The sequence below is a fragment of the Actinoplanes sp. NPDC023801 genome (genome assembly GCF_040639655.1).
Lineage (GTDB): Bacteria > Actinomycetota > Actinomycetes > Mycobacteriales > Micromonosporaceae > Actinoplanes.
This window is the reverse complement of record NZ_JBFAAI010000002.1, coordinates 409,730-467,400: the sequence shown is the minus strand read 5'-3', so window position 1 is coordinate 467,400 and position 57,671 is coordinate 409,730. Positions and strand designations below refer to the sequence as shown.

General features: G+C 68.4%; 38 protein-coding genes (2 of these 38 running past the window's edge). 23 read left to right on the top strand and 15 right to left on the bottom strand.

Features of this window, described 5'->3' with window-relative positions:
• A protein-coding gene (locus tag AB0G04_RS06590) for an MFS transporter (protein WP_360977478.1) crosses the window boundary here: on the top strand, positions 1 to 1,249 show its 3' portion. It extends 11 nt beyond the left edge of the window; the window shows 1,249 of its 1,260 coding nt (coding positions 12-1,260); its start codon lies beyond the left edge, outside the window; its stop codon occupies positions 1,247 to 1,249.
• A gap of 892 nt (positions 1,250 to 2,141) precedes the next feature.
• Here the strand turns inward: AB0G04_RS06590 and AB0G04_RS06585 are convergent.
• Positions 2,142 to 3,398 carry an acyltransferase gene (locus AB0G04_RS06585; protein ID WP_360977475.1) on the bottom strand — a complete coding sequence of 419 codons (1,257 nt, stop codon included), beginning with the start codon at positions 3,396 to 3,398 and terminating at the stop codon, positions 2,142 to 2,144.
• Positions 3,399 to 3,561: 163 nt separating this feature from the next.
• Between AB0G04_RS06585 and AB0G04_RS06580 the strand changes: the two genes are divergently transcribed.
• Positions 3,562 to 5,322 carry a hypothetical protein gene (locus AB0G04_RS06580; RefSeq protein WP_360977472.1) on the top strand — a complete coding sequence of 587 codons (1,761 nt, stop codon included), beginning with the start codon at positions 3,562 to 3,564 and terminating at the stop codon, positions 5,320 to 5,322.
• Positions 5,323 to 5,462: 140 nt separating this feature from the next.
• Here the strand turns inward: AB0G04_RS06580 and AB0G04_RS06575 are convergent, their stop codons facing one another.
• Genes AB0G04_RS06575 through AB0G04_RS06565 form a run of 3 tightly spaced genes read right to left on the bottom strand, consistent with a single transcriptional unit; the run spans position 5,463 to position 8,610 of the window.
• Positions 5,463 to 6,599: a DegT/DnrJ/EryC1/StrS family aminotransferase gene (locus AB0G04_RS06575; protein WP_360977469.1), complete on the bottom strand. Its 1,137-nt coding sequence runs from the start codon at positions 6,597 to 6,599 to the stop codon at positions 5,463 to 5,465.
• Entirely contained in the window at positions 6,581 to 7,549 is a 969-nt protein-coding gene (locus AB0G04_RS06570; RefSeq protein WP_360977466.1) for an NAD-dependent epimerase/dehydratase family protein, read from the bottom strand. The genes AB0G04_RS06575 and AB0G04_RS06570 overlap by 19 nt, the downstream gene beginning before the upstream one ends.
• A complete protein-coding gene (locus tag AB0G04_RS06565; protein ID WP_360977463.1) occupies positions 7,546 to 8,610 on the bottom strand; it encodes a Gfo/Idh/MocA family oxidoreductase in 1,065 nt (354 codons plus the stop codon). Before AB0G04_RS06565 ends, AB0G04_RS06570 begins: the two co-directional genes overlap by 4 nt.
• Positions 8,611 to 8,911: 301 nt before the next feature.
• Between AB0G04_RS06565 and AB0G04_RS06560 the strand changes: the two genes are divergently transcribed.
• The 3 genes from AB0G04_RS06560 (at position 8,912) to AB0G04_RS06550 (ending at position 22,663) form a co-directional block, all read left to right on the top strand.
• A complete protein-coding gene (locus tag AB0G04_RS06560; RefSeq protein ID WP_360977459.1) occupies positions 8,912 to 9,502 on the top strand; it encodes an acyltransferase in 591 nt (196 codons plus the stop codon).
• Between the two features lie 175 nt (positions 9,503 to 9,677).
• Positions 9,678 to 15,986: a carboxypeptidase regulatory-like domain-containing protein gene (locus AB0G04_RS06555; protein ID WP_360977456.1), complete on the top strand. Its 6,309-nt coding sequence runs from the start codon at positions 9,678 to 9,680 to the stop codon at positions 15,984 to 15,986.
• 62 nt (positions 15,987 to 16,048) lie between these two features.
• Entirely contained in the window at positions 16,049 to 22,663 is a 6,615-nt protein-coding gene (locus AB0G04_RS06550; RefSeq protein WP_360977453.1) for a polymorphic toxin-type HINT domain-containing protein, read from the top strand.
• Between the two features lie 163 nt (positions 22,664 to 22,826).
• Here the strand turns inward: AB0G04_RS06550 and AB0G04_RS06545 are convergent, their stop codons facing one another.
• Entirely contained in the window at positions 22,827 to 23,606 is a 780-nt protein-coding gene (locus AB0G04_RS06545; RefSeq protein ID WP_360977450.1) for a DUF5984 family protein, read from the bottom strand.
• 471 nt (positions 23,607 to 24,077) lie between these two features.
• Between AB0G04_RS06545 and AB0G04_RS06540 the strand changes: the two genes are divergently transcribed.
• From AB0G04_RS06540 to AB0G04_RS06530, 3 genes are all read left to right on the top strand, one after another.
• Entirely contained in the window at positions 24,078 to 26,090 is a 2,013-nt protein-coding gene (locus AB0G04_RS06540; RefSeq protein WP_360977447.1) for an RHS repeat-associated core domain-containing protein, read from the top strand.
• 922 nt (positions 26,091 to 27,012) lie between these two features.
• A complete protein-coding gene (locus tag AB0G04_RS06535) occupies positions 27,013 to 33,570 on the top strand; it encodes an RHS repeat-associated core domain-containing protein (RefSeq protein ID WP_360977443.1) in 6,558 nt (2,185 codons plus the stop codon).
• Positions 33,571 to 33,582: 12 nt separating this feature from the next.
• Positions 33,583 to 34,020 (top strand): hypothetical protein, encoded by a 438-nt coding sequence (locus AB0G04_RS06530; RefSeq protein ID WP_360977440.1) that lies wholly within the window; start codon positions 33,583 to 33,585, stop codon positions 34,018 to 34,020.
• An 81-nt stretch (positions 34,021 to 34,101) separates the two neighbouring features.
• Here the strand turns inward: AB0G04_RS06530 and AB0G04_RS06525 are convergent, their stop codons facing one another.
• The 5 genes from AB0G04_RS06525 to AB0G04_RS06505 all read right to left on the bottom strand — a co-directional run bounded on the left by AB0G04_RS06525 (position 34,102) and on the right by AB0G04_RS06505 (position 38,462).
• Positions 34,102 to 34,695, bottom strand: coding sequence for an ATP/GTP-binding protein (locus tag AB0G04_RS06525; RefSeq protein ID WP_360977437.1), 594 nt, complete (start codon positions 34,693 to 34,695; stop codon positions 34,102 to 34,104).
• Positions 34,679 to 35,023, bottom strand: a complete 345-nt coding sequence (locus AB0G04_RS06520) for a DUF742 domain-containing protein (protein ID WP_360977434.1) — start codon at positions 35,021 to 35,023, stop codon at positions 34,679 to 34,681. Before AB0G04_RS06520 ends, AB0G04_RS06525 begins: the two co-directional genes overlap by 17 nt.
• Entirely contained in the window at positions 35,020 to 35,445 is a 426-nt protein-coding gene (locus tag AB0G04_RS06515) for a roadblock/LC7 domain-containing protein (protein WP_360977431.1), read from the bottom strand. The genes AB0G04_RS06520 and AB0G04_RS06515 overlap by 4 nt, the downstream gene beginning before the upstream one ends.
• Complete coding sequence (locus tag AB0G04_RS06510) at positions 35,442 to 37,877, bottom strand: nitrate- and nitrite sensing domain-containing protein (RefSeq protein WP_360977428.1); 2,436 nt, start codon at positions 37,875 to 37,877, stop codon at positions 35,442 to 35,444. The genes AB0G04_RS06515 and AB0G04_RS06510 overlap by 4 nt, the downstream gene beginning before the upstream one ends.
• A 159-nt stretch (positions 37,878 to 38,036) precedes the next feature.
• Entirely contained in the window at positions 38,037 to 38,462 is a 426-nt protein-coding gene (locus AB0G04_RS06505) for a MarR family transcriptional regulator (protein WP_360977425.1), read from the bottom strand.
• A 64-nt stretch (positions 38,463 to 38,526) separates the two neighbouring features.
• Here AB0G04_RS06505 and AB0G04_RS06500 point away from each other — a divergent pair, with 64 nt between their 5' ends.
• From AB0G04_RS06500 to AB0G04_RS06480, 5 genes are all read left to right on the top strand, one after another.
• Positions 38,527 to 38,916, top strand: coding sequence for a PPOX class F420-dependent oxidoreductase (locus AB0G04_RS06500; protein WP_360977422.1), 390 nt, complete (start codon positions 38,527 to 38,529; stop codon positions 38,914 to 38,916).
• A 147-nt stretch (positions 38,917 to 39,063) separates the two neighbouring features.
• Positions 39,064 to 40,425 carry a M28 family peptidase gene (locus AB0G04_RS06495; RefSeq protein WP_360977419.1) on the top strand — a complete coding sequence of 454 codons (1,362 nt, stop codon included), beginning with the start codon at positions 39,064 to 39,066 and terminating at the stop codon, positions 40,423 to 40,425.
• 56 nt (positions 40,426 to 40,481) lie between these two features.
• Positions 40,482 to 40,814, top strand: a complete 333-nt coding sequence (locus tag AB0G04_RS06490) for a hypothetical protein (protein ID WP_360977416.1) — start codon at positions 40,482 to 40,484, stop codon at positions 40,812 to 40,814.
• Between the two features lie 37 nt (positions 40,815 to 40,851).
• Positions 40,852 to 41,934 carry a hypothetical protein gene (locus AB0G04_RS06485; RefSeq protein ID WP_360977413.1) on the top strand — a complete coding sequence of 361 codons (1,083 nt, stop codon included), beginning with the start codon at positions 40,852 to 40,854 and terminating at the stop codon, positions 41,932 to 41,934.
• Positions 41,935 to 41,939: 5 nt separating this feature from the next.
• Positions 41,940 to 42,242, top strand: coding sequence for a hypothetical protein (locus AB0G04_RS06480; protein ID WP_360977410.1), 303 nt, complete (start codon positions 41,940 to 41,942; stop codon positions 42,240 to 42,242).
• On the opposite strand, the gene AB0G04_RS06475 is transcribed toward AB0G04_RS06480, so the two are convergent.
• Entirely contained in the window at positions 42,239 to 43,204 is a 966-nt protein-coding gene (locus AB0G04_RS06475) for an NAD-dependent epimerase/dehydratase family protein (protein WP_360977407.1), read from the bottom strand. The two genes, AB0G04_RS06480 and AB0G04_RS06475, sit on opposite strands and share 4 nt — an antisense overlap.
• Positions 43,205 to 43,261: 57 nt before the next feature.
• A complete protein-coding gene (locus AB0G04_RS06470; RefSeq protein WP_360977404.1) occupies positions 43,262 to 43,789 on the bottom strand; it encodes a Pycsar system effector family protein in 528 nt (175 codons plus the stop codon).
• A gap of 454 nt (positions 43,790 to 44,243) precedes the next feature.
• On the opposite strand from AB0G04_RS06470, the gene AB0G04_RS06465 reads away from it, so the two are divergent.
• The 4 genes from AB0G04_RS06465 to AB0G04_RS06450 are packed head-to-tail and all read left to right on the top strand — an operon-like array spanning position 44,244 to position 49,905.
• Positions 44,244 to 44,975, top strand: a complete 732-nt coding sequence (locus AB0G04_RS06465; RefSeq protein WP_360977401.1) for a hypothetical protein — start codon at positions 44,244 to 44,246, stop codon at positions 44,973 to 44,975.
• Positions 44,968 to 47,115, top strand: coding sequence for a hypothetical protein (locus AB0G04_RS06460; RefSeq protein ID WP_360977398.1), 2,148 nt, complete (start codon positions 44,968 to 44,970; stop codon positions 47,113 to 47,115). Before AB0G04_RS06465 ends, AB0G04_RS06460 begins: the two co-directional genes overlap by 8 nt.
• An 11-nt stretch (positions 47,116 to 47,126) precedes the next feature.
• Entirely contained in the window at positions 47,127 to 48,581 is a 1,455-nt protein-coding gene (locus AB0G04_RS06455; RefSeq protein WP_360977395.1) for a hypothetical protein, read from the top strand.
• Positions 48,571 to 49,905 (top strand): DUF4407 domain-containing protein, encoded by a 1,335-nt coding sequence (locus tag AB0G04_RS06450; RefSeq protein WP_360977392.1) that lies wholly within the window; start codon positions 48,571 to 48,573, stop codon positions 49,903 to 49,905. The genes AB0G04_RS06455 and AB0G04_RS06450 overlap by 11 nt, the downstream gene beginning before the upstream one ends.
• Before the next feature lie 4 nt (positions 49,906 to 49,909).
• Here the strand turns inward: AB0G04_RS06450 and AB0G04_RS06445 are convergent, their stop codons facing one another.
• Positions 49,910 to 50,605: a Crp/Fnr family transcriptional regulator gene (locus AB0G04_RS06445; protein ID WP_360977389.1), complete on the bottom strand. Its 696-nt coding sequence runs from the start codon at positions 50,603 to 50,605 to the stop codon at positions 49,910 to 49,912.
• Between the two features lie 136 nt (positions 50,606 to 50,741).
• Here AB0G04_RS06445 and AB0G04_RS06440 point away from each other — a divergent pair, with 136 nt between their 5' ends.
• Genes AB0G04_RS06440 through AB0G04_RS06420 form a run of 5 tightly spaced genes read left to right on the top strand, consistent with a single transcriptional unit; the run spans position 50,742 to position 54,875 of the window.
• Entirely contained in the window at positions 50,742 to 51,263 is a 522-nt protein-coding gene (locus tag AB0G04_RS06440; RefSeq protein ID WP_360977386.1) for an Arc family DNA-binding protein, read from the top strand.
• Positions 51,264 to 51,319: 56 nt separating this feature from the next.
• Positions 51,320 to 52,165, top strand: coding sequence for a DUF4097 family beta strand repeat-containing protein (locus AB0G04_RS06435; RefSeq protein WP_360977383.1), 846 nt, complete (start codon positions 51,320 to 51,322; stop codon positions 52,163 to 52,165).
• Complete coding sequence (locus tag AB0G04_RS06430) at positions 52,162 to 53,115, top strand: ATP-binding cassette domain-containing protein (RefSeq protein WP_360977380.1); 954 nt, start codon at positions 52,162 to 52,164, stop codon at positions 53,113 to 53,115. The genes AB0G04_RS06435 and AB0G04_RS06430 overlap by 4 nt, the downstream gene beginning before the upstream one ends.
• The gene (locus AB0G04_RS06425; protein WP_360977377.1) at positions 53,112 to 53,918 is read left to right on the top strand and encodes an ABC transporter permease; all 807 of its coding nucleotides are present in this window, start codon (positions 53,112 to 53,114) and stop codon (positions 53,916 to 53,918) included. Before AB0G04_RS06430 ends, AB0G04_RS06425 begins: the two co-directional genes overlap by 4 nt.
• Before the next feature lie 21 nt (positions 53,919 to 53,939).
• A complete protein-coding gene (locus AB0G04_RS06420) occupies positions 53,940 to 54,875 on the top strand; it encodes an endonuclease/exonuclease/phosphatase family protein (protein WP_360977374.1) in 936 nt (311 codons plus the stop codon).
• Between the two features lie 195 nt (positions 54,876 to 55,070).
• Here AB0G04_RS06420 and AB0G04_RS06415 read toward each other — a convergent pair whose 3' ends face one another.
• Positions 55,071 to 56,417 (bottom strand): ricin-type beta-trefoil lectin domain protein, encoded by a 1,347-nt coding sequence (locus AB0G04_RS06415; protein WP_360977371.1) that lies wholly within the window; start codon positions 56,415 to 56,417, stop codon positions 55,071 to 55,073.
• A gap of 435 nt (positions 56,418 to 56,852) precedes the next feature.
• Here AB0G04_RS06415 and AB0G04_RS06410 point away from each other — a divergent pair, with 435 nt between their 5' ends.
• Entirely contained in the window at positions 56,853 to 56,993 is a 141-nt protein-coding gene (locus AB0G04_RS06410; RefSeq protein ID WP_360977368.1) for a hypothetical protein, read from the top strand.
• Between the two features lie 38 nt (positions 56,994 to 57,031).
• On the opposite strand, the gene AB0G04_RS06405 is transcribed toward AB0G04_RS06410, so the two are convergent.
• Positions 57,032 to 57,671 carry the 3' portion of a FadR/GntR family transcriptional regulator gene (locus AB0G04_RS06405; RefSeq protein ID WP_360977365.1) on the bottom strand. 131 nt of this gene lie beyond the right edge of the window, so the window shows 640 of its 771 coding nt (coding positions 132-771); its start codon lies off the right edge, out of view — the gene reads right to left on this strand; the stop codon is at positions 57,032 to 57,034.

The window sequence follows — 57,671 nt, the reverse complement described above, 5'->3', positions numbered from 1 at the left end:
CATTCGGGACAAGCCCGCCTCCGACGGGGCGGGCGGTCCCCGTGGCCAGCGCCCCCGTATCGCTGCCACGGTCTTCCTGCTCGGCACGGTCAGCCTGCTCACCGATGTTTCGTCGGAGATGGTGGCCGCGGTTCTGCCGCTCTACCTCACTGCCGAGCTCGGGCTCAGCCTGATCGCATACGGCGTCGTCGACGGTCTTTACCAGGGTGTCAGCGCCCTGGTACGGATCTTCGGCGGTTACCTGAACGACCGGACGAATCGGCCCAAGTGGATCGCCGTGGCGGGGTACGGCGTATCCGCTCTGAGCAGGATTGCCCTGATCTCGGCGCAGGGCTTCGTGGCGATCACCGCCGTGGTGACCGCTGACCGGCTGGGCAAGGGGTTCCGGACCGCGCCCCGTGACGCGCTGATCGCGGACGTCTCCGAGCCGGGCGTGCTCGGCCGCGCGTTCGGGGTTCACCGCATGATGGACACCGTCGGCGCGGCGCTCGGCCCGCTGGCCGCGTTCGGGTTGTTGCTGCTGGTGCCGGGTGACTACAACTCGGTGTTCGTGGCGTCGTTCGCCTTCGGGATCATCGGTGTCGCGGTGCTCGTACTCTTCGTGCCGGACCGGCGCACCGCGGGCGGTGGCCCCGGACTGCCGCTGCGCAAACTGTTCGGCGAGCTGACCAGCCCGCGACTGCGGCGCCCGCTGCTCGCCGTCGGCGTTCTCGGCCTGCTGACCGTCGGCGACGGTTTCCTCTACCTGTCGCTCCAGCACCGCGACGACTTCGCGGCCCGCTGGTTCCCGCTGATGTACGTCGGTACGAACCTCGTCTACCTGCTGCTCGCCATCCCGGTCGGCCGGCTCGCGGACCGGGTCGGGCGTGCCAGAGTCTTCATCGGCGGTCACGTGGCGCTGCTCGCCGTCTACCTGGTCGCCGCCGTCCCGAGCGGCGGGCTGGCGCTCACGCTGCTGGCGCTGGGCCTGCTCGGCTGCTACTACGCCGCGACCGACGGCGTGCTACCCGCGCTGATCAGTCCGCGTGTCCCGGCGGCGGCGCGGGGGAGTGGGATCGCGGCCGCGCAGACCGTCGTGGTTCTGGCCCGGTTCGCGATGTCCCTGATGTTCGCGGTCCTGTGGCAGTTCATGGGCCCGTCCGCCGCGTTGTACCTGGCCGCCGCGCTGCTCGTGGCCGGCATCGTCGTCAGCGCCCGACTGCTGCGTGGCGTCGACCAGGCCGAGCCGGTCCGGGAGGCCACGTCGTGAGGGTGCGAGTCAAACTGGCCGCGTTCGGCGCCGTCCTGGTGGCGTCGATGGCCGGCACCGTCGCCTACATCATCGACACCCGTCAGGAGCAGGAGCGGCAGATCGCCGAGGCGCCACCGGTGCCGGTCACCGACCTGAAACTGGTGTCCCAGCAGGCCCGAATCATCTTCCGCAGCACCGCGATCGGTGACGACTACGGCCGGGTCGCTGTGGTGCGGTTGGACGACCCGGACGGGGCGCGCGCGTTCACGCCGGCCACATGCGACCGGGTCTACTCGCGGCAGGGCGAGGCGGTCTGCCTCTACTCGAAGGCGGGGTTCGTCACCACGTACCGCGCCGAGGTGCTGGACGAGAACTGGGCGGTCCGCCGTGACCTTCCGTTGTCCGGAGTGCCGAGCCGCACCCGGCTGTCGCCGGACGGCGACTGGGTGGCGACCACGACGTTCGTCGCCGGGCACGCCTACACCTCACCCGGCGAGTTCTCCACCGAGACGCTGGTGACGCCGTTGAACGGCGGCGACAGCCTGAACCTCGAGGACGACTTCAAGCTGATCGTCGACGGCAGGCCCAACAACTCCCAGGACCGCAACCTGTGGGGTGTGACGTTCACCGGTGACGACGACCACTTCTACGCGACCGCGGCGTCCGGCGACAAGACGTGGCTGGTGCGGGGCAGCCTGAAGACCCGGGAACTGGTGGCGCTGCGCGAGGACGCCGAGTGCCCGTCACTGTCGCCGGACGGCACCCGGGTCGCGTTCAAGACCCGCAACGGCCAGGCCGAGGGCCAGTGGCTGATCGCCGTCCACGACCTGGCCTCCGGGCGCAGCACGCTGCTCGCCGAGAAGCGCAGCGTCGATGACCAGATCGAGTGGCTCGACAACGATCACGTGCTCTACGGGTTGCCTCGCTCCGGCAACGGGCCGTCCGCCAGCGACGTGTGGACCGTTCCGGCCGACGGCAGCGGCTCCCCGGAGCTGTTCATCCCGGACGCCTGGTCACCGGCCGTGGTCCGCTGACGGCCGGGCGTCCAGTTCTTCCACGCCATCGCCGGTCGCTCGACGAGGTGCCAGGACGGGACGGCCAGCACAAACGTGCCCACGGTCGCGAGCAGTACGTAGGCCACCAGGCCCAGATCGGGAACGCCTACGAGAGCGAGCACTTGTTGTACCGGAAAAGCGTAGATATAGAAACCGTACGAGTAGTCCTGATGGCGGCCGATCCGGCGGAACCCGCGCGGTAGCCGAACGGCCAGCCACAGCACCAGGTAAGCGAATGCGGGGTAGCCGAAAACTGCGAATCCGCCGAATTGCAGGGTGCCCGCCAGCACGAGTGCCGCGATGATCGCACCACCGTCGTTCAGCACGATCCGGTGCCGGTACAACTCAAACAGGGCGCCGAGGAGGAAGATGTACGTCAGGTAGATCAGTGAGTACGTGTCCAGGCCGCCGATGCCCAGGAAAGGACCGTGCTGACCCTGCGGGCCGGGGATCCGCGGCGCCAGAAGGAAGTCGCGGACGATCAGGCCCAGGCCGGCGCCGGCCATCAGGACGATCACCCAGCGAGCCCGGCGGAGCACACCCGCCAGCGCGAGGCCGGCGACCATGATGTAGCAGAGCACCTCGTACAGCAGGCTCCAGAGCGAGCCGTTGAAGACCGACGTCCCGGTGCGGACGCCGTACGGAGTGTCGAGTAGGAGGTCGGAGATCCCGTATTGCCGCATCGCGACGAACGCGTTGTTCAGCACATATCCGATCGGGCCGCCGGGCTGGGTGAACACTCCGGCTAGGCTGCCCCGCTCGATCAAAGCCACCACCGGGGCGAAGACGAACGCGGTGACGATGAGGCAGATCCAGAGCCCAGGCAGGATCCGCAGGCCGCGGTGCCACAGGAACCGTGCCAGCGGCAGCCGGCCGCCGCTGCGGGTGATCAGGAAGCCGGAGATCGTGAAGAAGCCGAGGATGCCGATCTCGCCGAGCCCGGTCTGGCCGTTGCTGATGCCGGCGCCCGGGTCGTCACGCCCGTAGCCCAGGGGCAGCGAATGCGAGACCAGGACGGCGAAGGCGAACAGCAGGCGCAGGAAACCGAAGCTGTTGTCCGGGGTGGAGAAGGCTGAGTCCACGGTTCGCCGGGACCAGATCCGAGACAGCATGACAGGGAGTAAACCATGCTGCGGAATCGTGTTTCCAGAGCGTCGGAAGAAAGACACAGTAAATTCCGAAATTGAAAGGAAAATGTCGGATTTGATCGTGCCGGGCTTGCTTTCTCTCCAGCCCTTGCGACCACTAGGGTGAGCATATGATTGGAATTCTGTGGTGAGGTCGTTCCTCGCGATTTCCGGGGCGCCCGCCGCGGCCCCGTCAGCAGCCGTTCTGGCACATCTGACCGGCACCCCGGTCGTGACCCGCACCGCCGGCGGCTGGGTGGCGATGGACGGCACCGACCCGGCGGACCGGGTCGACCTGGCGGGATCGTTCACCGTGCGTCTCGGCAAGGCGGTCCGCACCCGGACCGCCGACCTCCCCACCGAGTCGCTCGCAGCGCTGCTGCGCGACGGCGTCAAGGTGGACGGGGAACAGCTCGCCGCGATCGTCCCGCCCTTCGCCGCCGCCCACAGCGACGGCCCGTCGTCGCCGGTCGTCGTGGCCACCGACTGGCTCGGTTTCCAGCAGCTCTTCTGGTGGCAGGGCGCGGGGGTCGCCGCCGTCTCCACCAGCGCCCTGGCGCTCGCCGCGCTGGCCGGCGCCGATGTGGATCGCCAGGCACTCGCCGTGCAGAGTCTGGTCGGCTGGCAGGTCGGGCTGCGCACCGTGTTCGACGGTGTGGCCAAGGTGTCGGCCGGCTGCCTCGCGGTCCTCGACGACGGCCGGGTCACGATCCACCGCTACGCCGAGGAGTCCCTCGCCGTCGACGGTCCGCCGCCCTCGATCGAGGCCGCCGCGACCGAGCAGGCCGAGATCATGGTGGAGTTCCACAAGGCCTACCTGCGCGACCACCCCGAGGCGGTGCTCCAGCTGACCGGGGGCCAGGACACCCGGGTGCTGCTCGCGGCCATCCCGCCTGAGCTGCGCAGAGGCCTGGCCGCGCTCACGCTCGACGTGCACGGTGGCGCCGACTCCCGGTTCGCCGGCCGGCTCGCCGGCCTGACCGGCATGAACCTGCACGTCCACTGGCTCGACGACGGTCCCGCGATCACCCCTTCCGAAGCCCATGACCTGGCGGTACGGGCGGCGCGCGACCTCGACTGCATGGCCAGCCCTCTCGCTCTTGCCCCCCTGCTGCGTGCCGAGGCGCAGCTTGACCAGGGGCACAGGCTGTCTGGCCTGGGCGGTGAGACATGCCGTGGCTTCTACTACTTCGGACAACCCAGTGGCGCCGTCACCGGCCCCAAGCTGATCGAGAAGCTGGCGACGTGGCGGCTTTACGCCAACGAGGCCGTTGACGTGGGCGCCCTCGAGCCGGAGTTCGCGGCGACCGCGCGGGCCGGATCGCTCGAACTGATCACCGAGTCCTTCGAGGGCTACCCGTCGGACTGGCTGGCGGCGACCGATCACTTCTACCTCTACCAGCGGATGCAGCGCTGGTCCGGGGCGCACGGCTCGGTAGCGGCCGCGAACCGGCACTTCATCAACCCGATGTTCGACCGGCGGTTCATCCAGCTGGCCCACGCGGTACGCCCTGAGGAGAAGCGCAACGGCCTGCTCACCGGGCGACTGATCAGCCTGCTCGACGCAGGCCTGGCCGCGGTCCCGCTCGACTCCGGACTGGTGCCGAACCGGCTCGGCAAACCGGGTCTCGCGGCACGGACCGCGGCTTATCGGGTGACGGCTCAGAAGGCGGCCCGCAAGGTCCGGCAGAAACTGCGCGGCCAGGGCCGGCCCCAGCTCGGCGCCGCTGAGATGGCCGCCCTCGTGGTCGCGCACTGGCGTGCCGAGCCGGACGCCGCCGCCGGTCTGCGCACGACCGGCATGGTCCGGGACGCCTGGTTCGACGATGTCCTGAGCGGCGGAATCACACCCGAGCCCGCGACGGTCGCTTTCCTGATCAACCTGCTGGTGATCAGCGGCAAGGACTGACCACCGGCCTCCCGCCGCCTCCGCATAGGTGAGGCGGCAGGGAGGACCGCAGCCTCCACGCGGGCGAGGCAGGGACGAACCGCCGAAGAGACGACGGCGGCCGCCACCCGGTGAGAGTGGCGGCCGCCGGCCGTTTCCGATCAGCTCGCGAGGCTCCGCAGGACACCGGCGATGTGGTCCTGGTCGGAATGCGTGAGCTTGTGGTGCAGGGGCAGGATCAGCGACTCGCGCGTGATCCGCTCGGTGACCGGCAGCGGGCCCGGCGTCATATCGGCGTAGGCCGGCTCGAGGTGCGCGGCCATGATGCCCCGCCGCGCCGAGACGCCCTGGGCCGCCAGCTCGGACAGCACGTCGTCCCGGCCGGTCTTGAAGCCGTCGAGCAGCACCCAGAACGACTGGTAGTTGGTCTGCCCGTAGGCCGGGTCACGCACCGGCACGAGGCCGTCGATGTCGGCGAGCAGCTCCTGGTAGCGGGCCGCGAGCTCGCGGCGCTGTGCGACCAGTCCGGCCAGCTTGCCGAGCTGCACCAGGCCGACGGCGGCCTGGATGTCGGTCATCCGGTAGTTGTAGGCGGTCTCCAGGTACGCCTCGAGCACCGGCTGCTTCGACGCGTGCCGGTCGGCGGCGGACACGTTCATGCCGTGTTCCCGCAGACGCTTGAGGCGTACCGCGGAGTCGGGGTCGTCGACCGTGACCATGCCGCCCTCACCGGTGGTGAGGAGCTTGCGCGGGTGGAACGACCAGGCCGCCACGCGGGCCCCGGTGCCGGCCGGCGTGCCGTAGGCGGTCGAGCCGGCCGCGCAGGCGGCGTCCTCGACGAGGCCGACGCCCCAGCCGTCGGCCGCCTTGCGCAGCGCCGCGGTGTCGAACGGCACCCCGCCCTGGTGGACGGCGATGATCGCCCGGGTTCGGTCGGTGCGCACCGCGTCGACTGTCTCCACGGTCACGTTGCCGGTGGCGAGGTCCACGTCGGCGAAGATCGGCGTGGCGCCCACGTAGCGGACCGCGTTGGCGGTGGCGATGAACGACAGCGACGGCACGATGACCTCGTCACCGGGCTTGATGTCGAGCAGCACGAGCGCCAGGTGCAGACCGGTCGTGCAGGACGACACCGCGACACCGTGCCCGGCGCCGACCGCGGCCGCGAACTCCTGCTCGAACCGCGCGACCCGCGGCCCCTGGGCGACCCAGCCGGAGCGGATCGCGTCGGCCGCGGCCTGGGCCTCCTCTTCCCCGAGGTCGGGGATCATCACCGGGATCACTTGGACGACCGCCACCAGTCGACGAGGCCCTGCAGACCCTCGTGCAGGGTGAGCTGCGGCTTCCAGCCGAGCTTCCGCTCCGCCTGGGTGATGTCGGCCAGGCGCCGGGTGACGCCGTTGACCGCGCGGGCCGGGCCGTGCTCCGGCACCAGGTCGGACTTCATCACGGCACTGAGCGCGGCGGCCAGGTCCTTGAGGCTGGTCTCCTCGCTGGCGGCGATGTTGAACACCTCGTCGGTGACGTCCGCCTCCGCCGCCAGGATGTTGGCGCGCGCGATGTCGGCCACGTGCACGAAGTCCATGGTGGCGAGGCCGTCGCCGAGGATGAGCGGGGGAGTGCCCGACTCGATGCGCTCCATCCAGCGGATCAGCACCTCGGTGTACAGGCCGTAGATGTCCATCCGCGGGCCGTAGACGTTGAAGTAGCGCAGGGCGACGTAGTCCAGATCCTTCATCGCCTTGAAGCTGCGCAGCGTGGCCTCGTTGAACGCCTTGGCCGCACCGTAGAACGTGTCGTTGTTGTACGGGTGGTGACGCTCGGTGGTCGGGAACTCCTCGGCCAGGCCGTAGACCGACGCCGACGACGACGCGATCAGCTTCTTCACCCCGGCCTCGGCGGCCGCCTCGATCACGTTGAAGGTGCCGTCGACGAGCACCTCGTTGGCGAGCCGGGGCTCCTCGGCGCACTGGGTGATGCGGATCGCGGCCAGGTGGAATACCAGGTCCTTGCCCTCGGTCAGCGAGCGCACCAGGTCCCGGTCCCGGATGTCGCCCTCGACCAGCTTGATGTCGCTCTTCTGTTCGAGCGCCCAGGCCAGGTTCTCGCGCCGGCCGCGCACGAAGTTGTCGAGAACGACGATCTCCGCGGCACCGCCGCGGACCAGCTCGTCGACGACGTGCGAGCCGATGGTGCCCGCTCCGCCGGTGACGAGGGCACGGGTGCCCTCGATCTGTACACCAGTCACGCCATGTGCCCTTCGTCCAACTTGATCATGGTTCCGCCCTCGGCAAGGCTACGCGAGGCGGCCTGGAGGATCTCCAGCACCCGAAGGCCGGAACGACCGTCGGTGAGCGCCGGAGTACCCGTGGTGATGGCTCGCGCGTACTCGTCGACCATGGTCCGCAGCGCCTCACGCTCGACGAGCGCGGGGGAGACCACGTCGCCCGACCGGTACGACACCAGGATGTCGCGCCGCTGCTCCTCGCCCAGTTCCTCCGGGGAGGCCACGTCCACGCCGCGGTCGTAGATCGACAGCCGCTGGCTCGGGTTCAGGTCGTCCCACACCAGGGTCCGCTTCGACCCGCCGAAGATCGCGGTGCGCACCTTCACCGGGGACAGCCAGTTCACGTGGATGTGGGCGATGGCGCCGGTGCTCAGCTGCAGCGTGAGATAGGCGACACAGACCCGGCCCGCGCCGATGCCGTCGGCGCCGTGCGCGGCGACCGCGATCGGGCGCACCGACGGCGGCAACACGAAGTCGAGGATCGACAGGTCGTGCGGCGCCAGGTCCCAGATCACGTCGATGTCCCGCTGGACCAGGCCCAGGTTGATCCGTACCGAATCGAGGAAGTGAAGCTCGCCCAGCTCGCCGGCGGCGAGCAGATCGCGGATCCGGAGCACGGCGGGGGTGTAGCAGTAGGTGTGGTCGCACATCAGCGTCAGGCCGCGCTTGTCGGCCTCCTCGACCAGCTGCAGGCCCTCGTCGAAGGTCGCGGCCAGCGGCTTCTCGACCAGCACGTGCTTTCCGGCGCGCAGTGCGGCCATCGCGACCGGCAGGTGGGTGCCGGCCGGTGTGGCGATTGCCACGGCGTCCACCGCCGGGTCGGCGAGAACCTCGTCGAGGTCGGCCGAGACCCTGACCGTGGAGTAACCGCCGAGGACCCGCTGGGCCCGCTCGACGTCGAGGTCACAGAGCCAGCGCAGCCGGAAGTTGGGGCTGTTCTGGAAGTTGCGGACGAGGTTGGGGCCCCAGTAGCCGGCGCCGACGACGGCCACACCGATGGGAGCGGGGAGCGGAGAAGTCACGAGCATCCGTTTCGTCGGAGATTGGGCGGGAACGCGTCCGTGCAGGTTGGACGGACGGTGCCGACGCAGTCCGTCGGGAAAGCTATCGATCCGCCGCAACCGAGCGCCAGATCGCGGATGGATTTAGGACGGAGCCGAGGGGCATCGCGATACCTTCGGCCATTCGGGGTACGCCTGATGGTCAGCGCTCACGCAGCCCAACGGTCAGATTGGACGGGATCGTCGTTTTGCTGACCTCGGATGAGTGGCCGGGCCGTTACCCTGTGCCCCGATCTCCGTCGATCTTCCGGGAAGGTTCTATATGACCGTCAATGTAGCCCCGACCGCCGATGTGGACGACCGGGCCGAGATCGGGTCCGGCACGCGAATCTGGCATCTCGCCCAGATCCGCGAGCACGCCACGCTGGGCCGCGACTGCAACATCGGACGCGGCGCGTACGTCGGCCCGGGGGTTGTGATCGGTGACAACGTGAAGCTGCAGAACCACGCGCTCGTCTACGAGCCGGCCCGCCTCGCCGACGGCGTGTTCATCGGCCCGGCCGCGGTCCTCACGAACGACGAGTACCCGCGCGCTGTCACCCCCGAGGGGCGCCTCAAGACCGGCGACGACTGGACCGCTGTCGGCGTCACCGTCGGTGAGGGCGCCGCGATCGGCGCACGTGCCGTCTGCGTCGCACCGGTAACCGTCGGGCGGTGGGCCCTGGTCGCCGCCGGCGCGGTGGTCACCAAGGACGTCCCCGACTTCGCCCTGGTCGTCGGCGTTCCGGCACGCCGCGTCGGCTGGGTCGGCCGCGCCGGGCGGCCGCTGACCGCTAAGGACGGCAACGTCTGGGTCTGTCCGGAGACCGGTGCGGAATACATCGAGTCGGACGGTGTGCTCACCGAGAGCTGATATCGCCGGGTGACCGCGCCGCTTGACGTAGCTCTCCGCGGCAGGCCGTCTCCGGAGTGTGAAATCTGACGTAGACATCGCTGATCTTGCCTGTTTCAATGCATCGATTGTTCGGCGCCGGTGCATGCGGGGGGATACGGCGATGTTTGCTGTCCGAGTTCGATCAGTGCGGTCCTTGGCCGCCCTCTGTGCGGCGGCACTGGCCGCCACCGGGCTGTCCGCAGCCGGTGTTGCGGCCGCACCCGCCGCAGCGGCTCCGTCCGCCACACCGGCGTGCGTGCTGGAGCAGCCCGACGAGATCACCGCGTTCCGGATGGCCGAGCAGTGCGGCCGTCCCGTCGAGATCGTGGCGGAGCGCACCGAGTACTCACGCACGTTCGCCAACCAGGGCGGCACGGCGACGCTCGAGCAGAACGTCGAACCGCAGCGGGTCCGCCAGGGCAAGCGCTGGGTGCCGATCGACACGACGCTGAAGCGGACGTCCGCGGGCGTCGTGCCGCAGGCCACCGTCCTGCCGATGACCTTCTCCAACGGCGGTAACAACGTGGTCGGCCGGCTCGTCAAGGACGGCCGGGAGATGACCCTCACCTGGCCCGGCAAGCTGCCGAAGCCGGTGCTCAAGGGCAGCACCGCGATCTACCCGGGCGTCCTGCCGTACGTGGACCTCCAGGTCACCGCGTCGGCGACCGGCTTCTCCGAGGTGCTGGTCGTCAAGGACCGCAAGGCCGCGACGGGCTCGAAGCTCAAGCAGCTGAGGTTCGGTCTGAAGACCAAGGGAGTCACGGTCCGCAAGAACTCCTCCGGCGGCCTGCGCGTCCACGACGCCAAGGGCGACGAGGTGTTCTCCGCGCCCGCTCCGCTGATGTGGGACTCCTCGAAGTCGATCGAGTCGCAGCCGGCGCGGAACATTTCGCCGGAGGCGCCGCCGGCCGTCGACGACACCTCCGACGAGCGCACCCGCAAAGCGGTCATGCCGCTGAAGCTGGAGAAAGACGCGCTGACGGTGACGCCGGACAAGGCGCTGCTGTCCGACCCGCGCACCGAATACCCCGTCTTCATCGACCCCGAGGTGACCGGCTGGCTGTCGGACGGCGCCTGGACGTCAGTGTGGAGCAAGTACCCGAGCAAGTCGTTCTGGAAGAACACGACCGCCCTGACCGACGGGGAGATCACCGGGACGGCGGGTGTCGGCCGCACCGAGGACTGCTCCGGCTGCGCGGACCACATCGTCCGGTCGTTCTTCCGGCTGAACACCTCCGCGGTCACCGGCCCGGTCAGCAAAGCCGAGTTCTACATCCAGCAGCGCTGGTCCTGGACCTGTAGCCCGAAGACCAGCGCGCGCGTGTGGGAGACCGGCGGCATCTCGTCGGCCACCACGTGGAACAACCAGCCGAAGTTCTCCGGCCTGTACGCCACCCAGGTCGCCGACCGCAAGTACGGCGCGGTGCACGGCTGCCGGGGTGTCGGCGATGTCGAATTCGACGTCACCAAGATGGTCACCGACGCCGAGACCACGGTGACGCTGGGCATGAAGGCGATAGACGAGTCGACCAAGAACCAGTGGAAGCGCTACCGGCATTCGACCGCGCGCCTGTCCGTCACGTTCAACCGCAAGCCGAACGCCCTGAAGAACCAGGTGACCGACGGCAACAAGGCCTGTGTGACCGGAGCCGGCCGCCCGTACGTGGCGAAGCGGACCGGCATCACGGCGACGGGCTACCAGTCCGACCCGGACAACAACACCATGAACACCTACTTCTACTGGTGGCCGGTACCGGGTGGCGCACCGAACACCAACAACGCCGTGTCGCAGGCGAACGGCAGCAACGGCAACGTGACCGGCACCTTCCCGACGCTCAACGACGAGACCACGTACGCCTGGCGGGCACTGACCGAGGACCGCGTCGCCGCCAACGTCCAGGGCAAGACCTGGTCGGAGAAGACGTGCGAGTTCACCATCGACGCGACGCCACCACCGGCGCCCGGAGGGTTGTCGTCGACTGACTACTCCACGACGGTGCCCAGCGGCGGGGTCGGCTACCCCGGCACGTTCAAGATCGCCGCACCGGTCCTCACCGGCATGTCCGAGGCGGACGCCCTCAAGCGCAAGCAGGACATCGCCTCGTACGCCTGGACGCTCGACGGCGGCGTCAGCCAGGCCGCCCAGACCGTGCCGGTCAACACCACCGACTTCACCGGATCGATCACGCTCACACCGATGACCGACGGCCAGAAGGTGCTGCGCGTCTGGGCCAAGGACAAGGCCGGCAACCTCTCCGGCCAGGTCACTTACACCTTCACCGTGCTGCACGGCTCCGGCCCGGCCGCGGCGTGGAACTTCGACGAGGCGACCACCACCTCGACGCCCGACACCACCGGCCACGGCAACGCGCTGAGCCTGACCGGCACGAGCCTGGTCGCGGGACGCGGAGCCGAGGGCAAGGCCCTGACGTTCGACGGTCATTCCGGCAAGACCGCGACCACCCCCGGACCTGTCACCTACGTCAACACCGGCACTGGGTCAACGGTCGCCGTCCGCACCGACGCGAGCTTCACCGTCACCGCGCGGGTCCGGCCCGTCACCACGACGGGCACCGGCCAGAACATCGCGGTCGCCGCCAACGGCAGCCGTACCTCCGCCTTCACCCTGGGCAGCGCCCAGACCGACGGCAAGTTCCGGTTCACCATGGCCAACACCGACGCGGACAACGCGGCCGTCTACTCGGCGGTGTCGAACGTCGCGGCGACCGCCGACAAGTGGACCCACCTCACCGGCGTGTACGACGCCTCGACGAAGAGGTTGACCCTCTACGTCAACGGCGTGGCCCAGACCACCACCGCGACCCTGCCGGCCGGCTTCAACGCCACCGGCCCGATCACCGTCGGCAAGGCGAAGTGGAACGGCGCCGACGGCGGCTACTACAACGGTCTCGTCGACGACGTGCAGATCTACAACTCGGTCGCCAAGACCGAGTCGATCGTCCAGCAAGCGATGCCGCTCCAGCCGGTGATCTCCTTCCCGAACGGCTCCGAGATCGACCCGAACGGCACGCTGCGGGTCACGTTCGACGCCAAGGGCGACACCAACGTCACCCGGTACCGCTACAGCCTCGACGCCGACAACCTGGGCAGCTCGATCACCCTGGGCACGGCCGGTGGCGCCGCGTCGGTCAACGTCAGCGTCGGTGCCACCGTGGGTGACCGGCTGCTCTTCGCCGCGTCCGAGGACGCGTTGCGACGCGGCCCGACCACCCAGCTCGGCTTCACGGTGATCGCCCCGGCCGGAAGCCTGAGCGGACCGGTGACCGACGAGGGCGGCATGCCGCTCACCGGCGCCAAGGTCAGCCTCAAGCCGGGTGACCGCAGCACGACCAGCGACGGCAACGGCATCTACGGCTTCGAGCAATTGCCGTACGACAGCTACGTCGCGCGGGCCGAGTACCAGGGCCGTTGCGGTTTCGCCGGAAGCTCCCCGGTCACGGTCGGCAAGAACCCCGTGACGCTGGCGCTGCGGGTCTTCAGCAAGGGCAGCGCGGCCGGGCACCTGTGCCAGGAGCGCACCACCACGTATGCCACCGGCACAACGGTCCTGCCCCTGACCGGCGACGACGCGGCCACCAAGATCACCCTGCCGTTCGCGTTCCCGTTCTTCGGCACCGCCTACCCGAGCGTCTGCGTGGACACCAACGGACTGGTCTTCTTCGAGGGCGAGTGCGTCTCCCACCCGTACACCGGAAGCGGGGGCCTCGGTGATGTCGTCGACCCGAACGGTGTGATCGCCCCCTACTGGGACGACCTCGTGGTCGACTCCTCCGCCAACGTCCGCACCGCGGTCACCGGCACCGGCGCCGGTCGGCAGGTGCTGATCGAGTGGAACAACGTGCACCGTAAGGGCAACACCGCGCAGCGTGTCAGCTTCTCGGTGACGCTCGGCGCCGACGGCACGGTGACCACCAACTACGCCGGCCTCGACAACGCCGCCGAGCAGGGCGCGAACGCGATCGTCGGGATCGAGGACCCGACCGGCGAGGACGGGTTCGCGTACTCCGAGAAGGAGGCCGTGCTCGGCGACAACAAGGCGGTCGTGTTCACCAACCCGAACGCCGGCGTCCTCCCGATGCACAACCTGACCGGCCGGCTGACCAACGCCGCCGGAGCGGCGGTGGCCGGCGCGACCGTGTCGATCGACCCGAGCGGATTGACGGCGACCACGGCCGCGGATGGCACCTATGCCTTCCCCGGCCTGGTCGACGACAGCTACACCGTGTCGACCAAGCAGGACGGCCGCTGCGGAACCAAGGTCGAGACGGTCGTTGACCTGACCGCCGACACCGTTCGTGACCTGCGACTCGGCGCCGACTACGGACTGATGGGCTACGCCTGCTCGACCGGCGCCTCCGGCTACGTGCCGGCGAACACGGTCCTGCCGCTGACCGGCCAGCGTGAAACCCTCGACATCACCCTGCCGTTCGAGATGAAGTTCTACGGCGTCGACGACGCCACCGTCCGGGTCCACACCGACGGCTGGATCGGCGTCGGCGGCGGCTACCTCGACGTGTTCGAGAACGATTTCATCATCGACGGCTCGGCCAGCGTGCGTACCGAGGCCATGGGCACCGCACCGAACCGGTCGTTCGCCATCGAGTGGCGCAACGCGCTGTTCGCCGGCACCACCGAGCGCTCCACGTTCGAGGTGATCCTGCACGAGGACGGCCGGGCCGTTTACCACTACGGCGCGATGGCCACCGACCTGCAGAAGGGCAGCAAGGCAAGGCTCGGCATGGAGACCGACAACCCCGCGGTGTCGCAGCTGCACTCGATGGCCGAGGGGCTGCTCACGCCGAACAGCTCGATGACCTACACGCCAGCGCCGAACGGTGTGATCAACGGCGTGCTCACCGAGGCGGTCACCACCAACCCCGTCGCTTCGACACCGGTCACGCTGGAGCCGCTCGGCCTCACCGTGAACACCGGCGCCGACGGCAGCTTCCAATTCGGGAACATCCCGCCCGGCCAGTACGAGCTCCGCGCCGACCCGGACACCGATCGTTGCCTCGGCCAGTACGCCATGGCGACGGTCCGCAAGGGCGGTACCGACCTGAAGGTCGACCTGTCGCTGAACTACGACGCGGATCCCCACTACAACTGCTCCACCGGCAACCAGGAGTTCATCACCGCCGGCACCGTGCAGGACTGGACCGGCGACGACGCGGCCTGGCAGACGACCGCCCCGTTCCCGATCAAGCTGTACGGCGAGACGACCACCAGGCCGTGGATCAGCAGCAACGGTTTCGTCACCTTCAGCCCCGAAGGCGCCACCAGCAGCCTCCCCGGCCCGATCCCCTCCGAGGGTGACAAGGCCGCGCCGCACGCCGCCGCGTACGCCTTCTGGGAGGACTGGGTGGTCGACGGCGATGGTGCCATCGCAACCCAGACTGTCGGCACCGCCCCGAACCGGCAGTGGATCGTCGAGTGGCGCAACGTCCACAAGTACAACAACGACAGCGCCCGGGCCACCTTTGAGATCATCTTCAGCGAGAACGGCTCCATCGAGTACCGCTACACCGATCTCGCCGACAACCCGAACTCACGCGGCGCGGGAGGCGTCGTCGGCATCGAGGGCCCCGGCGGCGTGATCGGCTTCGAGTACCTGGACCGTCGCGAGACGCTCGAGGACGGCCTGAGCATCACCTTCGCAGCCAAGGCCCCGGCGACGGGATCCATCACCGGCACGGTGACCTGCGCCGACCAGCCGGTGGCGGGTGCCACAGTGACGGCCGTGGGCAGGTCCGCGACAACGGGCGCGAACGGCGCCTACGTCCTCGCCGATGTGCCGTCGAAGGCACACACCGTGCTAGTCACCGTCGCCTCTGGCGACTGCGCCGGCACAGCAACCAAGCCGGCCGTGGTCGGCGCCGGGGGCGAACCGGTCGACTTCGACCTGTCGATCCTGCGCGCCGCCGATCGCTACACCATCACCGAGACCCCGCACACTTACGCCCCGCTCAGTTCGGGAACCACGGTCGCCGCTGGCTACGACACCTGGACGGACGTGACCCTGGCCTTCCCGGTCACGCTCTACGGGGCCTCGTACACCACCATGTCGGTCGGCAGTGCCGGTGCGCTCGGCCTCGGTGACGGCGGCCTGTACCCGTTCGCCGGCAACTGGGAAGCCGACAGCACGTCGAGTGTCCGGACCGCCGTCCGTGGCACCGCCCCGAACCGGCAGTTCGTGGTGGAGTGGCGCGACATGCGCCACCACGAGGACGCCGGCACCCGGGTCAGCTTCCAGGCGATCATCGACGAGGCCGGTGGCTTCACCTACGCCTACGCCAACCCGGGCGCCGGCTTCGCGCACTCCGGCGGCGCGGCCTGGATCGGCCTCGACGCCTGGGGTGGTGCGTCCGAGCTGGAGTACTCCGACCGGCTCACCGTTCTGCGCCCGGGTTACGCCCTGCGCATCCAGCCTGTTCCCGCCGCGTGATCCGCTCTTCTGACTCTCCGGAGTGTGTGATGAAGTCAACTCTGCCTGCGGGCAGAAGGTTGTTGTCCAGGCCGCGTATCGCCCTGGCGGCGGGTTTGTCCGCTGTGCTGGTCCTGGGTCTGGGTCATGCCCCGGCGATGGCGGTGAAGCCGGACCCGTACAAGGTCGAGTCGGTCAAGCCGGTGAAGAAGGTTCCGGTGAAGGCGGCGAAGATCGAGCCGGCGCCGAAGCTGGCGGATCCGGCGCCGGCGTCCGCGAAGGCAGCGCCGGTGTGGCCGAAGGCTGGGGGAGAGGTTCTTCCGGCTTCCGGTGAGGCGGGCTCGTTGCCGGTTCGGGTGGAGCAGGCGGCGCAGGCGCAGGCTGCGCGGTCGACGAAGCCTGCTCCGTCGCGGGTGCGGGTGGAGGTGCTGGACCGCAAGGCGACCGAGAAGGCCGGTGTCCGCGGTGTCCTGCTGCGCATGGGCCGTGCCGACGGTGTCGCGGAGCCGGGCAAGACCAAGGTCACCCTCGACTACAAGTCCTTCGCGACCGCATATGGTGCGGACTGGTCCAGCCGGCTGCGGCTGGTGTCCCTGCCCGCGTGCGCGCTGACGACGCCGGACAAGGCCGGCTGTGCGGGCACGCCGCTGGACACCAGCAACGACACGAAGGCGCAGACGCTGTCGGCCGATGTCGCGGTGTCCAGCGCGTCGTCGCTGGTCGCAGCCTCGGCCGCTCCCTCTGGTCCGGCCGGTGACTATTCGGCGACGACGCTGAACGCGTCGTCGACCTGGTCGGCGGGCGGCAACTCCGGTGACTTCACGTGGAGTTACCCGATGCGGATGCCGCCGTCGCTGGGTGGCCCGACGCCGCAGGTGGGCCTGTCGTATTCGTCGCAGTCGGTCGACGGCCGGCACGCCGCCTCGAACAACCAGCCGTCCCGGATCGGTGAGGGCTTCGAGGAAGGCTCCGGCGGTTTCATCGAGCGCCGTTACCAGGGATGCGCCCAGGACATGGGCGACTCGGCGAACAACAAGGAGAAGACCGGCGACCTGTGCTGGGAGACCGACAACGCGACGCTGTCGCTGGCCGGTCACTCCGGGGAACTGATCTACAACTCGGCTGACGGCCGGTGGCACCTGCGCAGCGAGGACGGCAGCCGGATCGAGCGTAGGACCGGCGCGGCCAACGGTGACAACAACGGCGAGTACTGGGTCCTGACTGCCACCAGTGGCGTGCAGTACTGGTTCGGCCTCAACCGGGTGCCGGGCTGGAGCACCGGCAAGCCGGTGACCAACTCGGTGTCGACGGCTCCGGTGTTCGGCAACGACGCCGGCGAGCCTTGCCACGGCACCGCGTTCATCGACTCGGACTGTGTGCAGGCGTGGCGCTGGAACCTCGACTACGTCGTGGACCCGCTCGGCAACTCGATGTCGTACTGGTACGGCAAGGCGACCAACAAGTACGGCCGCAACCTGGACAAGGACGATGCCGCCTCGTATGACCGGGAGTCGTGGCTGGAGCGCATCGACTACGGCACCCGGACCGTCAACGGCGCCGACAACGTGCACGACACGATCGCGCCGATGCGGGTCGATTTCGGCTATGCGGATCGCTGCTTGAGCGAGTGCGCGACGCACAACGCGACGCGGTGGCCGGATGTGCCGTGGGACTCCGAATGCACCGGTGACACGTGTGAGGACAACTTCTCACCCACGTTCTGGTCGACGAAGCGACTGGCAAGCGTCACTACCCAGCTTCGTAACGGCTCGAGCTACCGCAACGTCGACCGGTGGACGCTGACGCACACGTTCCCGGACCCGGGTGACGGGACGCGGGCGGGTCTGTGGTTGTCGAAGCTGTCCTACACCGGCCTGGTCGGTGGCAGTGCGAGTGTGCCGGATGTCGAGTTCACCCCGGTGCAGCGGGCGAACCGGGTCGATGTGATCGGTGACTTCGCCGGCCGGATGAACTGGATGCGCATCGCGCGGATCCGGACCGAGAGCGGCGGGACGATCTCCGTCGAGTACTCGGACCAGGACTGCAAGGCGGGCGCCACACCCACTCCGGAGACGAACACGAGCCGCTGTTATCCGGTGCGGTGGGTGCCGGAAGGGTATAAGGAGCCGGTCACCGACTGGTTCAACAAGTACGTCGTCACCACCATCTATGAGCAGGACAACACCGGTGGCGCGCCGCCGGTCGGCAGTCCGCGCAAAGTGTTCAAGTACACCTACTTCGACGGTGCGGCCTGGCACTACAGCGACGACGACGGTCTGACGAAGAAGAAGTTCAAGACGTGGTCGAACTACCGGGGCTACGGCCGGGTCGGTGTCACGGCCGGTGACTCGGGTGACCCGCAGACGTACTCGGAGACTCGCTACTTCCGGGGTATGAACGGTGACCGGCTCAACGCCGCCGGTGGTGTGAAGCCGGTGAGCGTGGACGGGATCGCGGACGAGGACTGGTTCGCCGGTCAGACCCGCGAGACGATCACCTACAACGGCCCCGGCGGCGCCGTGGTCTCGCGGGTCAGGAACACGCCATGGGCGTCGGCGCCGACCGCGACGCGCACCATCAACGGTGACACGGTGGCCGCCCGGTACACCGGCACCGCCAGCACGACCAGCCATGTCGCCCTGGACGGCGGCCGCGGTGAGCGGGTCACGAAGACGGTCAACACGTTCGACGAGTTCGGCATGATCGTGCAGGTCGAGGACCTCGGTCAGGACGGCGTTCCCGGCGACGAGCGGTGCACCAAGACCGACTACACGCCACGCAACGCCGATGCGTGGATCATGGACCGGGCGCACCGGACCCAGAACTACGCGGTGGCCTGCTCGGCGACGACGGGCACGCTGACCGAGCAGCAGGTGATCGGCGAGACCCGCACCCTGTACGACGGCGCCGCGTTCGAGACAGCACCGGTCAAGGGCCTGGGGACGCAGACCCAGATGATCTCGGCCTGGAACAGCGGATCGCCCACGTTCGTCGCGGCGGCCAAGACCACCTATGACGCACATGGCCGGCCCACCGCTGTGACCGATGCCCGGAACTACACGACCACAACGGCGTATACGCCCGCGCTCGACGGGCCGCTCACCGAGTCGGTGACGAAGAACGCGCTGCTCCACGAGACCAAGGCGATGCTTGAGCCGGCCTGGGGGGTGGCGCTCGCCGTCGTCGACGCCAACGGCAAACGGACCGACACCGAGCGTGATGCTCTCGGCCGCCTGACCTCGGTGTGGAATCCGGGCCGGGCCAAGGGCACCGACGCACCCCACTTGAAGTACGCCTATACGCTCAATACAGGCACACCCTCGGTGGTCACCACCTCGGTGCTCAACGCCTCCGGTGCGTACGTGACCACCTACGCGCTCTATGACGGTCTGCTACGTCCCCGTCAGACGCAGGCGCCGTCGCCGTCGGGTGGGCGGGTCGTAACCGAGATGTTCTACGACACGGTCGGCCGCGAGATCCTGAACTACGGTGCTTACCACACCAGTGGCAACCCCGGTGGCACCCTGCTGACCACGAGCGACCAGAACGCCGTGCCGACGCAGAGCCGTAACGTCTATGACGGGGCGGGCCGGACGGTGGCGAGCATCTTCCAGCCCTACGGCGTCGAGAGATGGCGAACCACCACGGCGTACGGCGGCGACCGCGTGGACGTCACCCCACCGTCCGGAGGCACCGCTACCTCCACGGTGAGTGACGCCCGCGGCCGGACGATCGAGTTGCGCCAGTACAACGGCACCACGCCGACGCCGTACATCGCGGGCAGCTGGGTCGGCACCGAGTACAAGTTCGACGCACGTGGTTATCAGACCCAGGTCGTCGACCATGCCAAGAACGACTGGGTCTACACGTACGACATCCGAGGCATGCAGATTCAGGTCGATGACCCGGACCGCGGGATCACGAAGTTCACGTACGACAACGCCGGCAACATGCTGACGTCGACCGACGCGCGGAACAAGAAGGTCGCCTACCTGTACGACGCGCTAGGCCGCAAGTCGGACGCCTACGACACCCGGGTCGGTGGCACACAGCGTGCCCAGTGGATCTACGACACGGTGGCCAAGGGGCAGTTGTCCCAGTCGACCAGGTTCGTCGGCTCCGCCTCGTACCAGTCGAAGGCGCTGGAATTCAACGACAGCTACCAGCCCACCAAGACTCAGATCATCATCCCGGACACCGAGACCGGTGTCGGCGGGATCTACAACTACGCCACCACCTACAACATCGACGGCTCGGTCAAGTCGACCACCATTCCGGCCACCAACACCGGTCTGCAGGCCGAGACGCTGACCTACGCCTACAACGACTTCGGTATGCCGACGACGGTGGACAGCCTTTACGGCACCACCAACCAGCGGTACGTCACGGGCACCGACTACAACGCGCTCGGCCTGCTTGACCAGGTCAAGCTTTACACCGGCACGGGTGAAGGCGGGCGGGTCTACACCAAGTACACCCGGGAGATCGAGACTGGGCGGGTCAAGAACATCCGCACCGACCGGGACAGCGTCGCGCCGTACATCCTCAGCGACACCGGCTACGAGTACGACGACGCCGGCAACATCACCAAAATCGCCGACACCGCGCCCGAAGGTGCCGACGACATCCAGTGCTTCGACTACGACCAGCTCCTTCGCCTGACGCACGCGTGGACACCGGTCAGCGGTGACTGCGCCGCGGCGCCGTCGGCGACAGCGCTGGGTGGTCCCGCGCCGTACTGGTACAGCTGGACCTTCGACACTCTCGGCAACCGCAAGACCGAGACCATCCGGAACGCCTCCATCACCGCCACCACCACGTACGAGTACCCGGCCTCCGGCCCGACCAGTGTCCGTCCGCACGCGGTGATCGGCACCACCGGCGCTCGCACCGGCTCGTACACCTACGACGCGACCGGTAACACCCTCACCCGGCCGACGTCGAACTCGGGCACACAGACGTTCACGTGGGACGCTGAAGGCCACGTCGACACCGCCACGGACAACACCGGCACCACCACCTACATCTACGACGCTGACGGCAACCGGCTGATCCAGCGCGATTCGGCCGGGCGGACCCTGTATCTGCCGGGCCAGGAGATCCGCTACACCAACAGCACCGCCACCACCAGCTGCACCCGCTACTACAGCCACGCTGGCGGAACCATCGGGTCACGCAGCAACACGGGTCTGACCTGGCTGTCGTCCGATCATCAAGGAACCGCCGGCATCGCGATCAACGCGACCACCCAGCAGGCCACCACGCGGCGGCAGACGCCGTACGGCACACCCCGCGGCGTGACCATCGAATGGCCGAACACCCGTGGCTACGTCGGCGGCACCAAGGACAACACTGGATTGACCCATTTGGGCGCCCGTGAGTACGACCCGGTCAACGGCCGCTTCATCTCCGTTGACCCGGTGCAGGATCTCGCCGACCCGCAGCAGTGGAACGGCTACTCGTACGCCAACAACAGTCCCATCACGCTCAGCGACCCGACCGGTCTGCGGCCGGCGTGCGGGACGGGGTTCGATGTCCCGTGCGGCAACTACGATCCGCATCCGCATTTCCATCAGCCCACCGAGCAGAAGTACGACACCAGTGGCGAGATCATCGAGGGCAAGAAGACTGTCGATGACACCGCGCAGGAGAAGTTCGGCGTTCCCTACAACAAGGTGAACGACCTCTACCACGAACAGATCCAGCAGGAGACCTGGTGCTACAACAATCAGGTCGCCTGTGAGAACGGTGAAAAGGCGAAGATCCAGCAGGGCAACGAATTCCTGAAGGACGCCACCAGTGTCGGTGACGCCGAGGACTGCTTCGCCGGCGAAGGATGGGGCGCGTGCGCCTGGCTGGTGGTCGGCTTCGTGGGCGTCGGCAAGATCGCGAAGATCTACGACTCCGCCAAGCATCTTGATGAGGCGGCCGAACTCGGCGAATCCTGTTACAGGAAGAGCTTCAGCGAGGACACGAAGGTCCTTCTCGCAGACGGCAGTAGCAAGGCAATCAAGGACCTTCGTAAGGGTGACAGGGTCCTGGCCGCCGATCCTGAGACCGGTGAGAGCGGGCCTCGTGAGATCGAAGCGGTCTGGGTGCACGACGATGACCTCTACGTCATCGTCATCGACGGCCAGCGCCTGGTCACCACGGAGGATCATCCGTTCTGGAACGCGACCGACAAGCAGTGGCAGTTCGCGGAGAAGCTCGACACGGGCGACCTCGTGCAGACCCCCGTCGGCACAGCTCGCGTCGACGGCTTCGACCGGAGCGTTCATCGGGTTGCGCCCGCGTACAACCTCACAGTCGCTGACCTGCACACGTACTATGTGCTCGCCGGTACAACACCGGTCCTGGTGCACAATGATGAATGCCCGCGGGTGCCGTTCGGGCCCAAGATGAACTACAAGAACAACAAGAAGCACGACCACGGTGTTCTGGGCACATCGATCGGGCCTCACCCCACGCGGGGGCAGGAAATGCTGGACGAATCATTTTTGATCAATGGGCCGAGCGGTCGAAGGGCTGCTTATGACAAGGTCAACAAAGAAATCATCATCTTTGCGCCGGATAATCATAATGCGACGTACCACGGCTTCCAGGTGACCTGGGAAATGCTTGACCAGAAAGTGAAGAGCGCATTCGTGGGGCAGGGTATATTCAATGACAAGGGGAAGTTGAAAGCAGGCTGGAAGTAGTCTTCACCGTTTCATTGTAGGGATGTCTTGATGAGAACGGCCCGGCTCCGGCCGGGCCGTTCTCTGATTTGAGAGCGGGTTCGTCAAGGTGTCGTCATGGTATGGCATGCCGTGATGTCACGGCATGAGGAATCACGAGTGATCTCCTGCCGGAACATTACGGCTAAGCGTGGCTATCGGTACCGAGAAGTATGCCGGCACCTTTCCGGACGGCATTCCAGTCGGTGTTGAGGCGGCGGTCGAGATTGCGAGTGAGCCACCTAGTGCGTTGATCCTGTTGATGTCGCAATCCTGGTAGGTCGATTTCTACGCCGGGGATTCCGCCACGGTCTTCCAGTTCTTCGATCCGTTGTCTCATGGCCGCGAGAAACTCTCTGTCGAAGGTTCTTACGGCATCGAGGTACTCCGTGGTGGGGATACTGCACCGAACTGCCGCACCGGCGGCGAAACTTATCCGGCCGTCGTCCTTGTGCTGCCAGTCCACGGTCACTTCGTCGTTACCGCCGCGTATCGACCGCCATAGACGAAGGCGAGGCGGATTCAGTAGGTAGCTGAAATCGAGATTGTGTTCCCCATGCCACAGAGCTGCGACGACCGACGGATGTTCGGGAACGTTGTGATCAGCCCCTTGATCTCGTACCGCCACATCTTGGAGCCAGTTGTACACCCATGACTCGGAATCGGAGGCGATGAAAGTAAGAAGATCGTCGGGCACTGGTTCCAGTGCCGCGGGGCTGACGAGGTTGACATCTTCCCAGAGCCGGGCCACCTGGTAGTCGATGTAGGGTCGCGGGTCTTCGACGCCGGTCCGGCGCAGCAGGTCGTACTCGCCGACCTCAATCCAGTACCAGCCGTCGGTCAATCCGAACCAGTGCAGCATCGGAGGGTCGCCGTCCCACGGCTCCACCTCATCCGGCGGGCGCAACTCGAAGCGAAATCTCATCACTGGAACAGTATCGGATACTGGGTAAAGTTCGGTGTCATGGCCCTCGGTCAATGCGGCCGCCGCAAGCAGAACGCGACTGCTCATAAGGTCGCAGAAAATTGAATAGAGACGACGAGCTTCTTGTGGCGAGAAGCGAACTCAGTGTAGTCGGCAGGCCATTACCCGTCGTGTTGCTTCAATGGAAGGACGGGTGGACGTCCCTAGCCTGGGCCAGTCCTGACGGTGGGGTCTTTACCTTTTTGCGGATGGGACCGTCATGTCTCGGACCTGAAAGGGGAGGCCCTTCTGTCGGCCCACGAGGGTCGAAGATTGCCCGGATCGGCAAGGTGGTTCATAGGGTCGGTCGCATCGAGCACGGTCCCGGCGACCAACACCGGGCTGCAGCCGGAGACGCTGACCTTCGCCTACGGCGGCCTCGGCCTGCCGACGACCGTCGACAGCCTCTACGGCACGATCGGCCAGCAGTACGTGACCGGCACCGACTACAACGCGCTCGGCCAGCTCGATCAGGTCAAGCTGTACACCGGCACGGGCGCCGGCGGGCGGGTCTACACCAAGTACACCCGTGACCCGGCGACCGGTCGGGTCACGAACGTCCGCACCGATCGGGACTCGGTTGCGCCGTACATCCTCAGCGATACCAACTACGAGTACGACCACGCCGGCAACATTCTCAGGATCTCCGACGCCGCGCCCGAGGGCGTCGACGACACCCAGTGCTTCACCTACGACCGACTCGCTCGAATGACCCAGGCATGGACCCCGACCAGCGGCGACTGCGCCGCGGCACCGTCCTCGACCGGGTTGGGCGGGCCCGCGCCGTACTGGTACAGCTGGACCTTCGACATTCTCGGCAACCGCAAGACCGAGACACTGCACACGGCCTCCAACACCTCGACCACCGGGTACGAGTACCCGGCGTCCGGCGCGGCGAGCGTGCGTCCGCATGCGGTGACCGCTACGACCGGGGCGCGACCCGGTTCGTACACCTACGACGCCACCGGTAACACCCTCACCCGGCCGACGCCGAGTGCGGGAACGCAGACGCTCACGTGGGATCCGGAAGGCCACGTCGACACCGCCACGGACAACACCGGCACCACCACCTACATCTACGACGGCGACGGCAACCGGCTGATCCAGCGGGACCCGGGCGGCCGGACCCTGTACCTGCCGGGTCAGGAGATCCGCTACACCAACAGCACTGCCACCACCGGCGCCACTCGGTATTACAGCCACACCAACGGCACCATCGGTTCAAGGACCAACGCCGGTCTGACCTGGTTGTCGGCCGACCACCAGGGCATCGCGAACATCGCCGTCAACGCGGCGACCCAGCAGGTCACCACCCGGCGCCAGACGCCGTACGGGACGCCTCGCGGCGCCACCATCGAGGCCTGGCCCAACACTCGTGGCTACGTCGGTGGCACCAACGACAACGCGGGACTCACCCACCTGGGCGCCCGCGAGTACGACCCGGTCAACGGCCGGTTCATCTCCGTCGACCCGCTGCAGAACCTGGCTGATCCGCAGCAGTGGAACGGCTACTCCTACGCCAACAACAGCCCGATCACCCTCAGCGACCCTGACGGGCTGGAGCCGCGGCCCTGGCACGACCCGAACTACAACACCACGAAAGCCTGCGACGGCGAGTTCAAGAACAGCCAGGAATGCAACCCGGCCGGCAAGGAGAAGTTCAAGATCGGGCTGGGCGGCCATCCGCAGAACTCCAGCGACAGGGACAAGGATTACGACGGGCAGATCAGCCGTGCCGAGGCCGACAAGAATATCGACATGGATCAGCTGGTTCTGGAGGAATACCAGGCCTACTGTTACCAGTTCGGCCCCAACGGCTGCCGCGGTTTCCGGCCGGCGACAGACGAAGAGCTGGCCAACGCGGCCGATATTCTCTTCAGCGCCAGCGACGGCACTGCCTGCATCGAGGACGGCAGCCCCGCAGGTTGCGCGTTCTTCTTCGGACAATTCGTCGGCGTCGGAAAGATCGCGGGTTGGGGGAAGAAGGCTTGGAACGCGGTTAGAGCGAGCAAGAAGGGTGACGCCGCCAAGCACGCCGACGATGCTGCCGAGGTCGCGGAATCCTGCTTCAAGAAGAGCTTTAGTGAGGACACTGAGGTCCTTCTGGCCGATGGCGGCAGCAAGAAATTCAAGGACCTTCGCGAAGGCGACCGGGTGCTCGCTGAGGACCCTCAGACCGGGGAACGCGGTGCTCGGGCGATCAAAACCATTTGGGTCCACGACGACGATCTCTACGTCGTCACCATTGCCGGTCAGCGTCTGGTCACCACCGAGGACCACCCCTTCTGGAACGAGACTGACAAACAGTGGCAGGGCGCCGAACAGCTCGACGCCGGGGATCTGGTGCGAACGTTGTGTGGCGGCGGATTGCTCGCCGCCATTGCCAATGACCTGGTATTCGATCAGCCCGGCCCGGAGGGAGGGATCGAAGATCGCCAGGTGTAGGCCGTGAGGTGGGCTCTTTCTCCTGTGATCTGAGGGTGCCTCTTCCGGGCCGGGCTATTCCAAGGCTTCATTTCCGAGCGAGATCCCGGCATCCTTCTCGGAACGCGTTTCCACGAGTTTCAGAGCCATCCTCGAGTCGCTCGAGCGGGGAGTCGTCGAGGGAGAACGAGCGGCTCTGCAGATCGCCGGGCGCATCGACCCTACTTCTGCAGCGGCGGATCCAATGGAAGGCGCCACTCCCTCGATGGGGGTGCCGTCCATTTGGGGCATATCTGCATTCACCCCGGAGCCAGCCCTCGGACCTTGCTGGAAATCGGAGGCAGCTGTCGGCGGAATCGATGCGTCAGATGATGGCCATCCGAACTGTGGCCAAGCGCGCGTGCTTCTCTGGGTCGGGTCGAATCCTCGAAGTCGTCGATGCGGCCGGGAAGCAGACGTCGATGCGCCGGGCGGCGTGTGTCTCGACCAGCACTCTGTTCGGCGTTGGCGTTGTATGAAGGCCGAGCCGTTGCCTGCCGGTCTTGAGGTCGTGTCGCCTGACCCGAGCGGCTTGCTCGGGTCCGCCGGACGACTCTGCGCAACGGTGTGACTTCGCGAGGCAACGAAGGTTCTTTACATCGTCGATCTTGGCTGTTTGAATTCATCGATTGCTTCGGGCAAGGGTGCGTACGGGGGTACGGCGATGCTTGCTGTCCAAATTCGATCGTCTCGGCCATCGGCCGCCTGCAGGTTCTGCGAGTCGCCGCACGACTGTGGCGTCGCGGTCTGTCTCTACCTTCCGGCCCCTTGTGGGCCCGCCTTTGCTCCCGTTGCCTGATCCGGCAATCCTTCCTGTTCGGAGCGTGTGATGAAGTCAACTCTGCCTGCGGGCAGAAGGTTGTTGTCCAGGCCGCGTATCGCCTTGGCGGCGGGTTTGTCCGCTGTGCTGGTCCTGGGCCTCAGTCATGCCCCGGCGATGGCGGCGAAGCCGGATCCGTACCGGGTCGAGTCGGTCAAGCCGGTGAAGAAGGTGCCGGTGAAGGCGGCGAAGATCGAGCCGGCGCCGAAGCTGGCGGATCCGGCGCCGGCGTCCGCGAAGGCAGCGCCGGTGTGGCCGAAGGCTGGGGGAGAGGTTCTTCCGGCCTCCGGCCAGGCCCAATCTCTTCCGGTACGGGTCGAGCAGCCGGCGCAGGTGTCGGCTGCCCGGTCGGCGAAGCCGGGCCCGTCGCGGGTGCGGGTGGAGGTGCTGGACCGTACGGCGACCGACAAGGCCGGCGTGCGTGGCGTGCTGCTGCGTCTGGGCCGGGCGGATGGTGTCGCGGAGGCCGGTAAGACGAAGGTCACGCTGGACTACAAGTCCTTCGCGACCGCTTATGGCGGGGACTGGTCGAGTCGTCTGCGGCTGGTGTCGCTGCCGGCGTGCGCGCTGACCACCCCGGCGAAGGCCGGTTGTGGCGCCGGTACGCCGCTGGACACCAGAAACGACACGAAGGCGCAGACCCTGTCCGCCGATGTCGCGGTGTCGAGCGCGTCGTCGCTGGTCGCGGCCACGGCGGCACCGGCCGGCCCGGCCGGTAACTATGCGGCGACCACGTTGAACGCCTCGTCGACCTGGTCCGCCGGCGGGAATTCCGGCAACTTCAGCTGGGGCTATCCGATGCGCGTCCCTCCGGCGCTGGGCGGGCCCGCTCCGGAGTTGAACCTGGCGTACTCGTCGCAGTCGGTCGACGGTCGCCATGCGGCGTCGAACAACCAGCCGTCGCGGGTCGGTGAAGGCTTCGAGGATCTTGCGGGCGGCTTCATCGAACGCCGCTACCAAGGTTGTGGCGACGACCGGGGTGACTCGGCCAACAACGACAAGAAGACCGGTGACCTGTGCTGGGAGACCGACAACGCCACGATCTCCTTCGCCGGCCATTCCGGCGAGCTGATCTACAACGCTTCCGAGGGCCGCTGGCACCTGCGTGGTGACGACGGCAGCCGGATCGAGCGCAGGACCGGCGCGACGAACGGTGACAACAACGGCGAGCACTGGGTCTTCACGACTGATGACGGTGTGCAGTACTGGTTCGGCCTGAACCGTGTGCCGGGATGGAGTTCCGGTAAGCCGGTGACGAACTCGGTGTCGACGGCTCCGGTGTTCGGCAACGACACCGGTGAGCCGTGTCATGCGACGGCGTTCATCGATTCGGACTGTACGCAGGCGTGGCGCTGGAACCTCGACTACGTCGTCGACCCGCTCGGCAACTCGATGTCGCTGTGGTACCAGAAGGCGACCAACAAGTACGGCCGTAACCTGGACAAGTCGGATGCTGCTTCCTATGACCGGGAGTCGTGGCTCGAGCGCATCGACTACGGCACCCGGACAGTGAACGGCACCGACAATGTGCACGACACGATCGCGCCGATGCGGGTCGACTTCTCTTACGCCGACCGCTGCCTGAGTGAGTGCGCCACGCACAACGCGACCCGGTGGCCGGATGTGCCGTGGGATTCGCAGTGCACCGGGGACACGTGTGAGGACACCTTCTCGCCGACGTTCTGGTCGACGAAGCGGCTGGCCAGCGTGACCACGCAGGTTCGTGACGGCTCGGCGTACCGCAATGTCGACCGGTGGACGTTGACGCACACGTTCCCGGACCCTGGTGACGGCACCCGTGCCGGCCTGTGGCTGTCGAAGCTGTCCTACGCCGGCCTGGTCGGCGGCAGCACGAGTGTCCCCGATGTCGAGTTCACGCCGGTGCAGCGTGCCAACCGGGTGGATGTGATCGGTGACTTCGCCGGGCGGATGAACTGGATGCGGATCGCGCGGATCCGTACCGAGACCGGTGGCACGATCTCCGTCGAGTATTCGGAGCAGGACTGCAAGGCCGGTGCGACGCCGGCTCCGGCGACGAACACGAGCCGGTGTTATCCGGTGCGGTGGGTACCCGACGGTTATGCGGAGCCGGTCACCGACTGGTTCAACAAGTACGTCGTCACCACCATCTACGAGCAGGACAACACCGGTGGCGTGCCGCCCGTCGGCAGTCCCCGCAAGGTTTACCGGTACAGCTATCTCGACGGCGCGGCCTGGCACTACGCCGACGACGACGGCCTGACCAAGAAGAAGTTCAAAACCTGGTCGGACTATCGGGGGTACGGCAGGGTCGGTGTCACCGTCGGTGACTCGGGCGACCCGCAGACGTACTCGGAGACTCGCTACTTCCGGGGTATGAACGGTGACCGGTTCAACGCCGACGGCGGTGTCAAGCCGGTGAGCGTGGACGGCATCGCCGACGAGGACTGGTTCGCCGGTCTGACCCGCGAGTCGATCACCTACAACGGCCCCGGCGGTGCGGTCGTGTCCCGGACGAAGAACACGCCGTGGGCATCCGGCCCCACGGCTACCCGGACGATCAACGGTGACACGGTGACCGCCCGGTTCACCGGCGTGGGCACCACCACCAACCACGTGACCCTCGACGGCGGCCGGGGTGAGCGGGTGACCAAGACGGTCAACACGTTCGACGAGTACGGCATGGTCGTCCAGGTCGACGATCTCGGCCAGGACGGCGTGCCGGGCGACGAGCAGTGCACCAAGACCGACTACACCCCCCGCAACACCGACCTGTGGATCATGGATCGGGCGCACCGGACCCAGTCGTACGCGGTGGCCTGCTCGGCAACGACCGGAACGTTGACCGAGCAGCAGGTGATCGGGGAGACCCGCAACCTGTACGACGGCGGCGCGTTCGAGGCCACCCCGACGAAGGGTTTGCGCACCCAGGTTCAGGTGATCTCGGCCTGGAACAGTGGCTCGCCGACATTCGTGGCGGCGTCCAAGACGGGCTACGACGCGCACGGCCGGCCAACCTCGATGACCGACGCGCGCAACTACACGTCCACGACCACGTACACCCCGGCGCTGGATGGACCGCTCAGCGGGACTCTGGCGAAGAACCCGTTGTTGCACCAGACGACGACCACGATTGAACCGGCCTGGGGCAGCCCTGTTTCCGAGGTCGACGCGAACGGTAAGCGGACCGACACCGAGTACGACGCTCTGGGGCGTCTGACCTCGGTCTGGCGGCCGGGCCGGGTCAAGGGCACCGACACCCCGAACACGAAGTACGCCTACGCGCTCAATGCCGGCACGCCCTCGGTGGTCACGACCTCCGTGCTGAATGCCGCGGGCGGCTACGTCACCTCGTACGCCCTCTATGACGGCTTGCTGCGTCAGCGGCAGACGCAGTCGCCGTCCCCGTCGGGTGGGCGGATCGTCACCGAGAAGTTCTACGACACCGCCGGGCGTCAGATTCTCGCCTACGACGCCTATCACACCAGCGGAAACCCGAGCGGGACCCTGCTGTCGACCAGCGATCAGAACGCCGTGCCGACACAGAACCGCACCGTGTACGACGGCGCCGGCCGCACGGTGGCCAGCATCTTCCAGCCCTACGGCGTCGAGCGGTGGCGTAGCACCACGGCGTACGGCGGCGACCGCGTCGACGTCACACCGCCGTCCGGTGGCACAGCGACCTCGACCGTGTCCGATGCTCGTGGCCGGACGACTGAACTGCGTCAGTACAACGGTCCCACGCCCACGCCGTTCACCGCGGACAGTTGGGTGAGCACCGACTACAAATACGACACCCGCGGCAACCAGACGCAGCTCATCGACCACGAGGGCAACGACTGGGTCTACACGTACGACATCCGTGGAATGCAGACGCAGACCGACGACCCGGATCGTGGGATCACCAAGTTCACCTACGACAACGTCGGCAACATCCTCACCGCCACCGACGCGCGGAACAAGAAGATCGCCTTCCTGTACGACGCGCTGAATCGTAAGACGGACGCCTACGACACCAGGGTCGGCGGCACTCAGCGGGCTCAGTGGATCTACGACACGGTGGCCAAGGGGCATCTGTCGCAGTCGACACGGTTCCGGGGCTCGGATACCTACCAGTCCAAGATTCTCGCCTACAACGACAGGTACCTGCCCGAACAGGCGCAGGTCGTCATCCCGGACAGCGAGACGGGCGTTGGTGGGATCTACAACTACGCCAACACCTACAACATCGACGGCTCGGTCAGGACCACCACCATCCCGGCCACCAACACCGGGCTGCAGCCGGAGACCCTGACCTACGCCTACACCGACCTCGGTATGCCCACCACGGTCGACAGCCTCTACGGCACCACCAACCAGCAGTACGTCACCGGCACGGACTACAGCGCACTCGGGCAGCTCGACCAGGTCAAGCTCTACACCGGAACGGGAGCCGGTGGCCGGGTCTACACGAAGTACACCCGGGAGATCGAGACCGGCCGGATCAAGAACATCCGCACCGACCGGGATTCCGTTGCGCCGTACATCGTCAGCGATGTCAGCTACGAGCACGACGCTGTCGGCAAAACCATCAAGATCACTGACACTGCACCCCAGGGCGTCGACGACACCCAGTGCTTCAAGCACGACCAGCTCACCCGGCTGACCGAGGCATGGACGCCGACCAGCGGCGACTGTGGTGCGGCACCGTCCGCGGCGGGTCTCGGCGGCCCGGCACCTTATTGGTACACCTGGACCATCGACACTCTCGGCAACCGTAAGACCGAGACGTTCCGAACGGCATCCAGCACCGCCACCACCACCTATGAGTACCCGGCGTCCGGTGCTGCGAGTGTCCGGCCGCACGCCGTCACCCGCACCACGGGTTCCCGCACGGGCACCTACACCTATGACGCCACCGGCAACACTCTCACGCAGCCGGGCAAGTCAGGTACACAGACGTTCACCTGGGATCCTGAAGGCCATGCCGACACCGTCACCGACGCGACCGGCACGACCACCTACATCTACGACGCCGACGGCAACCGCCTCATCCAGCGTGACCCCACCGGCCGGACCCTCTACCTGCCCGGCCAGGAGATCCGTTACACCAACAGCACCAACGCCACCAGCTGCACCCGCTATTACAGCCACGCCGGCAGCACCATCGGCTCTCGCACGAACGCCGGCCTGACCTGGCTGTCAGCCGATCAGCAGGGCACCGCTGCCGTCGCTGTCAACGCCGCTACCCAGCAGGTCACCACCCGGCGGCAGACCCCCTACGGCACACCCCGCGGCGCCACCATCGAAGCGTGGCCCAACAGCCGCGGGTACGTCGGCGGTACGAACGACAACACCGGACTCGTCCACCTCGGCGCCCGCGAATACGATCCGGTCGACGGCCGTTTCATCTCCGTCGATCCGATCTTCGACCCGAACGACCCGCAGCAATGGCAGGGTTACGCCTACGCCGACAACAGCCCGATCTCGAAGAGCGACCCCACCGGTCTGCGAACCGATGAGAACGAACCGTCCTACAAGTACAACGGTTGCTCGGGTTGGCAAGGCTGCTACAACCCCTTGACCCCGGGAACCTGGGACTCGCCCAAGCGGAAGGCCAAGAATTACTTCAAGGCGGTCGTCAAGAAGGGCGGGAGTGTCCTCTCGGACACTAAAGAGTCCCTCAAGACCCTCGGCGGTTGCATAAACATCTTCGTATCGAACGGCGACTGCAAGAAGATCGTCGACGGTATCGCGGACACCGCCAAGGGCGTATGGCATCTCGCCTCCTGCCCGTTCACCGATGCGGCCTGCAATTACGGCGCGGTCGTCGGCTGCGGCAAGGATGCGTCGAGAGCTGACTGCGCGGCGGGCCTCACCGTAGCCATCTTCGAGCTGGTGCTCACGAAGAAGCTGTCAAAGCTGAAGATCGATACCGGCTGCAAGAGCTTCTCCGCGGACACTCCGGTGCTCATGGCGGACGGCAGTTCCAAGGCGTTCGAAGATCTTGAGGTCGGCGATGAGGTTCTCGCAACGGATCCCGAAACCGGTGAGGAAGGCCCCCGGAAGATCGAGAAGGTCTGGGTCCACGACGACGACCTCTACGTTCTGACTGTCGCCGGGGAAGATCTCCGGACCACCGAGGACCACCCCTTCTGGAACGAAACCGACAGGCGGTGGGAGGGTGCCGAGGAACTGGACAAGGGCGACCTGGTCCGTACGCCTACCGGCTTTGCCCGAGTCGACGGGTTCAATGAAGGCGAGCGGAGATTCGCTCCTGCGTACAACCTAACCGTCGCCGGTATCCATACCTATTATGTCCTCGCAGGAGAAACTCCCGTCCTGGTTCATAACGATGGTGACAACACGACCAGGGGTGGGTATACCCGGGATAATCCGGGTGACTGGAAGAGGCAGATGGCAATCTGGGACCGGGACCCGATCTACAAGGATATTTTGAGCAAGGGAAACAGGTGGAAGATTGAGCACAATCTCGTGCCTGTGGTCGACAAGAAATGGGTAGCCTTCTTTCCTGGTGATAAGGATTTGATCGGCGAGAAGATCACGATGCACCATATCGGTGGTGAGAAGATCACGGTGGCATTGCCAAAGAGTCGACACCACGCTGCTCACCAGCCAGGAGGGACCCGCTACAATCCCGGCGGTCCTGGTTGTACGGGTTAGGTGGAGGTCTCCGTGCGAGAAGAACATCCCATCGACCGGCTTGTCGTCGCCTTGGAAGGCGAGGCGCCTGAATCGCTTGTCACCGCGATGCGGGAATCAGCTATCCAGCTAGCGGGCCGACGTTCCTGGGTTCTGGGTCCGCCTCAATTTATTGATCAATCAGACGAGTACGGCACTCGTTGGTTCGGCTTCGGACTTTCGCTCTATACGGCGCTGCCGCCGTGGGGTGCGGAGATCGATCCGCAGGTGGATCGGGCTCACTTGGAGGAAGTGAAGGAGCTACTCACCGAGGTTTGTGGAATCTCGGAGAAGAGTGGCGCCTCGTTCCAAGTGGAGTACGCGGGAGAGCTGAACGGCATGGTGGAGTCCGGCGAAATGGACTCCGGCCTTAAGGAAACTTTGATCGGCGAGTGGGAGCGGGCCCTCGATGCCGCCGATCGATCGACCTGAATCGGAGTGACGTACTGCAGCGCCTGAGCTGGTGGATCCATCGTGCTTCCGCCTACGGAAGATCCACCAGCTCGGGTTTCCTCAACCTGTACCCAGGCGGTTGAGGCGGCGGGCCAGGACGCGTTCGGTGAGGGCGACCAGGACGGCCTTCACCGAGTCTCGCCGGCGGGCGTCGCACTCCAGCAGCGGCATCGTCTCCGCGACCCCCAGCGCGTCGCGGATCTCGGCCGCCTCGAAGCGGCGGGCGCCCTCGAAAGCGTTGACCCCGATGATGAACGGGATGTCGTGCTCCTCGAAGTAGTCGATCGCCGGGAAACAGTCCTCGATGCGGCGGGTGTCGACCAGCACGATCGCCCCCAGCGCGCCGTGCACCAGGTCGTCCCAGAGGAACGCGAACCGGTCCTGGCCGGGGGTGCCGAACAGGTAGAGCAGCAGCGACTCGTCCAGGGTGATGCGGCCGAAGTCGAGGGCGACCGTGGTGGTGGTCTTGGCGGCCACCGCGGAGGTGTCGTCGACGCCGATCGACTTCTCGGTCAGTTCGGCCTCGGTGACCAGGGGCTCGATCTCGGAGATCGCTCCGACGAACGTTGTCTTGCCCACCCCGAAGCCGCCGCTCACGACGATCTTGACGGCGACCGGCGCCGGTACGGCCAGGGTGCTAGAGCGCCCGAACACGATCTCTGATCCTCTCGATCAATGCGGTGGTCAGCTCGCCCGGCACCGCACCGGCCTGCAACATGCCTTGCGTCATCAGGTCCGCGACGATCACCCGGATCACGCCGAGCGGGGCGCCGAGAGCCGCCGCCAGGTCTGCCACCGACATCGGCCGCTGGCAGAGTTCGACGATTCGCCGGGACTCGAAGCGCAGCGGCGCGGACAGGGCGGCCGGCGCGGCGGCGAGCTGGGTCTCGATCCGCAGGTCGTCGTGGAGCGGCTGGGTGCGGCCGCCGGTCAGCATGAACGGGCGGACCAGCGGCTCCTCGCCGTGGGGGTGCACGCTCATCGGGGTAGCTGCTGCCGCGATTCGGCGATCAGGGCCGGGGTCAGCAGGTCACCGAACCGGTCGGCCAGCAGGGAGATCTCGTAGCCGACCAGGCCCAGGTCGCTCTCGCCGGCGGCCACCACGCCCAGGCAGCTGCCGCCGGGGATCACCGAGATCACCAGGAAGCCCCGCAGCATCTCGATCATGATGAGTTTGAGGCCGTCGAAGTCGTAGCGGCGGGACGCGCTGCGCGCCAGGCTGGCCATGCTGGACACGATCGCGCCGAGCTGGTCGGCCTCGGCTCTGGCCAGTCCGTCGGAGGCGGCGATCAGCAGGCCGTCGGAGGAGACCGCCACCGCGTCGCGTACGCCGTCGGTCTGGTGGACGAAGTTGCCGAGCAGCCAGTTGAACTGGTGCCGGTCAGCCTGGGCCTCGACGCTCACAGGATCTCCTCACTGACTGAACTTTTTTCAAGACGGCGAGGCCGGGACGTCGTGTCGTCGGGCTCGGATGCAGGTTGAAAAAGGTTCACCGCGTGCCGGTTGCGGCCGGCTCCGCGCTCGATGCCCGCGCGCAGGGCGGCCAGACGGTCCCGCACGGCGTCGGGCGAGTCGTTGACCGGCGCCGACGGCGCGGGCGGGGGTGATGTCACGGGGTCGGGCTTGGCCCGCTGGTCGCGCGGGGTGCGCCGGCGCAGGCCGTTGACGGTGTGCCCGGTGTCGGGCCGGCCGGGGTCGGACCGGCTGGAATCGGGCCGGCCGGTGTCGAGCCGGCCGGTGTCGATGCGGCCGGAGTGGGTAGGCCGGCGCGGCGACGGCACGGTGTGCGCCGCCGGCCGTTCGTCCAGGACGACGTAGTCGACGTCCGCCGCGAGAGGCCGTGGGCCGGGTTCCTGGCGCTGCACCGACGGCAGCTCGACCGGCTCGGGGCCGGACGGCACGGCCGGGGATTCGGTGGCATCGAGGACGACGGGGCGGTCGGAAGTCGCCGGTCCGTTGAGCTGTGCGGCCCCGTTGAGGGGGGCGGCGGCGAGGATGCCGGCCGGCAGCGAGACCCGGGCGGTCACGCCGGTCACCGCCGAGCGGGCCAGCTGCACGACGACGCCCATCTCGGCGGCGAGCCGGCCGACCACATAGTGGCCGAGGAACCGTGCCGGAGCGGTGAGGAAGTCGCCCTCGCCGCGCAACCGCCGGTTGGCCACCTCCAGCTCCGCCTCGGACATCCCCACGCCCTGGTCGCAGATCGCGATCAGGTAGCCGTCGTCGACGAGCCGCCCGTGGATCTCCACATCCAGGTCCGGCGGGGAGAAGGCCAGACCGTTCTCGATCAGTTCGGCGAGCATGTGGGCCAGTCCGCTGGCCACCGAGCCGGACACCATGCCCTCGTCGAGGCGGCGCAGCGCCACCCGCCGGTACTCCTCGACCTCGGAGACGGCGGCCCGGATCACGTCGGTCAGCGGCACCGGGCGGGTCCACTGGCGCGGACTCGCCGCGCCGACCAGGACCAGCAGGCTCTCCGCGTTGCGTCGCATGCGAGTGGCCAGGTGGTCGAGCTCGAACAGGTTCGCCAGGCCGGTGGGGCTGGACTCCTCCTGCTCGAGTTTGGTGATGAAGCCGAGCTGGCGGCGCAGCAGGTTCTGGTTGCGCCGGCCCAGGTTGGCCAGCGATTCGGCGCCGGCGCGGCGCAGTTCGGCCTGCTCGGTGGCGAGTGCGTACGCGGTGGCCTGCACCCGGTCGAAGGCGTCGGCCACCTGCCGCATCTCCGAGCTGGCCCGGTCCGACACGGGCACCGGTCCCGGCGGTCCGGTCGATTCGCCGGCGACCGCTCTGCGTACGGCCTCGGGCAGCCGTTCGCCCGCGAGCCGGTTCGCCTCGGCGGCCAGGCCGGTCAGCGGGCTGGAGATCGAGTGCGCGGCCACCGTGCCCAGATAGACCGCGATGCCGACGCAGATCAGGACCACCGCGGCCAGCGCGGCGAGCCGCAGGTTCGCCTGGTCGATGAGCTCCTCGGCCCGGGCCTGGAGGTTCGCGCCGATCTGCTGCGCGAGCCGGGCCATGTCGCCGAGGACGGGGCCGGTGGAGTCCCACCAGACCTTTGGGTCGACGCGCATCGTCTCGCCGTCGGCCGAGCGCAGGGCCCGGGCCTCCATCTGCTGGGTCCGTTTCGCGTCGGCTCCGGCCAGCAGCTGGTCCCGGGCCGCCACGTCGGCCGGCGTGGCGTACTCCTCGAATTCCTTGTAGGCGGCCTCCAGATCGGCCCGCAGCTGGACGAACTGCAGGTACTCGCCCTCTTCGAAGCCTCCGGCGGAGAACACCCCGTTGAGGAAGGCCCGCTGCCGGGCGGTGGCCTCCTTGGCCAGGTTGAGCATGGCCAGGGACTCCGAGCCGAGCCGCATGGCGGGGTCGGCGGCGTTGTCGAGCGCGAAGTAGACCTCGCCGAGTTCCTCGACGATCTCGTTGTAGTCCTCGAACACCTCGGCCCGGTCGGCGCCGCCGGCGTCGGTCTCGTCGCGGACGGCGGTCAGCGCGGCGGCCTGCTCCAGTGCCTCGGCGACCTGCCCGTCGAGGTCACCGCGGTCGGCGACGAGTTTCTCGACGGCGGTGAGCTGGGCGTCGACCCGCTGCCGGGAGGGCACCACCTCGGCGGCGAAGTCCTGATTGCCGGCGAGCAGGCCGGCGGTGACGCCACGTTCGTTCTGCACCTCCTGGGCGAGCGCCTGTACGGCCAGGTCGAGGGTGATCGCCTGCCCGGTTCGTGCCGCGATCCGATAGGTGGCGAACTCCTCGATCACGACGACGGAGAGCAGCAGCATCATGGCCGCGACCGGGAGTGCCAGCATGCGGACGATGCGGCCCCGGATGGTTCGGCCCTTCATCAGCGTCTCCTCCGTCGAGATTTCTCTCCCGCAACGCGGGACAGAATTGACGGACGCCAACATGAGGTCAACACCTCTATCGAGCGACAGTGCTGCCGCAGCGGCCTCACCTTGCGGTTCGAGCGGAACCGGTACGGGCCCGGTCCTTCGAACGGGTGGTCAGGATTTGAGGGTGGTGATCGCCCGGTCGAGGAGCGCGGTGAGTTGCTTGCGCTCGGTGTCGGTGTAGGCGGCGGCGAGTGACCGTTCGACCCGGAGCGCGGCGGCATCGGCCCGTTGGAGAAGGGCGGCGCCGGCCGGTGTGGCCCGGTTGACCACGACCTTCTGGTGCAGCGGGGACTGGTCGCGTTCGATCAGGCCCTTGGCCTCGAGGTTGGTCAGGACGGTGGCCATCGTCTGCGGTGTGACCAGGGACTCCCGGGCGAGCTGGGCCGCGGACATGCCGTCGCTCGCGGAGAGCAGCAGGAGTGCGGCGTACTGCGGGACGGTCAGCCCGAACTCCCGCAGGGCGGCCGTCTTGCGGGCGATCAGGGCCTGCTCGGCCCGCTTGATCACCAGGCCCAGCCGGTCGTCCATCGCGGTCATGACCGCATTCTGCCACGGGACCGGGGTTGTCGGTGCCCTCTGTCTTATGACAGAGTCCTGTCACATGAGCATCATCCCCGACAGTCACACCGATCTGCTCGACCGCCCGCTCTTCGGCCACCTCGGCACCGTGCGCGACGACGGCGAGCCGCAGGTCAACCCGATGTGGTTCGCGTTCGACGGCGAGTTCCTGCGGTTCACCAACACCACGACCCGCCGCAAGTACCGCAACGTGACCACCGAGCCGCGGATCAGCCTCTCGATCAACGACCCGGACCAGCCGTACCGCTATCTCGAGGTGCGCGGCGTGGTCGAGCGGATCGAGCCGGACACCGAGGGCGTGTTCTTCGCCGAGCTGGCGAAGCGATACCAGCTCGCCATCGAGCTGCCGCCCGGCGATGTCGCGCACCGGGTCGTCTACGTGGTCCGTCCCACGGCAGTCAGCTACCAGTAAACGGCGGCAAGGCCCATTGTCCTCGCTAAATATCGACCATAGTCTTCTTCTCGCGTTGATCGTCATCCCGACCGGGAACGGCGATCTCATCAGCGAGGGGGAGCCTTGGAAACACCAGCCGAGAAGTCTTCACTGAGCCGCCGCCGCATGCTCACGTTCGCTCTGGGGGGCGCGGCCACCGTCGCGCTCCCGGCGCCCGCGTGGGCTGTCGGCGACCAGCGGCCCGGCGCGGCCCGCCCACCGGCCCTGACCGCGGGCGACGACCGGATCGCCCGCCGGGTCTCGGCCGAACGTGCCCTGCTGCACCTGGGGGTGCTCTCGCAGGGCATCGGCCCGCGGATCGGCGGCACCCGCTCCGAGCACAAGGCCGCGCACTATCTGTCCGCCGTGCTCGACGGTCTGGGGTACAACGTGGACCTGCAGCCGTTCCCGGTGGCCGACAAGTTCCTGGCCCAGCTCGACGCGCCCCGCGGCCTGCCGCGTGACCTCTGCTGGCAGGCCGGCGCCTCGGCGCACGCCGCCTTGGACGTCAAGGTCCGCGGCGACGTGGTCGACGTGCGTGCCGGTGCCGCCGGCGACTACCCGGAGGACGTGACCGGCAAGATCCTGCTGATCGACTACGTCGCCGCCGAGCGGGAGGCCCTGGTCGCCACCGCGGTCGCGCGCGGCGCCGCGGCGGTCGTCTTCCTCCCCGCCGACCTGGTCGAACCGCGCCGCGCGTCCGCGTTCAGCCCCACCCTGCCCGGCTCGGCGACCACCCCGGTACCGATCCCGGTGGTCGGCGTCGCCCAGGCACAGAAGCACCGGCTGCGCGCGCTGCTGGCCGCCGGCCGGCTCCGCCTGACCGTCACCACCGCCGCGCACCGCGGTCTCACCTCGAACAACGTCATCGCCGAGCGGCCCGGCAGGGCGGCCGGTGGCCCGGTCGTGATGGTGAGCGCCCACTACGACACGGTGATCGGCGCACCCGGCGCCAACGACGACGGCTCCGGTACGGTCCTCTGCCTGGAACTGGCGCGCGTGCTGCGCCGGCTCCCGACCGAGGCGACGCTCCGGTTCGGCCTGTGGGGCTCCGAGGAACAGGGCCTGATCGGCTCCCGTTACCACGTGGCCCAGCTGCCGCAGCCCGAACGCGACCGGATCACCGCCGTCTTCCAGAACGACATGGTCGCCACCAGCTGGGACCCGGCGACCCGCTACTGGCTGCTCTCCTTCACCGGGCAGGCGAACCGGGCGACCGACGAGGTGGCGGCGGCCGCGGCCCGGCTCGGCTACGAACCGCGGATCTCGCCGGTCACCCAGCGAGGGTCCAGCGACCACCAGTCCTTCCAGGAGGCCGGCATCGCCTCGGCCAACTTCTCCTGGCGGGGCGAGGCCTCACCGGCCCTGCTGGAACCGCCGTACCACAGCCCCGAGGACACCATCGCGAAGAACATCAGCCTGGAGCGGTTGCAGGTCTCCATGGAGCTGATCGGTTCGGCGGCGTACGCGACGGCCGGACCGGCGTGATCCACGGCGGGAGAGACGGGCACCCGTCTCTCCCGCCGCACGGCTAAACTGCCGCGGTGTCGTGGCGCCAGAGCTTCCGAGAAGAGTTCCGCCGGCAGACCTCGGCGGAGACCGAGAGCCCGCCGGTCGCCCGCGCGCGGGGCTATGCGGCCGTCCTCAGCGTCGTGTTCGGCATCATCGGCCTGGGTGGACTGTTCTCGCTGGCGGTCGGCAACATCTCCGGCGTACAGGGCATCGGCTTGGTGTTCCTGATCGCCGGCGGGGTCCTCGGCGCGCTGGTGCTGCTGAACCGGGACGTCGTCGCGGCACGCCGGCTCGGTCTGTGGGCGGCCGCCTGCACGCTGACCGGGCTTCTCGGGTTCTACCTGATCACGGTGCTGACGTCCTGACCGGACGCCGGCGCCTTTCGTCTGTCACGGGGGATGGATGACTTTCACGGTGCTGCCCGGCGACCTGGACGCGTACGCGCGCCAGATCGACCGGGCGTCGGACGACGTACACACGATCAAGCGCTACCTGAGCGGGTACACCGTTCACGAGGGCTGGAACGGCCTGCTCATCGAGCTGGTCGGCCCGTCCTCGATCAACGCGATCTACGCGGCCATCGACGCCTGCGAGAAGTTGACGACGGTGCTCGGCAACAGCGGGCACGGCCTGACCGGCGCGGCGAACTACTACCGCACCACCGACGCGGCGTCGGCGGCCCGGATCGACTCGGCACTGCCCGGCAAGTGCCTGGCACGTACCGCGCTGGAGGACGCCTGGTCGGCGAACCCGTGCGCGCCGGGATTCGCCGACTCGCGTGCGCCGTACACCCATCTCAAGCCGGTCGAGGAGGTCGAGTACAGCCATCCGCTCGGGTTCCTGGACAACATCAGCCTGTCGCACTGGGCCCTCGAGGCGGCCGACAAGATCCTCGGGGTCAACCCGCTGGAGAAGACCCTCGAGTTCTTCCTCGGCGACTGGCAGGCCGTCGCCAAGGCCGGCAAGGCTCTGCGCAACGCCGCCGACGCGGTCGACGACCTCGCCTACAACGTGCAGGGCGGCGCCATCGCGATGGACCGGACCTGGGACGGCATGGCCGCCGACAGCGCGTACCAGCACTTCACCCGGCTCGCGGCGGACATCCAGGCGATGGCCGCGCCGATGCGGGCGATGGCCACCGAGCTGGAACAGATCTCGCACGGCGTGTGGAGTACCTGCGAGGCGGTCAGCGGCATCATCAAGGGCCTCGGTGACGCGCTGGCCATCGCCGGCATCGCCATCGTCGCCGGCACCCTGACCGCCGAGACGGGCATCGGTGCGGTCGTCGGCTACGGCGTCGCCGCGTTCCAGGTCTACGAGATCCTCGACATGTGGGCCAAGGCCACCGCGGCGATGACCTCCATCTACGGTGCGGTGCAGGCCGCTGCCGGCTTCATCGAGTCGCAGGCCGCCACGCTGCGGGACACCGCGATGCCGCAGATCGCCGCCGACGGTCCCTACAAGCATCCGATCGCCGGGAAGTGACGACCATGAGCGACATCGACGACAGCCTGCGCGACGTGGCGGGCGACGCACGTCTGGCCCGGCTGCTGCGGACGAGCCTCACCCGGATCGCCGACGGACCGGACGGGCCGATGCGCGAGATGGCCCGCGAGGTGCTGGCCGGGCGCACCGACCTGCGTACGGCGCTGCGCGAACCGGCCTACGGCGAGCCGCTCGGCGCTGCCTTCGACCGGTTCTGGGGCGACTTCCGGGCCATGAGCCAGGACGAACGCGACCAGCTGGTCAAGGACACCCGGCAGCGGCTGGGCGAGCTCGACGAACCTCGCTAGGGCAGCAGGCCCTGCGTGCGCAGCCACCGTTCGGTGCGCGCCATGCCCTCGGCGAGATCCACCTCGGGCCGGTAACCGAGCAGCCGGCCGGCCTTCTCGATGGAATAGGTGCCGGTACGCGCGAAGTAGCGCATGGAGACGGCGTTCACCTCGGTGGCGGACCCGGTCAGCGAGATCGCGCGTCCGGCCACCCGGGCCACCGTGACCGCCACCGGTGTCGGTGCGACCCACGGTCCGCGGCGGCCCAGCATCCGGTAGTAGTGGCCGAAGAATTCCTTGCAGGACACTCCGGCGCCGCCGGTCAGCGTGAAGATCTGCCCGGCGCCCTGGGACCGGCGGGCTGCCAGCAGAAGGCCGCCGGTCAGGTCGTCGACGTACACCGGGCTGAACACTCCGGCGCCCATCGCGGGCAGCAGGAACTGAAACTTCTTGATCAGCTGTACGGGCAGAATCGTCCACGGACGCGACCCCGGGCCGTAGACGTCGCCGGGACGCACGATCGTCACGGCGATCCGGCCCTCGGCGTGTGCCTGCAGCACCACCTGCTCCGAGGCGATCTTCGTGTCGACGTAGGGGTTGCCGTCCAGGCGTACCGGGTGGTCCTCGGTGACGCCGTCCGGGAAGCCCAGGTCGGAGAAGGCCCGGATCGACGAGAGGTGCACGAATCGGGGGACCCCGGCGCGTACCGCCGCGTCCAGGGCCTTGCGGGTGCCGCCGACGTTGACCCGCCACTGGCCGTCCAGGCCGACCGCGTTGGACACCACCGCCGCGGTGTGGATCACGAGATCGGCGCCGGTCACCGCGTCCAGCCAGGCGCCGTCGGAGGTGATGTCGCCGGCCACCACCCCGGCCGCCTCGTCGGCGCGCAGATCGACGCCGCCGACCTGATGGCCCTCGTCCCGCAGCCGGGCCGCCACCGCACGCGCGATGAACCCTCCGGCACCGGTGAGGAAGACCCGCATCCATGCGACGGTAGTGCACCTTCTGCCGGCCGTCACGGGTCGCGCGGGCGGGGGTGCTCAGGTCAGCATGACCGCCATGATCAACATGAAGCCGCACATGGTGGCGACCAGCGCCAGCTGCAGCAGCCGGTGCTTGAGCCAGGCGGCCCGGGCCATCGCCACCAGCTGCCGCGACACCTGGCCGAACTGTTCCTCGGTCGTCATCGCGGCCAGCTGGCCGGCCAGCTCTCCCGGCCGGCGGCGGCGCAGGTCACCGAAGTAGATGGTGCCGGTCGGGTCGGGCCGGCTGCTGCCGTTGCGGTGACCCCGGCCCAGCACCGGATAGATGACTCCGGCCGCGAGCAGCCCGGCCGCGGCGCAGAGCACCACCGCGATCCCCAGCATCACGGCACGCGGCCCGGTCAGGATCGCGATGAAGCTGTCCTTCTGCACGCGTGCCGACAGCACGGCGCCCAGGATCACGCCGTTGAGCGTCAGCAGGATCGAGGCCTTGGTGTCCACCTTCCCGGCCCAGCTCTCCTGGGCGGCGTGGGCCCGCCAGGCCACGTCCAGGTTGGTGGGGGTGCGCTCGAGCTCGGTGAGCACACATTTCGTACCGCGGCCTTTCGCCGCCTCTCCGAACCGTGTGGATAGGAACGCGGAGGCTTTCTCTCGGCTCATATCTGAAGCTGTATCACGGGGGTGCCAGCGGTTCGGTAGCCCTTTCCATGATCCTTCTCCGATGTCATTTCTCCGACCGGATCGGTGCGGCTGACCGTTCGTCCGGTTGTGGCCGCCTCCTTGTCGAACGTGCCGGGCTGTCCGTTTCCAGGTCATAGATGAAGCGGCGGTTTGATCCGGGATGTCCGCAGGCAAGAATCTTGGCGTAGCGAGACGGTCGCCGAACGTGATGCTTCTCGCTGCCGGAACGGGCGGGCCGGCGTCTATTCGGTCACGTCCGTGAACGGTTCTGCCGGATTCCGACTTTTGCGGTCATCGCAATGACGATCTTGTAGTTCGCTTGCCTTGGCGACAGTAATCATGACGGCGGGAGAATGAAGTGACGGGACGCGTTGCCGGACGCCGGCCATTATTGTCCGTCGATGCCCGGGGTTACGGCGCCGCCGACGGCCGGCGGCAGATGGCGATCCAGCAGGGCTTGATCGAGGTGATGACCGCGGCCGCTGCTGCGGCCGGCCTTCCGCGCAACGACTGGGACTGCCAGCCCGCGGGTGACGGCGAGCTCGCCGTGCTCCCGGCCGGCGTGCCGGAGAGCGCGCTGATCGACGACTTCGTCCGGCTGCTGGCCGGCCACCTCGCCGACCACAACGAGGACCGCCGGGACGACGCGCGGCTGCGGCTGCGGCTCGCCGTGCACAACGGCGTGGTCGAGCGGGCGGCCAACGGATGGGCGGGTGCCGGCGCCGTGGTGGTGAGCCGGCTCGCGGACGCCGGCCCGGCCCGCGCCGCGCAGGAGGCGATACCCGCCGCCGGACTCGTCGTCGTGCTCTCCAACCGGGTCTTCCTGGACACCGTCGCGCAGGGCCACACCAGCCTGCGAGCCGTGCGGTTCCGCAAGGTCGAGGTCCGGCACAAGGAGTTCCGCGACGACGCCTGGCTCTACTGCCCGGACGGTGACGTGCACGCCCTCGACCTCGAGGACCGGCCGATCACCCCGGATCACCCGCCCCGCACGGGGGAGCCGGTCCGGCAGTCCGCTTCGGTGATCAACAACTTCCATCGCAAGGTCACCGCCGAGGTGATCGGGATCCAGGAGAACCGGCATGGCTGACCCGGAAGAACCGGAGAAGGCCGAGGAGGCGGAGCAGCCCGAACCGGCGGAGCGGCCCCGGAAAGCGGAGCGGCCGGAGAAGGCGGAGAAGTCCGGGGAGCCGGCCGCGGGAAAGGCCACCGAGGAGAAGGCCCCGGATGATCACGCCGCCGAACCGGCCCGCAAGGACGCCAGGAAGATCGCCGAGGTCGTCAACATCTTCCAGAAGGGCGTCAACGCCGGACTGATCGGCCAGGGCGGCGCCGGGGCCGGTTTCAAGGGGACGCCCCGGTCGCTGACCGGGAAGATAGACGAGGCCGAGGTCAGCGCCGAGACCGAGTACTACTGCCGGCCGGAGAGTTTCGACGAGGCGCTGGACCGGCTGGTGTCCGACCACGTCGTATCGATCTGCGGCGGGATCGGGTCCGGCAAGCGGACCGGCGGCATCAACCTGCTGCGCGCGGTCACGACCGGTCAGCTGGTCGTCATGTCCGCGGTCAGCGACCTCAAGGAACTCGCCGGGCAGACGTACGCCAAGGGTTTCGGATATCTGATCGTGGACCGGGTCGACGGCAGCACGAAGGGCGACGTCGACTTCGCCTGGCGCACGGTGCGCGACCGGGTCCGCCGGCACGGGGCCTACCTGGTCGTGACGACGGTGGCCGCCGACACCGGTGTCGAGTCGGTCGCCCACATCACCTGGGCCAGGCCGGACCCGCGACGGCTGAGCCTGTCCTGCCTCGCCGGGCGGGAACTCTCCGGCGAGCAGGTCGACCTCATCGCCGAGCGCCTCACCGCGGAGTGCTCGATGGCCGACATCGTCGCGACGCTGCGGGCCATCCGCGACGGCGAGAGTCCGGAGGCCGCGCTCGACAGGCTCTCCGCGACTTCGGCGCGCCGGGTCCAGGAGTGGATCGGCCAGCACCGCAGCGATCTGCAGGCGATCCTCGACGTGACCGCGCTCGCGTTCCTCGGCGCGGTCAGCTACCGGGAGTTCGAGACCCTCCGGATGGATCTCGACGCCTGCATGAGCCGGCACGGCGTGCTCAAGCCGTCCGCTCCACGTAAGAAAGGACGCGCCGACGACCCGGACGACCGGATCCTGGACCGGCGCAGCCGCCTCACCGCTGACGACGGTCTGATCTGCGAACTGCGTACGGCCGGGCGGACCAGCGACCGAAGGGTGCTCTGGTTCCGCAACGGCAGTTACCGGCGGCACGTCCTGGCCGAGCTCTCGCGGCGCTGCGAGACCCCGTTCTGGCACGCCGTCGCGGAGTGGCTCACGGCGATGGTCTCGCGACAGGCCGACCCGCAGGCCGCGATGGGGCTGGCGGAGCTGGCCGGGGCCGACTTCGACGAGGTCGAGGAGCCGTACCTGACCCCGTGGTCGCGGGGCGAGATCGGCGCGACCGGCCAGTACACGGCCGTCTTCACCGTCTGGGCGATGTGTTTCCGGGACGACACGCAGCCCACCGCTCTCAAGATCGTCAAGCAGTGGGCGAACCACGGCAATCCGGCCCAGCGGTGGGCCGCCGCGATGGCGTACAGCGGGGTGCTCGGCACCTGTGACCCGGAGCAGGCGATCCGCCAGCTGTGGCAGCTGATCATCAACTCGGCACAGGGACTCGACCAGGCCAGTTACGCGATGGCGATGCTCTTCGGCACCCTCCTCGACACCGGGAACGCGGGCCGCGTGCTGACGACACTGGACGAGCAGCTGCGGCGGCCGCCCACCCGGCCGATCGACCGCGAATTCACCCAGCGGGCCCGCTACGTGCTCGCGCAGGTGCTGGTCATCCGGGAGAACCAGCCCCACGTGCCGGCGACCTTCCTCTACCTGCGGGAGCACCCGGCCAGACTGCGCCTGGTCGCCCGGCTCTGGGCCGAAGGGCTCTGCTACCGGCCGTACCGCCAGCGGGTCCTGCAAGCCCTCTGGCAGGGACTCAACCGTCTGCGGCACGTCACCGACGAGCCCCTCGACCTGGCTCGGAGGCTGGGCGAGGCACTGGTCGCCGCGTTGCCCGAGAACGAGGTCGACCCCTTCTACGAAGAGTTCCGGGTCGTGGATCTGCGGACCCGTGAGCACGGCAAGCCCCGTCGTTCGCCCGCCCTGGTCCTGCTCGACGTGGTCGAGCGTCATCGCCGCCGCAAGGCGAGCTGAAAGAGGTGATCATGTCCGCCTATCCCGTGGTGCACAGCCAGTTCCTGGACGAGGCCCCCAGCCGTGGTCTCTTCGGCCTGGGCCGCAAACGCCGCGATTCCGCCGAGCTGCCGCGTGCCGACGCGCACGTGGTGTGGGTGTACCGCGTCGACGGCCGGCACGTGGTCAGCCACGGTGAGCTGGAGCCCGCCCACGAGACCGTGGTGCGCGCCGACTGGGTCAGCCTGGTCGACCTGACCCGCGACGTCCCGGTCACCGTCGACCTGAACATCCCGTCGGCGGAGGCCAGCGACTTCACCGTCCGGGCCACCTTCGACTGCACCGTCACCGACCCGAAGCAGGTGGTCCGGGAGAACGTCGACGCGGCACGGGCGGTGCTGGCCTACCTGCGGCGCGACAGCAAGCTGGGGCAGCTCGCCCTGAACCTGCGGATCAGCGAGGTCAACGACCTGCGGCGGGAGGCCACCGCGCGGGTCCGGGCCTACACCGAGGTACGCGATCCGGGCATCCCCGGCCTGTCGGTCCGGTTCGCCCGGGTCGAGGTGCTGACCCCGAAGGAGGTGGCGACCTTCGAGGAACGGCGCCGGCAGGCCGAGGCGGAGAACCGGCTCAAACGGCTGCAGGCCGGCTACGACCAGTCCGGGGAGCTCGACGACGAACGGCACTCGCAGCGGCTGGCCGACCAGCGCCGCGGCGGCCGGCACAGCGCCGATCAGGAGGACCAGGAGTTCGAGCACCTGCGGAAACTGAAACAACAACGGCACGAGCAGCGGCTGCGCGCCGAGAATCGGGAGTTCGCCCGCCGCGAGGCCGAGCACGCGTACGCCGCTCTCGAGGCCGATCCGCTGAAGGCCCTGCTGATCGCTGAGGCGGAGGGGCTGATCGACACGAAGGCGCTGGCCGACCGCATGGCGGCCGACTCGCGGGATCAGCTGGAGTACGCCCGGGAGCAGCGCCGCCTGAATCGTGAGGAGGCACGGGCGACGGCGCAGCTGGACCGGGAGGACGACCGGGCAGCGCTCACCTGGGGCCGGGAACAGCGGGCCAAGCGGGAGGACGCCGAGTGGAGCATGCAGCTGGAGGACAAGCGGGAGGACCGCAAGGATGCCCGGGACCAGCGCCGCGAGGTGCGCGAGGACCGGGCCAAAGACCTCGACATGAAGCTGGAGGTGCTTCGTGAGCTTGCCAAGCGCGGCCACCTCGACATGATCAACTTCGAGGTCGGCAAGCTGGTCGACGACATCAGCGGCACCGGCCCCGCCGTCGGCAAGGCGGATCGCGACGAGCTGACCGGCACCGCGGCCGCGGCCCCGATCGAGGCCGGCGGCGACGCCGTCCCTGACGACGAGGACGAGGACGACGCACCCGTCATCCTGTCCGACCTCGGCGAGGACGACGAGGACGACGAGGACGACCGGGACCCCGGGAACGACGAGGCCGGGAGAGAGGCCGGGAATGGTCGCTGAGATCACCGTCGAGATCCCGAAGCAGCGCACCGCCGCCCGGCCGGCGGATCCGCGGCTCGACACCATCTACCAGCGCCCGGACAAGCCCGAACGGATCGGTCTCGCCCGGCTTGCCCGGCGGCTGATCGGCGTACGGGAGGACGTCCTCTCCTGGGTTCCGGAGGAACGCCCGCGGTACACCCGCCTCGGGCTGATCGTGGTGAACACCGGCCTGATGGCGGCGATCTCGCTGGCCACGGCACTGACGAGAGTCGTCTCGGTGCCGTGGCCGCTGCTGATCCCGGTCGCGCTGTTCTGGGGCGCCCTGGTGATCACCATCGACAGCTGGATGGTGTCCAGCAGCCACGGCATGCTGGGCCCCGGCCGGTGGTTCATGTTCGTCCCGCGGCTGCTGATGGCCGTACTGCTCGGTGCCGTGATCGCTGAGCCCCTGGTGCTCTGGATCTTCCACCCGGCGATCCACACCAACGTCGAGCAGCACCGGCAGGCCCTGGCCGGCGCCGAACGTGGACTCTGGACCCGGTGCAACCCGTCGGACGGCGCCGACACCACCGCGGTCGCCGAGTGCCGGAAGCACCAGCTCGGGATCGAGAGCCCGGCCGCCATGCAGATCAGGCTGACCTCGCTGCGCGACCAGCGTGGCGTACTGAAGAAGGAGTACGACTCGCTCACCGCGCAGCGGGACCAGAAGCAGGCGCTGGCGCAGGCGGAGTGCGCGGGACGCAAGGTCGGCGACAAGACGTCGGGCGACGCGGGCTGGGGCAAGCGGTGTACGAAGGCCTGGCAGGTGGCCGGGGAGTTCGAGAAGCAGGCCGGCCTGCCCGGCAAGGGGCGGCAGATCGCCGCACTGGACAGCGACGTCAAGCGGCTGACCACGGAGCTGGCCGCCGCGCGGCAGGGTTACAACGCGACCCTCGAGACGGCGATCAACACCCGGGTCTCCGCGTACGAGAGCAGCTTCACCGGCGTCGACCTGATCGACGAGGCGAACGGCCTGGACCGGTTGTCGGGTGAGAGCAGTTTCGTGTGGTCGGCCGAGTGGCTGGTGCGCATTCTGCTGATCCTGATCGACAGTCTTCCGGTGCTGGCGAAGATGCTCGGCGGCACGACCTCCTACGACCGGCGGGTGAACCGTCAGCTGCGTACCGGCGAGAGTTTCCACGAGATGCGCCTGGACTACGCGGAGCACGCCGAGAAGGCAGGCACCGCGGCCGCGACCGATCAGGTCGACAGCCGCAGCCGGCAGAACCGTGAGCAGCACGACGAGGATCTGGACGCGGAGATCGACCGGCGGGCGCAGCGGTACGCCAGTGAGATGACCTGAGCCGTCACTCCCATGGTGGGGGAACCCGGGCCGCGGCGAGCCGGTCCGGGTCCTTGACGCGTACCCAGCGGTACCCGTTCTCGATCAGCCCGCGTTCGCGCAGGGTCCGCAGACAGCGCTGCACGGTGTCGGTCGAGGTGGCACCCGCCAGGGCGGCCAGTTCGGCCTGGTTGAACCAGCTGGGCAGTTCGACCGAGCCGTCGGCCTGCTCCTCGCCGCAGACCTCGATCAGGTCGAGGAGCACGCCGATCAGGCGGTCGAGCATCGGACGGGTGGCGACTTCGACCCTGCGCCGGTTCGCGGTGGACAGTCGCGTGGAGACGAGCCCGCTGATGAGCCCGGCGGCCGGTGGATGCCGCTGCAGGAAGGTCCGCAGCGTCTCGGGCAGGATGAACCGCGCGACGATCGGCGTGCATGCGGTCACCGTGGCCGATCGCGGTTCGCCGCTCATCGCGGCCAGATCCCCGACCGGGTCGCCGGCCGAACGGACGGCCAGCAGCACCGAATGCGTACCGTTGCGCATGGTCACCTTCACGTAGCCGCTCAGCAGCAGCAACATCTCGCGGGTCGACCCGCCCTCGTGGATCAGCACGTCGCCGGCGCGGTACCGGCGTTCCGCGCCGAGGGTGGTCATCTCGTCGCGGATCCGCGGTGGAAGCCGGGCCAGCAGGGTCGCCGGCCGCCAGTTGCCAGAAGTCATCGCTTGCCACCCCCACGCCAGAATTCCCCGCCGGCCGGGCTACCGCAATCGCAGCCGTCGATGGTGGTGCCATCGTGGCACGGCTTGGTGCCATAAAGCCTTGCGGATGGTGCCATCGCTGTGCCATGGTGGTGCCATGGACCTGACGACATACGTGAGCAACCTCGGGCGGGAGTTCGCCACCCTCGCCGAGGCCGGTGGTGAGGAGTCCCGCGCGCTTGTCGAGCGCCTCAGCGGCTCCCTCGAGTCCGCGATCCGGATGACGCTGCTGGAAGCGCTGTCGGGGGCCGCCGACGAGATCACCCGAGACCTGGCGCCGGGTTCGGTCGAGCTGCGCCTGCGCGGCCGTGACCCCGGATTCGTCGTCACCCCGCCGCCGGCCGGGCAGCCGGGTCCCGTCGCCGCGGAACCCGCGCCGGCGGCCGACGCCGACGCCTTCTTCACCGAGGACGGGCCGGCCGCGCGGATCAACGTCCGCATGCCGGAGCCGCTCAAGGCGGCGATCGAGGAGGCGGCCGCCAAGGAGGGCCGCTCGGTCAACGCCTGGCTGGTCCGCGCGGCGGCCGCAGCCCTCCAGAAGCCCGGCCGGGAACCGCGTTCCGAGCCGCGTGCCGCCTCCGGACTTCCCACCCAGAGCTTCACCGGCTGGGTGCGCTGACACCCGGCGCACCCCGGCCACTCACTCACCCATCCACCCGCCACCTGGGGACAACCATGCCTGAATTCGACACGCCCGAATCGATCTCCGTCACCATCGACCTCGGCGTCGCCTACGTCCGGCTCTCGGCGGGCGACCGCCCCGACACCGTCGTCGAGGTCCGGCCGACCGACGAATCCGACGACTCCGACGTGAAAGCCGCCGAGCAGGTCCGCGTCGACTACTCCGGCGGCACGCTGCGGGTGATCGGCCCGAAGGCCCGTGCCTTCGGCTTCTCCCGCCGCAGCCGGTCGGTCGACGTGCACATCGCACTGCCCAGCGGCTCCGGAGTCTCCGCCGAGATGCAGGTCGGCGACTTCCACGGCACCGGCCGGCTCGGGAACACCCGCGTCCGGACGGCGGCCGGCAACGTCTCGCTGGAACGAACCGGACCGCTGCGCGTCAACACCGCGGCCGGGCACGTCACCGCCGACGGGGTGGCCGGTGACGCCGACGTCACCACCGGATCCGGGCGGGTCCGGATCGGGGACGTCCAGGGCATCGCCGTGGTCAGCAACTCCAACGGCGAGACCACGATCGACGCCGCCACCGGGGACGTCCGGGTCCGCGCCGCCAACGGCGACATCAACGTCGGGCGGGCCGATGCCGGCGTCGACGCCAAGACCTCCAACGGCAGCGTCCGCCTCGGCGAGGTGGTCCGCGGCTCGGTCACGCTCGGCACCGCCATGGGCGACCTGGAGGTCGGCATCGCCGAGGGCACCGCGGCCTGGCTCGAGGTGCACACGTCCTTCGGGCGGGTGCGCAACCAGCTGCAGAACGCCATCCGGCCCGAGGACACCGACCGGACCGTCGAGGTCCGCGGCCGCACCTCGTACGGCGACATCATCGTCCACCGATCATGAACGGGAACGACATGGCGATCGCCGTCTCGGGACTGCGGAAATCGTTCGGCGACCAGGTGGTGCTCGACGGCCTCGACCTCGCCGTGCCGGCCGGGACGGTGTTCTCGCTGCTCGGTGCGAACGGTGCCGGCAAGACCACCACCGTGAAGATCCTCTCCACCCTGATCAGCGCCGACGCGGGCGACGTCCGGGTCGCCGGACACGACGTTGCCCGCGAACCGGACGCCGTCCGTGCCGCGATCGGTGTCACCGGCCAGTTCTCCGCCGTCGACAAACTGCTCACCGGTGCGGAGAACCTGCGTCTGATGGCCGACCTGCACGGGCTGTCCCGGCGTGACGGCCGGCGGCGGAGCGCGGAACTGCTCGACGTGTTCGGCCTGACCGAGGCGGCCGGCAGACCGCCCTCGACCTACTCCGGCGGCATGATGCGGCGGCTCGACCTGGCGATGACGCTCGTCGGCAGCCCGCGAGTGATCTTCCTGGACGAGCCGACCACCGGCCTGGACCCGCGCAGCCGGCGGGACATGTGGCAGATCGTCCGGGATCTGGTGGCCGGCGGCGTCACCATCTTCCTGACCACGCAGTACCTGGAGGAGGCCGACGAACTCGCCGACCGGATCGCGGTTCTGGACCACGGGCGAATCGTCGCCGAGGGCACCGCCGAGGAACTGAAACGCCGCATCCCCGGCGGGCACGTCCGGCTGCGATTCGCCGACACGCAGGGTGTCGACACGGCCCTCGGCCTGCTGGACGGCGCGGCCCGCGACAACGACGCGCTCGCGCTGCGGGTCCCCAGTGACGGCAGCCTCGCCTCGCTCAAGACCCTGATCGGCCGCCTCGACGAACGTGGCGTGGCGGTCGGTGAACTGTCCGTGCACACCCCCGATCTCGACGACGTCTTCCTCGCGCTGACCGGCAGGCCCACTTCCGAGAAGGTGACCGCCCGATGACCACCACCGCCCTCGCCTCGCCGCGCCTGCGGGTGCATCCCGTCCGCGACTCGGTGACGATGCTGCGCCGCAACGTCAAGCGGATGCTGCGTTATCCGTCGATGACCGTGCTGCTCGTCGGGATGCCCGTCGTCTTCCTGCTCCTGTTCGTCTACGTCTTCGGCGGAACGCTCGGCGCCGGTCTCGGTGCGGGCGGCGGACGCGCGGAGTACGCCAACTACGTGACTCCGGCGATCATCCTGATGACCGTGATGTCCACGGTCCAGGGCACCGCCATCTCGATCGCCATGGACATGACCGAGGGCATCATCACCCGCTTCCGGACCATGCACATCGCCCGGGTCTCGGTGCTCACCGGGCACGTCCTGGGCAGCGTCCTGCAGGGCATGTTCGCGGTGGCGATCGTGATCGGGGTGGCTCTCCTGGTCGGGTTCCGGCCCGAGGCCGGCCCGCTCGGCTGGCTGGCCGTGACCGGTTTCCTGGCCATGATGACGTTCGCGTTCGTCTGGTTGTGCGTCGCGCTCGGGCTGAAGAGCAAGACCGTCGAGACCGCGAGCAACGCGCCCATGCCGCTGATCCTGCTGCCCTTCCTCGGCAGCGGATTCGTCCCCACCGAGTCGATGCCGGACGGGTTGCGCTGGTTCGCCGAGCATCAGCCCTTCACCCCGATCATCGAGACTCTCCGCGGCCTGCTGATGAACGAGCCGATCGGCAGTCACGGGTGGATCGCGACCGCCTGGTGCGCGGCCATCGCCCTCGGTGGTTACCTCTGGTCCAAGCGGCTCTACAACCGTCAGTCCTGATCCGGCGGCTATCGTTGATCCGTGCCGCCCCGGGTCCCCATCGCACGGTCCCTGATCCTCCTGGCACTTCTTGCCCTCATTCCGGCTGTCGGCGGTGACTCCGTCCGGCAGCCGGTTGCCGCGCCACCGGCTCCACCGGTCCCCGCGATGAACGCGCTCGCCGGTCCCGCCGGCCCCGCTGACCTCGACGTGATGACCTTCAACCTGCGGTACGCGGGAAACAACAACCCGAACTCGTGGACCCGGCGGCGCCCCGTGATGCGGGCCCTGCTCGCGGCCGAGCGACCGGATCTGATCGGTATCCAGGAGGGTCTGGACGGTCAGCTGCGTGACCTCGACCAGGATCTCGGTGCCGGTTACGGGCGCATCGGCAGAGGGCGTAACAGCGACGGCCTCGGTGAACACGTGGCGATCCTCTTCGACGAGACCCGGCTCGTCCCGCGCGAGCACGGCCACTTCTGGCTCTCCGCGACACCGCGGGTGCCCGGCTCGATCAGTTGGGATTCGGCGTACGTACGCATGGTCACCTGGGTCTTGTTCTTCGATGTTGCGACCGGGCAACGTTTCTATGCCGTCAACACCCACCTCGACAACAGGAGTGAGTACGCCCGCCGGCAGGCCGCCCAGCTCATCACCCAGCGGCTGGCCGACTTCGAGCCCCTGCCGGTCGTACTCACCGGCGACTTCAACAGCCCGGCCGGCCCGGACAGCGAGACCCATCGCGTGCTGTCCGAGAATGCACAGCTCCGTGACACCTGGATCGCCGCGGCACGGCGGGGCCCGGACTTCGCGACGTTCCACAACTACCAGCCGCTGGTGCCGCACGGCCCCCGTGTCGACTGGATCCTCGCGGGCCCGCGCGTCACCGTCGTGGCGGCCCTGATGAACACCTACCACGAGGGCGGCCAGTTCCCGAGCGACCATCTGCCGGTGCAGGCCCGGTTACGCCTGGGATGACGGCTTGCGGTGCGGGACGTCACGGCGGGCAGGGGAGACTGTGACGATGCGGGACGGCCTGACCATCGGCGACGGCGCCGGTGGCGGCGAGCAGGCAGGACGCGGCCGGCACGGTGAGGGTCCGGAGGTGTTGAGGGATTCGTCCCGGCGGGGATGCGGTTGAGGGCATGGGGGAGTCGGAGGGGGCTCAGGCGGTCAGGCGCGGGCCCAGCGCTGGTTGGCGCCGGTGTGGCAGCTCCAGGCGACGACGGCGGTGCCGTTCGCGGTGGCGGAGCCGCTGACGTCGAGGCAGAGTCCGGTCTGGGCGTTGCTGACCGTGCCGTTGCTGTTGACGTTCCATTGCTGGTTGGCGCCGCCGTTGCAGTCCCAGATCTGCGCCCGGGTCCCGGCGGCCGCGTTCGGCGCGAGGTCCAGGCATTTGCCGAGTACCCGCAGTTCGCGCCCGTTCTGGCTGAACTGCTGGTTGACGTCGGCGTGGCAGTCCCAGACCTGCGTCACGGTGCCGTTGGCGGAGTTCGCGCCGCTGACGTCGAGGCACCGGCCGGCCGATTCGCTGCGCAGGCGGAAGGTCGCGGGGCCGGGACCGGGCCCGGGGTCGGAGGTGGCGAACTGGGCGAAGAAGTTCCACACCACCGCCCTGGTCCAGGAGCGTTCACCGGGTTCGAAGTCGCCGGCCGACCCGTCGACGGGGCCGGGGGTGTGCCCGGCGTCGTACGCGGCCCACGTCACCGGATATCCGCTGCGGCATCCGGTGTAGGTGGTGACGGTGTGGGTGAGGCTGCCCCGCGCGGGTTCCGGCGGATTCTGCGGTGTGCAGCCGTTGTTCCTGACGAACCTGTCCCGCAGCGACCGGCCCTGGGAGATGTTGAGGACCGGGTCCCGCAGGCCGTGCAGTCCGATGTACGCGACCGGCTGGGTGCCGCCGTTGCACCCGCTGAGCTGCCCACCGGCGTAGACGGCGACCGCCCGGAACACTGCCGGCCGGGCGCATGCGAGGGCGTAGCTCATCCCGCCGCCGTAGCTGAAGCCGCCGGCGAAGCGCTGGGCGGTGTCGACGCACAGGGCGGCCTCGATCTGGGCCAGCATGGCGTCGACGAAGGTCACGTCCTCGCCGCCGGAGTTCGCCCATCCGTTGTTGAGCCCCTGCGGCGCCACGAAGATCGCGCTGTTGCCGGACAGGGCCCGGAGCCCGTAGTACGACCAGGGATAACCGCTGGTGCCGCCGGAGTCGATGTCACCCGCGGTGCCACCGTTCCAGTGGAATCCGAAAACGAGGCGGTACGGGCGGTTCATGTCGTAGCCGTCGGGGATCCGCAGGATGTAGCTGCGTGTCCGGCCGCTCGTCTGGATCGTGCGCGTACCGCTGGTCAGTGCCGGCGCCTTGCCGCACCCGCCGCTCGGTGCGAGAACCGCGGCATCGGCGTTCGCGCCGACGTTCGCCGAAGCCGGCGCCGGACCGGTGACGTCGGCGGCGGTGAGGGCGAGCAGCGCGGTTACGGCGAGCGGGCGCCACCACCGACGACGATCGGTGTCTCGTCTCATGAGTGCTCCCTGTGAACGGGGACGGCGGAGGCGTTTCGGGTGCGGCCATGGCGCCGGGGGACTTGCCGGACGTGCGCTGCGGCGGGTCGCCCAGGTTCTGCGGGACAGACGCCGTCCGGTCCTGTGCTGGACGCGGCCAGCATGCGAGCACATATTGCCGAAAGTCAATGCGACTGATCGGGGGGAGCTTTCATTACAGTTTTCCGCCGGTCACATTTTTCGGATTGTGCGGCACCGGAATTCGTGGTGATTGCGTTGACACGCTGGAAACGGCGTCCTAATGTTCTGCGCACAGACGTCATACGTCATTTGCAATTCTGTCCGTCGCGCCGTTCCGGCGGTCGCACCTCTGGCGGCTCGCAGCGTGATGCCGGAAGCTGCGCACAAATGTTAGCGATAACATAGACGATCGCCGAGAACTATATGGGAGTCGCCATGTCCTCGTCCGTGAGCCGCCGCCTGCTGCAAGCCGCCGGCCTCGCGGTGGCTTCCGCCGCGGGAGCTGCCGGTGGCCCGGCTGCCGGCCGAGGTGACACCGGCGCCGGCGACAACTGGCGTCCGGTCCCGGCCGGCTGAGGATGCGGACGCCCGGCGGCCGGCGAGGCGGTCATGGGTCAGCGGTCGAGGCGGGTCGTCTCCCCGGAGCCGCTGCGCCGGACGAGCCACGCCTCGGTGATGTGGGTGAACATCGCCTCGGCCGCGCCCTGCGGGTCCTGGGCGGCGATGCGTTCGTAGATGCGCCGGTGCCCGCGGTTGGAGGCGACGCACAGCGAGCGTTCCGTACGGCCCATGTACCGGGCCGTGTTGACGACCTGGCTCTCCAGGGCGCGGACGACGCTGCGGGCGATGCGGTTGCCGGACGCCTGCATGACCGTGTCGTGGAAGATCCGGTCGTGCTCCTGGTAGGTGATGTGGTCGTCGACGAGTTCGTCCATCCGGTCGACCAGGGCGCCGAGCCGTTCCACGGTCTCCGGGCCGGCGGTGCGGGCGGCGACGTTCGCCATGTCCGACTCCAGCAGGCGCCGGGTGACGACCACGTCGTCGAGGATGGCGAGCGAGTCGTCCTCGGTGATGGTGGCCATCAGGACGAGTTCGTCCAGCATGTCCCACTGCGATGACGGGGTGACCGCCGTTCCGGCGCCCTGGCGGACCTGGACGAGCCCCTTTTCCTGGAGGATCTTCACCGCCTCCCGGACGACGGTCCGGCTGACCGAGAAGGTCTCGCAGAGCACCGGCTCGGGCGGCAGCGGCGTT

Bases quoted from the DNA above. Each gene is read 5' to 3' on its own strand.
- AB0G04_RS06500 (WP_360977422.1), top strand. From the start codon at position 38,527: ATGAGCATCATCCCCGACAGTCACACCGATCTGCTCGACCGCCCGCTC.
- AB0G04_RS06560 (WP_360977459.1), top strand. From the start codon at position 8,912: ATGACCGTCAATGTAGCCCCGACCGCCGATGTGGACGACCGGGCCGAG.
- AB0G04_RS06480 (WP_360977410.1), top strand. From the start codon at position 41,940: ATGAGCGACATCGACGACAGCCTGCGCGACGTGGCGGGCGACGCACGT.
- AB0G04_RS06485 (WP_360977413.1), top strand. From the start codon at position 40,852: ATGACTTTCACGGTGCTGCCCGGCGACCTGGACGCGTACGCGCGCCAG.
- AB0G04_RS06475 (WP_360977407.1), bottom strand. From the start codon at position 43,204: ATGCGGGTCTTCCTCACCGGTGCCGGAGGGTTCATCGCGCGTGCGGTG.
- AB0G04_RS06435 (WP_360977383.1), top strand. From the start codon at position 51,320: ATGCCTGAATTCGACACGCCCGAATCGATCTCCGTCACCATCGACCTC.
- AB0G04_RS06460 (WP_360977398.1), top strand. From the start codon at position 44,968: ATGGCTGACCCGGAAGAACCGGAGAAGGCCGAGGAGGCGGAGCAGCCC.
- AB0G04_RS06440 (WP_360977386.1), top strand. From the start codon at position 50,742: ATGGACCTGACGACATACGTGAGCAACCTCGGGCGGGAGTTCGCCACC.
- AB0G04_RS06425 (WP_360977377.1), top strand. From the start codon at position 53,112: ATGACCACCACCGCCCTCGCCTCGCCGCGCCTGCGGGTGCATCCCGTC.
- AB0G04_RS06455 (WP_360977395.1), top strand. From the start codon at position 47,127: ATGTCCGCCTATCCCGTGGTGCACAGCCAGTTCCTGGACGAGGCCCCC.
- AB0G04_RS06430 (WP_360977380.1), top strand. From the start codon at position 52,162: ATGAACGGGAACGACATGGCGATCGCCGTCTCGGGACTGCGGAAATCG.
- AB0G04_RS06505 (WP_360977425.1), bottom strand. From the start codon at position 38,462: ATGACCGCGATGGACGACCGGCTGGGCCTGGTGATCAAGCGGGCCGAG.
- AB0G04_RS06415 (WP_360977371.1), bottom strand. From the start codon at position 56,417: ATGAGACGAGACACCGATCGTCGTCGGTGGTGGCGCCCGCTCGCCGTA.
- AB0G04_RS06450 (WP_360977392.1), top strand. From the start codon at position 48,571: ATGGTCGCTGAGATCACCGTCGAGATCCCGAAGCAGCGCACCGCCGCC.
- AB0G04_RS06510 (WP_360977428.1), bottom strand. From the start codon at position 37,877: ATGAAGGGCCGAACCATCCGGGGCCGCATCGTCCGCATGCTGGCACTC.
- AB0G04_RS06520 (WP_360977434.1), bottom strand. From the start codon at position 35,023: ATGAGCGTGCACCCCCACGGCGAGGAGCCGCTGGTCCGCCCGTTCATG.
- AB0G04_RS06495 (WP_360977419.1), top strand. From the start codon at position 39,064: ATGCTCACGTTCGCTCTGGGGGGCGCGGCCACCGTCGCGCTCCCGGCG.
- AB0G04_RS06545 (WP_360977450.1), bottom strand. From the start codon at position 23,606: ATGAGATTTCGCTTCGAGTTGCGCCCGCCGGATGAGGTGGAGCCGTGG.
- AB0G04_RS06585 (WP_360977475.1), bottom strand. From the start codon at position 3,398: ATGCTGTCTCGGATCTGGTCCCGGCGAACCGTGGACTCAGCCTTCTCC.
- AB0G04_RS06410 (WP_360977368.1), top strand. From the start codon at position 56,853: ATGTCCTCGTCCGTGAGCCGCCGCCTGCTGCAAGCCGCCGGCCTCGCG.
- AB0G04_RS06445 (WP_360977389.1), bottom strand. From the start codon at position 50,605: ATGACTTCTGGCAACTGGCGGCCGGCGACCCTGCTGGCCCGGCTTCCA.